Here is a 57671-nt window from a genome sequence, read left to right as displayed (position 1 = left end):
TCCTGTTGCGATTCTCACCAGCCCGAAGGGCGGTGCACGGGTGAGAGCCGACCGGCACAGTGGGGATGGGCCGGAGACTGCTCGGTGGACTGGCGAGGTGCCCGGGTTAGAGGGCGCCGGACACTCGCCGGATACCAGCGCCCCATTCTGCCAGATCCGGAGCCGAACGCTCACACCGGACCCGCACCGGCTCCCCCGACAGCGGTCGGGGTGACGAGGAACACACTCAGCGGGCCGGTGGGCGGTCCCATCCGGATGGCAGTCGGTCCGGCGTGTCCCAGTCCGGGGGTGTCCGGAAGTCGCACCAGGTCCCGTCGAACGGGAACTCCCCCGCCTCGGCGAGGGCGATCACCCGCTCGCCCTCGGCGCGGACCGCCCGCTCGTCGGCGACCCAGTAGTGCTCGGGAAAGGCGAGCCGCTCGGTGAACTCGTCCTCGTCCTTCCACGACCACCGGCGGTCCGGCCTGACGATCACGTCGAGGTCCTGGTCGGTCACGTCGACCCCGGCGAGGGTCCCGTCGTCCCACCGGACGCCCGGTTCCTCCAGGTTCACGTACCAGTTGGTGAACCGGTCCTCGTCGTCCCGGAACCACCACACCGAGTGGGCGGCACCGGTGGGGAGGAACTTCAGCAGCGACGGACCCTGCCAGGTGGCCTGCGCCAGCCGGTACGACGAGGTGATCCACTCGGTGAACGGGACCGCCCGCATCCCGAGCCCGGCCTCGGTGACCTCGCTGGCCACCGGTGAGTCGCGGGCCACGTGGATCAGCAGCCCCCGCTCGTCGTCGCTGACCACCCGGCCGGTGCGTACCCAGCCGATCCGGCCGCGTCGCACGTTGCGGTGCAGGATCAGGCGCCCCGGCTCGAAGCTCATCAACCCCTCCGGCGAGTGTCGGCCCCGTCACCGCCCCCGGGCGGGAGCGGACCCCACCCGAAGGGCCCCACCGCGTGGGACCCTTCGGCGTACCTCAGTAGGCGCGGGCGAGGATGGCGACCAGGTCGGGCTCGTCCTCGGAGTCCGGGACCGACCCGTCGGCCCGGACCAGGCACCGGACGGTCACGCCCTGGCCGTTCGCCTCCGCCTCGCCCGACACGCCGACCGCCGACCACGGCACCCGGGCCCACCCGGTGGCCGCCGCGTCGATCGCCTCGGCGAGCGTGGCGACCTCCACGGTGCGCTCCCGCCGGAAGGCGAGCGCCTGGTCGTGGAGGGCCTGCTGGTCGGCGTCGAGCGCGGCGAGGACCGCACCGACGACGTCGGCGACCGGGGTCGGTGCCTTCGACCCGTCGGTACGCCGGACCACCACCGCCTTGCCGGCGGCCAGGTCACGGGGGCCGACCTCGACGCGTACCGGATAGCCGCGCAGCTCGGCGTCGACGGCCCGGCGGCCGAACGCGGTGTCGGTCCGGTCGTCGAGCGCGACCCGGACACCGGCGTCACGCAGCGCGTCGCGGAGCCCGGTCGCCGCCTCGCCGACCCCCTCGCCGTCCTTGACGACCATCACGTACGCCTGGATCGGCGCCAGCCTCGGCGGCACCCGCAGCCCGTTGTCGTCGCCGTGGGCCATGATCAGCCCACCGAGCATCCGGGTCGAGGTGCCCCAGGAGGTGGTCCAGGCGTGCTCCCGTCCGCCCTCGGCGGAGGAGTAGGTGATGTCGAACGCCTTGGCGAAGTTCTGCCCCAGCTCGTGGCTGGTGCCCAGCTGGAGCGCCTTGCCGTCGCCCATCATGCCTTCGCAGGTGTACGTGGCGGTGGCCCCGGCGAACCGCTCCCGGGCGGTCTTGAGGCCCACCACCACCGGGATGCCCAGCACGTTGACCATCAGGTCCTCGTACGCCTCGTGCAGGATCCTGCGGGCGTAGGCGCGGGCGTCGTCACGGGTGGCGTGGGCGGTGTGCCCCTCCTGCCAGAGGAACTCGCTGGTACGCAGGAAGACGCGCGGACGCAGCTCCCACCGGACGACGTTGGCCCACTGGTTGAGCAGCAGCGGCAGGTCCCGGTAGGAGTCGACCCACTTGGCCATGAACTCGCCGATCACCGTCTCGCTGGTGGGGCGGACCACCACCGGCTCGGCGAGCTGCTTGCCGCCACCGTGGGTGACCACCGCCAGCTCCGGGGAGAAGCCCTCGACGTGCTGGGCCTCCCGCTTGAGGTAGCTCTCCGGGATGAAGAGCGGGAAGTACGCGTTCTCCGCCCCGGCCGCCTTGATCCGGGCGTCCATCTCGGCCTGCATCCGTTCCCAGATGGCATAACCGGCCGGTCGGATCACCATCGTCCCGCGGACCGGGCCGTTGTCGGCCAGCTTCGCCTTGGCGATCAGATCCTGGTACCAGCGGGGAAAGTCCTCCGCACGGGGAGTGAGCACGCGCGCCATGACCACACATCCTATTCCCCACCCCCGGCCCCTCCCCATCCCCCACCCTGCCCCCACCCCCAAGCCCCCATCCCCCTGGGGCGCGTTGATCAAGGGGTTTGCGTCACCAGGGGGCCGAAGGCTGACACAAATCCCTTGATCACGCGACTGGAAGGAGGGAGGGAGGGGGTGGGAGGGAGGGGGTGGGGGTGGGGGGTCAGGTGGGGAGGGGGTGGGGTGGGGTGGGGGGTCAGGTGGGGAGGGGGTGGCCGCGCAGGATGAGGTGGGAGGGGGCGCGGACGACCCGGAGGTCGTGGCGGGGGTCCTCGGGGTAGACCACCAGGTCGGCCAGGCCACCCTCGACGAGGCCGGGGAACCCGAGCCACTCCCGGGCCCGCCAGGAGGCGGCGGCCAGCACGTCCACCGGGGACATTCCGGCCTGCTCGTGCAGCAGGAGCATCTCCTCGGCGGCCAGGCCGTGGTCGATCCCACCCCCGGCGTCGGTCCCGACGTAGATCGGCACCCCCGCCTCGTACGCGGCCCGGACCACCTCGGGGAACCGGTCCCGCAGACCGACCATGTGGTCGGCGTACCTGGGGAACTTGGGGCGAGCCTGGTCGGCGATCCCGCCGAAGGTCCGAATGTTGATCATCGTGGGGATCAGGGCGGTGCCCCGTCGGGCCATCTCGTCGATCAGGTCCAGGCTCAGCCCGGTGCCGTGCTCGACCGAGTCCACCCCGGCCCGCACCATGATGTCGACGGCCGTCTCGGAGAAGGTGTGCACCGCAGCGCGTACCCCGGCGGCGTGGGCTGCCTCGACGGCGGCGGTCATGGTGGCGGCGTCCCAGGCCGGGGCGAGGTCCCCCTCCCCCCTGTCGATCCAGTCGCCGACCAGCTTGACCCACCCGTTGCCCGCCCGCGCCTGCTCGGCGACCGTCGCGGCGACGTCGGCCGCCGCCACCTCCACCCCGATGTCCCGCAGGTACCGCCGGGGCGGCGCGACGTGCCGTCCGGCGCGGGCCAGCCGGGGCAGGTCCGGCTCGTCCTCAAGCTCCGGGTACGGCAACGGCGACCCGGCGTCGCGGATCGCGAGGACCCCGGCGTCCCGGTCGACACGGGCCAACGCCCGGGCGTGGTCGAGGGAGGCGACCGGTCTACCGCCCCGGGCGATGCCGATGTGGCAGTGGGCGTCGACCAGCCCGGGGAGGACGAACCCCCGGTCCACGACGGTCTCCGCGCCGGGTTGCGGTTCGAAGGTGACCCGGTCGCCGACCAGCCAGACGTCCCGTACCTCGTCGTCGGGGAGAAGCACACCACGCACATGCAGAGCCATGTGCCAGGTCTACCCGATCACTGTCCGTCGCGCCCCAGGAGCCCGGCCCGTCGAGCCGTCAACGCGGGCAGGTCGCCCTCCGTCACCGACACGCGTCAACGCGGGCCCTTGTCTCCCTTGCCCAGCTTGTTGAAGTCGATCTTCGGAAGCTTGAACCCGGGCGGCAGCCCCTGGCCGGTCAGGTCGTTCGGGTTCATCCCCGGCGGAAGCTGCGGCATGCCGCCCGGGAACCCGCCGGGCAGCCCGCCCTGCGCCCCGGCGCGCGGCCGGTTGCCGCCCTTGGTGCCCTTGCGCTTGTTCTTCGGTGACTTGGTGGCCTTGCGCCGCCCACCGCCGGGCAGGCCCATCATGCCGCCCATCTGCTTCATCATCTTCTGCGCGTCGGCGAAGCGGTTGAGCAGCTGGTTGACGTCCATCACGGTGACCCCGGAACCGCCCGCGATCCGGGCCCGCCGGGAACCGTTGATGATTTTGGGGTTGCTCCGCTCGGCCGGGGTCATCGACCTGATGATCGCGGTCACCCGGTCGAAGTGCTTGTCGTCGACCTCGGCGAGCTGGTCCTTCATCTGCCCCATGCCGGGCATCATGGCCAGTACGTTGGCGATCGGCCCCATCCGTCGGACCGCGATGAGCTGATCGAGGAAGTCGTCCAGGGTGAACTGTTCCCCGCCCATCAGCTTGGCGGTCATCTTCTCCTTCTGATCGGTGTCGAAGGCCGCCTCGGCCTGCTCGATCAGAGTGAGGACGTCGCCCATGCCGAGGATCCGGCTGGCCATCCGGTCGGGGTGGAAGACGTCGAAGTCCTCCGGCTTCTCGCCGGTGGAGGCGAAGAGGATGGGCTGCCCGGTGACCTCCCGGACCGACAGCGCCGCACCACCACGGGCGTCACCGTCCAACTTCGACAGAACCACACCGGTGATGCCCACACCGTCGCGGAACGCCTCGGCGGTACGCACCGCGTCCTGGCCGACCATCGCGTCGATGACGAAGATGACCTCGTCGGGGCTGACGGCGTCCCGGATGTCCGCTGCCTGCTGCATCATCTCGGCGTCGATACCCAGCCGACCGGCGGTGTCGACGATGACGATGTCCCGGGCGGCCCGACGGGCGTGCTCGATGGAGGCACGGGCCACCTGGACGGGGTCGCCGGTGCCGTTGCCGGGCTCCGGGGCGTACACCTCGACACCGGCGCGGGCACCGAGCACCTGCAGCTGCCCGACGGCGTTGGGTCGCTGGAGGTCGGCGGCGACCAGCAGCGGCTGGTGCCCCTGGCCCTTGAGCCACCGGGCCAGCTTGCCGGCGAGGGTGGTCTTACCGGAACCCTGGAGACCGGCCAGCATGATCACCGTGGGTGGCTGCTTGGCGAACTGGAGCCGACGGCTCTCCCCGCCGAGGACCGCCACCAGCTCCTCGTTGACGATCTTGACGATCTGCTGGGCGGGGTTGAGGGCCTGGGAGACCTCCACGCCGCGCGCCCGCTCCTTGACCCGCGCGATGAACCCCTTGACCACCGGCAGGGCGACGTCGGCCTCCAGCAGCGCCATCCGGATCTCGCGCGCGGTGGCGTCGATGTCGGCGTCGGTGAGCCGGCCCTTGCTCCGGAGCTTGGTGAAGATCCCGGACAGGCGGTCACTCAAGGTGTCAAACACACGAACATCCCGTTTGTCAGTGTTCCGGCGGGCACATCGGCTGGCAGTCCAACCACCGTTAGGGTAGCCCGCCGTCCGTACTCGCGCCCCGGCCCGCCCGGACCATCGGACGCCCGGCGGGTCGGACGACCACCCCGACGGTCGGCGTCACCCGGACGGCCGGCAGCGCGGGCGGTCACACGGCGGCCAGCACCGCTGCGGCCAACCGGTCCCGCTCGGCCTCGTCGGGTCCGGCACCGACCAGGTAGAACACGTCCACCACGTCGGCACCGAGGGTGGAGATCCGGGCCGCCCGGACCTGGGCTCCGGCCTCGTCCAGCGCGGAGGTCACCCGGTAGAGCAGACCGGCGGCGTCGGCGGCCCGCAGTTCCAGCAGCACCGCGTCGGTGGCCGCCTCCCGATGCCACACCACCCGGGGCTCGCCTCCCGAACCCCGGGCGGCCAGGGCCCGGCCACGCAGCCGCTGGATCACCGACACGTCGCCGGCGACGGCCCGACGCAGGTCGGCACCGAGCGCGATCGGGTCCGGGGCGAGCCCGTAGCGGGGTTGGACCCGGAACTCGACCAGCGCCCGGCCGTCGACGGTGGAGACGTCAGCGGCGAGCACCTCCAGTCGGTGCAGGGCCAGGCAACCGGCCACCGTCGCGAGCAGCCCCCGCCGGTGCGCCGCAGCCACCGACACCCGGTCCTCGCCGAGGTGGACCACCGGCAACGGCCCCGCCACCAGCGCCGGATCCGGGTCCGGGGGCGCGGGGAGCGCACCCGTGGCCAGGGCGGTACGGACCCGGGCGACCAGTTCGCCGACCAGCCGTCCCTTCCAGTGCGACCAGGCGGCCGGTCCGGTGGCGGCGGCGTCGGCGCGGACCAACGCGTACAGCAACTCCAGGGTGGTGACGTCGCCGACCCGCTCGGCCACCCCGGCGATGGTCAACGGGTCGGAGAGGTCCCGCCGGGTCGCCACGTCCGGCAGCAGCAGGTGCAGCCGGACCAGGGTCCCGATCAGCGCCGACTCGGCAGGGGGCAGCCCCATCCGGGCGGCGATCCGCTCGGCGAGCGGAGCTCCCACCACACTGTGGTCACCGGTCAGCCCCTTGCCGACGTCGTGCAGGAACGCCCCGAGCAGCAACAGGTCGGGGCGGTCCACCTCACGGGTGTGCCGACTGGCCTCGTACGCCGACTGGACCAGGTGCCGGTCCAGGGTGAACCGGTGGACCGGGTTGTGCTGGGGCAGGCTGCGCAGCCGGGTCCACTCGGGCAACCAACGGTCGACCAACCCGTACCGGTCGCAGCTCTCCCAGGCGGAGACCAGGCCGGGACCGGCGCCGAGGAGGGTGAGCAGCGCGGACCGGGCCTCGGCTGGCCACGGGGTGGGCAGCGGAGGGCAGTACGCGGCGAGCCACTCGCAGGTGGCCCGCGCGATCGGCAGACGGGTGGTCGCCGCGGCGGCGGCCACCCGCAGCGACAGGCTCGGGTCGGGGCGGGCGCCGATCGCGGTCCGGGCGAGGACCAGTTCGCCGTCGTGCTCGACCACGTCGCGGGCGACCGGGCGGCGCACCGGGCGACCGAATCCCCCGCGCCGACGGCCGGAGCGGAGCCGGTCGGCGGCCCGCCAGGCGTCGTCGAGGGCATGGCCGACGGTCCTGGCGTCCCCGGCGACCCGCCGGAGCACCGCGTCGCCGTCGTGCCCGACGGTCGCCGAGGGCGCAGTGGGGGGGTGACGCAGTCCGAGGAGGGCGGCGACGCCGTCGCGCTCCTGGGCGAGCAGCCTGTCGACCCGTCGACCGACCTGGTGGTGCAGGGCGTCGCGGGTGTCGAGCAGTCGGCTGTGCGCGGCGTGCACCGCCGGGCGGAGCGCGTCGGTGACCCCGGCGACGGCGATGGCCCGCAGCAGGCCGACGTCCCGTAGTCCACCGGCGGCCTCCTTGAGGTCGCCTTCGAGGAGGAACGCCAGTTCACCGTGGGCCTGCCAGCGGGTCTCGGTGATCTCCCGCAGGGCGGGCAGGTGGCGGAGGGCGGTCCGTCGCCAGTGGTCGAGGGCGGTCCGGGCCAGGGAGTCGACCAGGTCCCGGTCACCGGCGACGTACCGGGCGTCGAGCAGGGCGAGGGCGACCTTGACGTCGTCCTGGGCCACCGAGAGGGCCTCGGAGACGGTCCGCACCGAGTGGTCCAGGCGCACCCCGGCGTCCCAGATCGGGTACCACAGCGACGCTGCCAGCTCGTCCACCGCCGGCACCCCGGAGTGCAGCAACACCAGGTCGAGGTCGCCGTAGGGGGCGAGTTGCCTCCGCCCCAGCCCGCCGACGGCGACCAGGGCGACCCCGGAGCGTCGCGGCAGCAGCCCGGCGAGCCACCTGTCGTACGCCGCCGCCCGCGCCGCCCGGGGTCGGGCCCCGACTCCCCCGGGTACGCCGACGGCCTCGTTGATCAGGAAATCGGTCTCCGTGGCATCGGGGCCGCCGGAGGGTTCCTTCCTGATCAACGAGGCCATTCGCGTGCTCCCTACAGGGCGTCGAGGCCGCGTTCGCCGGTACGCACCCGGACGACCTCCTCGACCCCGGTGACCCAGACCTTGCCGTCGCCGATCTTGCCGGTCCGGGCGGCCGCGACGATGGCGTCAACGATCTTGTCGACGTCGATCTCGTCGGTCAGCACCTCCACCCGGATCTTGGGCAGGAACTCGACCGTGTACTCGGCACCCCGGTAGACCTCGGTGTGCCCCTTCTGCCGGCCGTAGCCCTGGACCTCGCTGACGGTGAGACCGGCCACGCCCAGAGCGTGCAGCGCCTCCTTCACCGCGTCCAGTTGGTACGGCTTGATGACCGCGGTCACCAGCTTCATGTCCAAGCCCTCCATCCCAGGAACGTTAACCGCCGACCTTCTCGCTCACCGGCTCGGTCGGTTCGGTCGACTCGGTCGGTTCGGTCGTGGGCTTCGACTTCGGCGCGGCCGAAGGGGTGATGCCCGCGGCGGCGAACGCACCGCCACCACCGGTGGTGCCGAACTCGTACGCGCTCTCGGCGTGCTCGGCGTTGTCGATGCCCTCGACCTCGGCCTCGGGGCTGACCCGGAACCCGATGGTCTTCTCGATCACGAGGCCGATGACGTACGCGACCACGAACGAGTAGGCCATCACGGCGACCACACCGAGGGCCTGCAGACCCAGCAGGGTGATGCCACCGCCGTAGAGCAGTCCGGCGTTACCCTCACCGGCCAGCACCTCGACGGCCAGGAAACCGATGAGCAGCGAACCGATGACGCCGCCGACCATGTGCACGGCGACCACGTCGAGCGAGTCGTCGTACTTGAACTTGTACTTGAGTCCCACGCAGAGCGCGCAGACCGCACCGGCGATCAGGCCGAGCGCGATCGCACCCAGCGGCTCCAGGAAGGCACAGGCCGGGGTGATACCGACCAGGCCGGCGATGGCACCGGAGGCGGCACCGAGGGTGGTCGGCTTGCCGTCGCGGAACCACTCGACGACGATCCAGCCGAGCACTGCGGCGGCGGTCGCCACCTGGGTGTTGATCAGCGAGACGGCGGCGGCACCGTCGGCCGCACCGGCCGAACCGGCGTTGAATCCGAACCAGCCGAACCAGAGCAGCGCGGCACCGAGCAGCACCATCGGCAGGTTGTGCGGCTTGAACTTGTCCTTCGGCCAGCCGACGCGGCGGCCGAGCACCAGCGCCAGGGCGAGTGCGGCAGCACCGGCGTTGATGTGCACGGCGGTTCCACCGGCGAAGTCGAGCACGCCCAGCTCGCCGATCCAGCCACCGCCCCAGACCCAGTGCGCGACCGGGAAGTAGACCAGGGTGGCCCAGAGGCCGGCGAAGAGCAGCCACGGGCCGAACTTGGCCCGGTCGGCGATCGCGCCGCTGATCAGCGCGACGGTGATCACGGCGAACATCAGTTGGAAGCCGGCGAACAGCAGGTCGGGAATGCCGCCCTCGGTGCCGCTCTCCAGCATGCCCCGCAGACCGGCGGCCTTGAGATCACCGGTGATCCCGCCGATGTCGCCACTGAAGGCGATGCTGTAGCCGTAGAACACCCACAACAGGCTGACCACGCCGATCGCGCCGAAGCTCATCATCATCATGTTGAGCACCGACGTGGAACGCGTCATGCCGCCGTAGAACAGCGCCAGGCCGGGGGTCATGAGCAACACCAGCGCGGCGGAAGTCAAAATCCAGGCGGTGGCACCAGAATCTAGCTCGGGCACGCTGCCTCCTCTCGGTAGTTTCCCTCCCTCCCGGCATCGCGCAGCATCGCCCGTCGCCGGTTGGCCGGAACTCTGTCCGTCTGCTGTTTCACGGAACATCCCCGGTCGATTTCCGAACCGTGACGACTTGTTTCCAGCGTGTGAAGAACGCCGTCTCGTCGGCGGGACGGCGGAGGCCGGTGGGCCGGTCGGCCGAGGCCGGGGTCGACCCGGCTGACCAGCGGATCGGCGATACGGTTGACGCTTCGCACCGAGGCGACAGCCCACCGTGACCACCCGACGCCACCGACCGACGGCATGACGCCGTCGACCGACGAGCCGGACCGGACCGCCGAGACCAGCCCAAGTCGGGCGAGACCGGACCGGGCCAGGCACGACCGAGCCGGGCCAGGCACGACCGAGCCGGGCCAGGCACGACCGAGCCGGGCCAGGCACGACCGAGCCGGGCCAGGCACGACCGAGCCGGGCCAGGCACGACCGAGCCGGGCCAGGCACGACCGAGCCGGGCCAGGCACGACCGAGCCGGGCCAGGCACGACCGAGCCGGGCCAGGCACGACCGAGCCAGGCACGACCGGGCACCCGAACGGCCGAGACCGGCCTCGCGTGGGCGGGGCCGGTCTCGGCGGGGTGGGCTGAGGAGCCCGACGCGCTCAGCGCAGGGCGTGCTCCAGGGCGTGCCGCTCGTAGTCGAGCAGCCGCAGGTCCCGCATCGGGCGACGCAGCGAGCCCTTGCGCACGATCCGGACGAAGGCGGGCTCACCGGCGGCGGCCATCCGGCGGATGCCCTCCACGTGGTCCACGATCCGCTTGCGGATGGTGCGGATGAGGCGGTGACGGTCCCGGGGGATCAGCCCGTACGCGTCGGCGAAGAGCCGCAGTCGGCGGGGGCGGTCAGGGCGTTTCCACCCCAGCGTGATGGAGTCCCGGTCGGAGAAGATCGGCACCCAGGTCCACGCCGCGTACGCCACGTCGTAGATCCGGGCACCCGGCGAGGCGAGGTCGAAGTCGATCAGCCCGAGGGTCCCGTCCGGCCGCCAGATGACGTTGTGCGGGGCGGCGTCGTGGTGACAGATCACCTCGGTGTCCGGCGGGGGCGGGCCGAACGAGCGCCACACCGCCCCGGGCGGCGGGACGAAACCGTACTGGGCGTCGTGGAACATCCGCAGCATGGTCGCCACGGTCACCAGGGCCTCGTCGGTGACCCAGTGGGAGGCGAGCGGGTACTCCCCGCACTCCCCCTCCAGGTACGACAGGACCTCCCGGTTGCGTTCGTCCATGCCGAGGGCCCGGGGTGCGCCGGTGAAACCGACGTACTCCAGGTGGCGGAGCAGCCCGTGCACCGCCGGGGTCCACGGGCCGGCGTTGCGGCGCACTGTGTCGCCGACCCGGACCACGGTGCTGACGTTCCCGCCGTGCAGCGGGATCTCCTGCGAAGTCACGTACGGTCTCCCGAGGCCCGGCGCCGCGTGACGGGGATCCCGCCAGCCGGCGTAGGTGCGATCGTCGGTGGTCACCGAGGTTACGCGTCCCGGGCCAACGGCTCGGTGCCGAGGAGGGCGTCGACGAACTGTGCCGGGTCGAACGGCGCGAGGTCGTCCGGCCCCTCGCCGAGTCCGACCAGCTTGACGGGGATGCCGAGCTTGCGTTGCACGGCGATCACGATCCCGCCCTTGGCGGTGCCGTCGAGCTTGGTGAGCACCACCCCGGTGACGTTCACCACCTCGGTGAAGACCCGGGCCTGCTCCAGGCCGTTCTGCCCGGTGGTGGCGTCCAGGATCAGCAGGGTCTCGTCGATCGGGCCGTGCTTCTCCACCACCCGCTTGACCTTGCCCAGCTCGTCCATCAGGCCGATCTTGTTCTGCAACCGACCGGCGGTGTCGATCAGCACCGTGTCGGTGTCCGCCTCGATGCCCCGGCGGACCGCGTCGAAGGCGACGCTGGCCGGGTCGGCCCCCTCCGGTCCGCGTACCGTCTCGGCGCCCACCCGGCCGCCCCAGGTCTCCAGCTGGTCGGCGGCGGCGGCCCGGAAGGTGTCGGCCGCGCCGAGGGTGACCGAGCGTCCGTCGGCGACCAGGACCCGGGCGATCTTGCCGCAGGTGGTGGTCTTGCCGGCGCCGTTGACCCCGACGACGAGCAGCACCGCCGGGACGCCCTCCTTGCCGGTGGTGTGCAACGACCGGTCCAGGTCGGGGTCGAGGGCGTTGACGAGTTCGGCGGCGAGCAGTGCCCGCAGCTCGGTGGCCGAGCGGGTGCCGAGGACCCGGGTCCGCTCCCGCAGCCGGTCGACGATCTCCCGGGTGGCGTCGATCCCGACGTCGGCGGTGATCAGGCTGTCCTCGATCTCCTCCCAGGCGTCCTCGTCCAGGTGGTCCCGGCTGAGCAGGCCGAGCAGCCCCCGGCCGAACGCGTTCTGGGAGCGGGACAGCCGGGAGCGCAGCCGGATCAACCGACCGGCGGTCGGCTCGGGCACCTCCAGGGTGGGGGGCGGGGCCTCCAGCACCGGCGGGGGCTCCACCAGGACCCCGGTGGACAGGTCGCCCTCGGGCGCCTCGACCGGTGGCGCGGTCGGTTCCTGCACGCGGGTGTCGACCTGCGGCTGCGGAGGCTCCTGCCGACGCCGCAGCCGAGGCACCACCAGACCGATGCCGCCGAGGACCAGCACACCGAGCAGTGCGAGGGCGATGAGGACGTATTCCGTCATACCGAAATCCTGTCAGATGTCGACGCGGTCGTCGCACCGACCGCACCCGGCACGCGGACCACCGTTGGTCCGCCACCTGAACCACCGGGTGGCGGAGCCCTCCCACAGGTAGAAAGATGAGAGATCGTTTCCCTGCCGAGGAGTCCGCATGCCCGAGTCCCGCCTGCTCATCGGTCCGTTGCTCCGACGGGTCGTCGGCACGCGGGCCACCGTCTGGGTGGAGACCGACGCTCCCGCCGTGGTCACCGTCCGCACCCCCGGTGCGGCGGGCGGCACCGCCACCACCTTCAGCGCGTACGACCACCACTACGCACTGGTGGTGGTGGAGGGACTGACCCCGGACAGCGTCACCCCGTACGAGGTCCTCGTCGACGACGAGCTGGTCTGGCCGACGCCCGACGACCCGTACCCGGCCAGTGTGATCCGGACCCGGGCCACCGACGACCGGGAGCAGCCGGTCCGGTTGACCTTCGGCTCGTGCCGGGAGACCACCCAGCACGCGACCACCCGTCGACTCCCCCCGGACGCCCTCGACGCGTACGCCCGGCGGTCGATCGCCTCGGGTGACCCGACCGACCTGCCCGACCTGCTGGTGCTCCTCGGCGACCAGGTGTACGCCGACAACACCTCGCCGACGGTCAAGCGGCTGCTCAAGCGGCGTCGACGGCGCCCGGAGGACGCCCCGGTGGACCAGGTGGTGAGCTTCGACGAGTACACCAAGCTCTACCTGGAGTCGTGGCGGGATCCGGAGATCCGCTGGCTGCTCTCCACCACCCCATCGGTGATGATCTTCGACGACCACGAGATCATCGACGACTGGAACACCTCCGCCGCCTGGCGGGCGGACATGCGGCGACAGCCCTGGTGGGCAGAGCGGATCGGCAGCGGGCTCGCCTCGTACTGGGTCTACCAGCACCTGGGGAACCTGTCACCGGACGAGATCGCCGCCGACCCGGTCTACACCGAGGTGATCGCCGCCGGGGACGCCACCGAGGTGCTGCGGGAGTTCGGCAGCCGGGTCGACACCGAGTCCGACGTGGCGCACGATCCCGAGCGCTGGCGGGCCGTGCAGTACCCGTGGAGCTACGCGCTCGACCTGGGCCGGACCCGGCTGGTCATGCTCGACACCCGGTGCAGCCGGGTCGTCCAGCCGGGCAGCCGGGCGATGCTCCCCGGCGGGGAGTGGTCGTGGTTCGTCGACCAGGCCCACGGCGACTACGACCACCTGGTGGTGGGCTCCTCGCTGCCGTGGCTGCTGCCGCCGGGCATCCACCACGTCGAGGCCTGGAACGAGCGGCTGGCCGACTCGGCGCGGCCGTGGGTGGCCGGGCTGGGCGAGAAGCTGCGTCGAGCCCTGGACCTGGAGCACTGGGCGGCGTTCCATCGTTCGTTCACCGCGTTGGGCGAGGTCTTCGCCCGGCTCGGCAGCGGCCGACGCAACGAGCCCGGCGACCGGGTGGGGGCCGGACCGGCGTACCCGGCACCCGCGTCGATCAGCGTGCTCGGCGGTGACGTGCACCACTCGTACGTGGCGCGGGCCAGCTTCGCCGACCCGGCCGTCCGGACCCCGGTGCACCAGCTCACCTGCTCGCCCATCCACAACCAGGTGCCGGCCGGGATGCGCCCGCTGATGCGGCTGGGTTGGGCGGCCGGCCCGGCGTCGGCCACCCGCGCCCTGGCCCGCTCCGCCGGGGTACGCCGTCCGAACGTGCGCTGGCGCAAGCTCGCCGGCCCGTACTTCGGCAACGCGGTGGCGACCCTCACGCACCGGGGCCGGGCCGCCGAGGTGACGATCGAGGGCACCTCCAGCGAGGGGCACCTGCGCCCGGTGGCCCACCACCGGCTCACCGGCTGAACGACAGCGAAGAGGCCCCGGTCGTCGCCGCCGGTGGCACCGGTCGACCGAGCACCACCGGGCGGGTGGCGGCCGTACCCTGGCTCGGATGAACGAGGAGCTGCCGGAGCCGGTGCGGGCGGTCGAGCACGAGCTGACCGCGCTGCTGCGCCGGTCCCGGGCGATCTCCCTGGAGATCGCCCGGGAGGTGCACCCCGAGATCGAGCCGAACGCCTACGGTCTGCTGCTCTGGCTGCGGCGGTGCGGGTCGACCCGGCTCACCGAGCTGGCCACCCGCCTCGGGGTCGGCAAGGGGACGCTGAGTCGACAGATCCAGGCCCTGGAGGTGCTCGGTCTGGTCCGCCGGGACCCCGACCCGACGGATCGGCGCGCCTGGCAGCTCAGCCTGACCGAGGAGGGGCAGCGTCGGTTCGACGCCGCCCGGTCCTCCCGGCTGGACCAGATCTGGCGGGCCCTGGAGGACTGGCCCGCCCAGGATCTGGCGGACCTGGCCCGGCTGCTGAGCCGGTTCAACGACACCTGGGGTTGACCGTCGTGCCGCCCGGGGGTGGCCGGGCGATCGTGAGACGGATCTACGTCACGTCAGGTTGTTGCTTCAGGCAACCAAGTCGTACGGTGGCTTCGGCACGCGATCACGAAACCCCTGCGGAGGCGAACCACGATGACCCAGGCGAGCGCCTCCGGCAGGACGACGACTGTCCCGATGAGCCACCGGCAGATCCTGGAGGCGCTCTCCGGACTCCTGCTGGGGATGTTCGTCGCCATCCTCTCCTCCACCGTCGTCACCAACGCCCTGCCCCGGATCATCACCGAACTGCACGGCGGGCAGTCCGCGTACACCTGGGTGGTCACCTCGGCCCTGCTGGCCACCACCGCGACCACCCCCATCTGGGGCAAGCTCGCCGACCTGACCAACAAGAAGATGCTCGTCCAGCTGGCCCTGCTGATCTACGTGCTCGGGTCGGTGCTGGCCGGACTCTCCCAGAGCACCGGTCAGCTGATCGCCTGCCGGGTCCTCCAGGGCATCGGCGCCGGCGGGCTGACCGCGCTCGCCCAGGTGGTCATGGCCACGATGATCGCGCCCCGCGAGCGCGGCCGGTACAGCGGCTACCTGGGTGCGGTGATGGCCGTGGCCACCATCGGCGGCCCGCTGGTCGGCGGCCTGATCGTGGACACGTCGTGGCTCGGCTGGCGGTGGTGCTTCTACGTCGGGGTGCCGTTCGCCCTGGCCGCCCTGGTGGTCCTGCAACGAACCCTGCACCTGCCGGTGGTCCGCCGCCCCGTCCGCGTCGACTGGCTCGGTGCCACGCTGATCACGGCCAGCGTCTCCACCCTGCTGATCTGGGTCACCTTCGCCGGTGACCGGTTCGCCTGGTTCTCCGTACCGACACTGGTCATGGTCCTCGGCGCCCTGCTGCTCGGCGCCCTCGCTGTGGTGGTGGAGTTCCGGGCCGCCGAACCAGTCATCCCGCCCCGGCTGTTCCGCTCCCGGACCATCACCCTGGCCACCGTCGCCAGCATCGCTGTCGGTGTCGGCATGTTCGGGGTATCGATCTTCCTCGGCCAGTACTTCCAGATCAGCCGGGGGCAGTCCCCCACCGTCGCCGGCCTGATGACCCTGCCGTTGATCCTGGGACTGCTGGTCTCCTCCACAGTCGTCGGCCAGGTGATCAGCCGGACCGGCAGGTGGAAGCGCTACCTGGTCGCGGGCTCCGCGCTGCTCACCGTCGGCTTCGCCCTGATGGGTACGCTCCGCGCCGACACCAGTTTCGTGCTGCTCGGCGTCTACATGACGCTGATCGGGGTCGGGCTCGGACTGACGATGCAGAACCTGGTCCTCGTGGTGCAGAACGCCGTCGACCCGCACGAACTCGGAGCGGCCAGCTCGCTGGTGGTCTTCTTCCGCACCCTCGGCGGCGCGATCGGCGTCTCCGCCCTCGGCGCGCTGCTGTCGCACCGGGTCGACGGCTACCTGACCGACGGGCTCACCCGACTCGGCGCCCCGGCCGGCAGCACCGGCGACGGCGGGCTGCCCGACGTCCGCGCGCTCCCCGGGCCGATCCGGGCCGTCGTGGAGAGCGCGTACGGCCACGGCGCAGCCGACGTCTTCCTGACCGCCGCCCCCTTCGCCCTGATCGCCCTGATCGCCGTCTGCTTCCTCCGGGAGGAGCCGTTGCGCCTGCACAACGCGATGCCGGACGAGCCCGAGCCGAACGAGCCCCAGCAGCGTCGCCTGCCGGGCGGGGAGCCGGTGGCCGCCCCGGCTGCGGTCACCGTCGGCCGCGCCAACGCCCCGACGGTGCCCCCGACCAAGCTCCCGGCGCCCAGCGCGGGGGCACCCCGATGAGCGCCGGCTGCACCGTGTCGGGCAGCGCCCCGGCCGGTGCGGCCGGTGACGCCGCCCTCCGCGTCAGGTGGCGAGGGCGGCGCGGACGTACCGCAGCCCCTCCGTGCCGGTCCAGCGGTACGCGGACAGACCGGCGGCCCGGGCCCCGCTGATCGCCCGGTCCTCGTCGTCGACCAGGAGCACCCGCGACGGCGTGGTCTCCAGGGCCTGGCAGGCGGCCTCGAAGTACTCCTTCGCCGGCTTGTTGAACCCGACCACCGAGGAGTTGACCACCACGTCCACCTCCCCGACCAGCCCGAGCGCCGCCAGGTCGGTGTCGAGCTGGTCGGTGGCGTTGGTGCCGAGCCCGACTCTGATCCCGGCGGCCCGGACCTCCCTGACGAAGTCCAGCACCTGCGGGTCCACCTCGCCCCGGTAGCGCTGCCACTGCTCGACCGCCGCCCGGGCCCGCTCGGGGCTGCCCACCGACGGGGTGAGCGCGTCGGCCACGCTCGTCATCCACTCGGCGTGGCTGATCTGCCCGGTGAGCACCGGCTGGAGCCGCCCCCAGTGCATGGCGATCTCGGCGAGCACCCCGTCGGAGAGGCCGTACTCGCGTTCCACCCCGGCCGCGACCGCCGGGTCCCAGCGCCGCAGCACCCCGTCGAAGTCCAGCAGGAGTGCCGTCGCGCGTTCCCGAGCCACTAGTCGTTCTCCTTCTCGCGGCCGTGCCGCTCGTCGTCGCCCCCCGCCCCGGACGCGTCGTCGTCACGACCCCGAACGGGGCGCGCACCGACGGCGGTCGGGGCGGGTTGCGGTTGTTCCCCCTCGGCCCGGTTGAGCCGTTGGCTGATCACCTGGGTCACGCCGCTGCGCATCGTCACCCCGTAGAGCGCGTCGGCGACCTCCATCGTCCGCTTCTGGTGCGTGATGACGATGAGCTGACTCTTCTCCCGCAGCTGGGCCAGCAGGGTGATCAGGCGCCCCAGGTTGACGTCGTCGAGGGCCGCCTCGACCTCGTCCATGATGTAGAACGGGCTGGGCCGGGCCCGGAAGATCGCCACCAGCATGGCCACGGCGGTCAGCGACCGTTCCCCGCCGGAGAGCAGCGAGAGCCGCTTGATCTTCTTCCCCGGGGGGCGGGCCTCCACCTCCACGCCGGTGGTGAGCAGGTCGTCGGGTTCGGTGAGGATCAGCCGCCCCTCGCCACCGGGGAACAGGACCGTGAAGACCTGCTCGAACTCCCGGGCGGTGTCGGCGAACGCGCTGGCGAAGACCTCCAGGATCCGTTCGTCGACGTCCTTGACCACCGTCAGCAGGTCCCTGCGGGTGGCCTTGAGATCCTCCAACTGCTCGGTGAGGAACTTGTAGCGCTCCTCCAGCGCGGCGAACTCCTCCAGCGCCAGGGGGTTGACCTTGCCGAGCAGGGCCAGTTCCCGTTCCGCCTTGGCGGCCCGCTTCTCCTGCACCGGGCGCTCGTACCGGACCGGTTCGGGCACCGGCAGACCGTCCCGTTCGGCCGCCGTCACGTCGGCCTGGGTCGGCGGTACGGGCTGGGTCGGGCCGTACTCGCCGATCAGGGTCGGCACGTCCAGACCGAAGTCCTCGGCCGCCTTGACCTCCAACTGCTCGATCCGCATCCGCTGCTCGGCCCGGGCCACCTCGTCCCGGTGCACCTGGCTGGTCAGCCGGTCCAGCTCCGCGCCGAGCCGCTTCGCCGACCCGCGTACCTCGGAGAGTTCCGCCTCGCGGGCGGCGCGTTCGCGCGCCACGGCGTCGCGGTGCTCCTCGGCCCGCGAGGTGGAGACGGCGATCCGGCCCAGTGCCTCGCGGGCGCCACCGGCGACCGCATCGGCGATGCCGGCACCCCGTGCCCGGGCCGCCCGGCGGGCCGCCGCCCGCTCCCGCGCGGCCCGTTCGGCGGTGGCCTGCCGACGCAGCGAGTCGGCCCGACCGGCGATCGACGAGACCCGCTCCTCGGCGGTCCGGACCGCCAGCCGGACCTCCATCTCGTTCTGTCGGGCCTGCGGGACCAGGGCGGCGAGCTGGTCACGCTCCGCACTGGACGGCTCGGCGTCGAACGGGGTGGCCTCGGCCAGCCGCAGCCGCTCCACCAGCTCGGCCAGGGCGGTGAGGTCCCGTTCCCGGGCGGCCTCGGCACGGGACCGGGACTCACCGAGCCGGTCCGTCTCCGCCTTCGCCGACCTGGCCGCCGCCCCCAACTCGGCCAACCGCCTGGCGGCGGCGTTGCGGTGACTCTCCGCCTCCCGACGGGCGGCGGCGGCGTGCTGCACCGCCTCCTTGGCCACCGACACCTCGGCCCGCGCCTCGACGAGTCGCTCCCGCAGCCCGGTGGCGGTCTCCTCGGCGGCGAGCCGGTTGGTCCGGGCCTCCTCCACGGCGGCTGTCACCTCGATGAAGCTGGGGGCCTTGGCCGACCCGCCGGCCGCCGCGTACGCCCCGACCACGTCCCCCTCGGGGGTGACGGCCCGCAACTCCGGCTCGTCGGCGACCAGGTCGGCGGCGGCGGCGAGATCGTCGACGACGACCACGTCGCGCAGCGCCCGGTGCACCGCCGCGCGCACCTCGGCACCACACTCCACGAGGTCGGGAGCCCAGCGGGCGTGTGCGGGCAAGGCCGGACGCAGGGCGTCAGCCGACCCCTGCATACCCGGTCCGGGCGGGCTGCCCACCAGCAGACCGGCCCGGCCCGCGTCGGAGATCTTCAGCAGTCGCATCGCCTCGACCGCCTCGTCCACCCCGCTGACCGCCACCGCGTCGGCCAGGCCGCCGAGCGCGGCGGCGAGCGCCGCCTCGTGACCGGGCGTGACCGTCAGCAGGTCGGAGAGGCTGCCGAGCAGTCCGGGCACCTTCTCGGCGCGGGTCAGCAGCGCCCCGGCGCCGTCCTTGCGGCGCAGCCCGATGGCGAGCGCCTCCTCCCGGGCCTGCCAGGTGGCGGCGTCCTTCTCGGCGGCGCGTTCGGCGTCGACCAGGGAACGGACGGCGGTCTGCGCCGCCTCCTGCCCGGCGACCGCCTCGGCGTGCCGGGCGTCGAGGTCGGCGTTGTCCCGGTCGGCCTCGGTGGACTGTTCGGCCACCGCGTCCACCTCGGCCTGGGCGAGCTCGGCGCGGGCCATCGCGTCGGCGTGCGCGGCGGCGAGCCGTTCGATCTCCTCCCCGGCGCTGGTGGAGCGGGCCCGAGCCGAGTTGACCTGCCCGGTCAGCTTGGCCAGTCCCTCCCGCCGGTCGGCGATCGCCTTGGCCGCCGCGACCAGTTCCCGTTCGGCGGCGGCGAGCTGCCGTTCCAACTCCTGCCGGTGCTCCACCGCCTCGGCGAGCCGGATCTGGTCGTCGGTGAGCGCCGCCCGCAGCTCCTCCTCCTGCTCACCGACCCGGTCGGCCTCGGCCTCCAACTGGTCGGGGTCGCGGCCGGGCCGCTCGTCGTCGCCGGTGGCGCTGAGGTGGCGCAGCCGTTCCAGCGCCAACTGCTCGATGGAGCGGAACCGTTCGGCCAGAGCGGAGAGCTTGTACCAGGTGTCCTGCGCGGCGGCGAGCAGCGGGGCGTCCTCGGCCAGGACCGCCTCCAACTCGCCGAGCCGTCCCTGCACCTGCGCGTGTTCGGCCTCCACCTCGTGGCGCCGTTCCCGGACCGCCGTCTCGTCGGCGATCTCCCGGTCCAGGGTGTTACGCAGGGTGAACAGGTCGTCGGCGAGCAGGCGGAGCCGGGAGTCCCGAAGGTTCGCCTGGATCGCGGCGGCCCGCCGGGCCACCTCGGCCTGCCGTCCCAACGGCTTGAGCTGACGACGGAGCTCGGTGGTGAGGTCGGTCAGCCGGTTGAGGTTGGTCTGCATCGCGTCGAGCTTGCGCAGCGCCTTCTCCTTGCGCTTGCGATGCTTGAGGACCCCGGCGGCCTCCTCGATGAACGCCCGCCGATCCTCCGGCTTGGCGTGCAGCATGCCGTCGAGCCGACCCTGCCCGACGATGATGTGCATCTCCCGGCCGATGCCGGAGTCGCTGAGCAGCTCCTGGATGTCGAGCAGCCGGCACGAGTCGCCGTTGATCTCGTATTCGCTCTCGCCGGATCGGTACATCCGACGGGTGATCGACACCTCGGTGTACTCGATGGGCAGGGCACCGTCGGTGTTGTCGATGGTCAGGGTGACCTCGGCCCGCCCGAGCGGCGCCCGCCCGGTGGTGCCGGCGAAGATGACGTCCTCCATCTTGCCGCCGCGCAGCGCCTTGGCGCCCTGCTCACCCAGCACCCAGGCGATGGCGTCGACGACGTTGGACTTGCCGGAACCGTTCGGACCCACCACGCAGGTGATCCCGGGTTCCAGCTTGAACGTCGTCGCGGAGGCGAAGGACTTGAACCCCTTCACCGTCAGGCTCTTGAGATGCACCTTCTCGATCCTCGTCCGGTGGCCGCCGTACCGCCGCTGGCTGCGCGGACCTGGTGAACCCGCAGACTAACCCGCCGGTACGGACGTCGGAGCACGCGACCCGCCCCGGTCACCGAGGCGACCTCGGGAAGGAACGGGGAACTGCGGCACGTAACGGCGAGGGTGACGACGGCCACAAGATCAGGAAATGCGGGTGCACAAAAGGCTGCGCGCCGGAACAGAAGTGTCCGGCGCGCTTTTTCGTGTTCAGCGATTCAGTTTTCCGGCCGTGAAGATCAGGTCAACGCCGGTTCGGCCAGCCGAAGGAGGTCGTCCGCCTCCGACGCAGCCGCCGCGAGCCGATCGTTCTCGGCGCGCAGGCGCGTGATCTCGAACTCCATTGCCTGAACCCTGGCACGCAACCGGGTGACCTCGTCGAGCAGGCGCCGATCGGGCGCTGCACCTACGTGGCCGTAGAGGGCCTTCGCCATGCTGACTCCTTGATATGCGCTGCCGGAAAGGCCGGCCAACGCGCGCCCACGTGTTCGCGACTACCATCCCCTGCGATAAGCGGGCACGGCCGGGCGCGACTGGCGACACCTACATATTGAGCCGAAACCGCGTCCTCGTCAAGTTCTCGCAGGCCGTAGATCATCTCCACGTCGACCGGGGCCACTCGCCGAGGGCTGCCACAAGGCTCGGACACGCTCTGTCCGGACGCATTTACTGTACGCCATAGTTCCGGAACGGAGTACGCACGGACGCGAGTTCGTCTTAACTCTTTCTTAGCCACATTGCTCCCCCAGACCCCCCCACGTAGCGTCACCACCGCCCGGAACCGAACCCTGGAGGCAGACGGCGTGTACGGCTGGACCGACCCGATGGACCCGGACACCTCCCCGCGACGGGACGACGCGCCGACCGGCGAACCGACCTGGCTGACCGACCGACCCGAGCCCCGGTCGAGTTACCTGTTCGGCGACGATTCCGAGGAGCCGACCAGGTACGAGCGCCCGGCCGCCACCGACGGCACGACCGGTCGGTTGCCTGTCGTACCGGCGGCGGACCCTGCCGAACCGGTGGTGGAGAGGACCGCACCCCATCCCGCCCCGCAGGACCGCACGACGGACCGGCCGCCGGTCCGAGGCGAGGGACGCCACCGTCCGCCCCGCCGACTGCCGCGTCCGGTCCTGATCGGCGGTACGGCCGCCGCCGCCACCCTCGCGGTGAGCCTGGGCGTCGGCGCCCTGCTGCTGCCCGGAGACGACACCCCGGCCTCCTTCACCGGCGCCACCGACGAACCCAGCGCCGTCGCCCCGCTGGTGGACGAGACGCTCGACGCCGCCACCCCGAGCAGCACCCCGTCGGCCTCACCCACCCCGTCGACCTCCCCGTCGCCGACGGCCTCCCCCTCCCCGTCCCGGGCGACGCCGTCACCGAGCCGCACCACCAGTTCGCCGACCCCGGACCCGCAGCGGAACACCTCCGCCCCGTCCCGGCGGATCGAGCGCAGCAGCTCCCCGACCCAGGCCGCCCCCCAGGTCGCCGGAACCACCGGCAGTCAGGCCCAGCAGGTGGTGAACATCGTCAACGCCGAGCGGGCCAAGGCCGGGTGCGGCGCGGTGCAGATCGACGACAAGCTGACCACCGCGGCCCAGCGGCACAGCCAGGACCAGGCCGACACCGGGAACATGTCGCACACCGGCAGTGACGGCAGCAACGTCGGCGAACGGCTCGACCGGGTCGGCTACGTGTGGCGTACCTACGGCGAGAACGTCGCGTGGAACCAGCGGACGCCGGAAGCGGTGATGGACGCCTGGATGAACAGCCCCGGACACCGGGCGAACATCCTCAACTGCGCGTTCACCGAGATCGGCGTCGGCATCGCCACCGGCGACGGGCCGTACTGGACGCAGAAGTTCGCCGCTCCCCGCTGAGCGGACCGCTCGGTGCCCCACCGGGCACGTCGTACCCGTGCCGTCGGTCGTTCCACCTGATGAGGTGAGCCGGCGGCGCGGCGTACCCCGGTCGTCGACGCCGCCACGGCACGGACCGGGAGCTGCCGATGCGGGACGGGGCCGGACCATCAGCAGGTCGCCGGGGACGTCGGGGACTGCCGGTCGTCGTCGTGCTCCTACTCCTGGCCGGCTGTCAGTCCGCGCCCCAGCGCCCGCCGCCGACCAGCCCCTGGCCTGCCGGGGTGACCCGGCACTGGCAGTGGCAGTGGCAGCTCACCGGCCCCCTCGACCTGACCGTCGAGGCACAGGTCTTCCTGCTGGACCCGGTGCGGACCACCGCCGCCGAGACCGCCCGGCTCCGGGACCTGGGCCGCCGACTGGTCTGCCAGGTGAGCGTCGGTTCGTACGTCACGACCGACCCCGACGAGGGCCGGTTCCCGATCGAGGTACGCGGGCACCCGGGGGTACGCCCCGACACCTACTGGTTGGACGTCCGCAGGTGGGACGAGCTACGGCCGGTCCTGGCCGACAGGTTCCGGCTCTGCCGGGGCAAGGGGTTCACCGCGGTACTGCTCACCGACGCCGACGGTTACACCCGCTACACGGGCTTCCCGGTCACCTTCGACGACCAGCTGCTGTTCAACCGACGCGTCGCCGACCTCGCCCGCTCGCTGGGCCTCTCCCCCGGACTGCGGGGCGGCCTCCCGCAGGTCGCGGCGCTGGCCCCGGACTTCGACTTCGCCGTCGACGAGGAGTGTGTCAGGCTGCGCCAGTGCGACAGGTTGCTGCCGTTCACCGACGCCGGCAAACCGGTCTTCCACGTCGAGTACGCGGGCACCACCACCGACTTCTGTGTGACGAGCGTCGGCTACGGCTTCACCTCGATGCGCAAGGAGCGGGTGCTGGACGCCTGGCGGGTGCCCTGCCCGGTCGCCTGAACCCGGCCCGTCCCCGGCGTCGGGTTCGCGTGGTCGGGTCGACGGGGACCCGGTCAGCGGGCGGTGAGCAGTGCCCGGGGGCGCGGCTGGCACCGGGGACAGCTGTACGACGACCGGTTCATGAACGCCTCCCGGCGGATCCGCGTACCGCACCTGTCGCACGGCTCGCCCTCCCGGCCGTAGACGTGCAACGCCCTGTCGAAGTAGCCGCTCTCCCCGTTGACGTTGACGTACAGCGCGTCGAAGCTGGTCCCCCCGGCTGCGATCGCCTCGCCGAGGACGTCCCGGACGTGACCGAGCAGCCGGGACACCGCCGGCCCGGACAACGCCTCGGTGGACCGGACCCCGTGCAGCTTCGCCCGCCAGAGCGCCTCGTCGGCATAGATGTTGCCGACCCCGGAGATCAGGGTCTGGTCCAGCAGTGCCCGCTTCACCTCGGTCCGCCGCCGACGCAGCGCCGTGGCGAACCCGGCGGCGGAGAACTCCGGGTCCATCGGGTCCCGGGCGATGTGCGCGATCTCCGTGGGGAGTTCCGCCCCACCTGCCGAGACCGCCAACCCGCCGAAGGTCCGCTGGTCGACGAAGCGGAGCTGCGCCCCGTCGTCGGCGAAACCGAACCGGACCCGCAGGTGCGGCTCGTCGGCGGCCTCCGCCGGTTGCAGCAGCAGCTGACCGGACATCCCCAGGTGCCCGACGATGGCGTCACCGCTGTCCAGCGGCAGCCAGAGGTACTTCCCGCGCCGCCGGACGTCGAGCACCGTCCGGCCGACCAGGACCTCCGCGAAGTGCCCCGCACCGGGCAGGTGCCGACGCACCGCCCGAGGGTGGCGCACCTCGACGGTGGCGATCCGACGGCCTGTCACCCACCGGGCCAGCCCCTGCCGGACCGTCTCGACCTCGGGCAGCTCAGGCACGTCGCTCCCCGGCGACCTGCGGATCCGCCCCGAGCCCGCCGTCGGCCAGAGCTGCGGGGTCGGCCGCCTCGGCCGAGTCGGACACCCGGGCGGAGTCGGCAGCCTGGGCGGAGTCGGCAGCCTGGGCGGTGTCGGAGGCCTGGGCGGTGTCGGAGGCCTCCGCCTGGCGGGCCGCCTCGGCCTGCTCGTCGAGGATCCGCCAGGCCGACTCGGCGGCCCGCTGCTCGGCCTCCTTCTTGCTCCGCCCCTCGGCACCCCCGTACCGGTTCCCGGCCACCACCACCCAGGCGGTGAACGTCTTCAGGTGGTCAGGGCCGGTGCCCTCGATCCGGTACTCCGGAACCCCGAGCCCGAGCGCCGCCGTCAACTCCTGGAGGCTGGTCTTCCAGTCCAGGGCCGCGCCCCGCCCGGCGGACTCGGCCATCAACGGGTCGAAGAGCCGGTGGATCGCGATCGCCGCTGTGTCCAGGCCGTACTGGAGGTAGATCGCCCCCAACAGCGCCTCCAGGGTGTCGGCGAGGATGCTCGCCTTGTCCCGGCCACCGGTGGTCTCCTCGCCCTTGCCGAGCAGCAGGTAGGCGCCGAGACCGTCCGGCCCGAGGCCCCGGGCCACCTCGGCCAACGCCCGCATGTTGACCACGCTGGCCCGCAGCTTCGCCAACTGTCCCTCGGGCAGGTCCGGGTGGTTGTGGAACAGAGCGGTGGTGATGACCACGCCGAGCACCGAGTCACCGAGGAACTCCAGCCGCTCGTTGGTCGGCAACCCGCCGTTCTCGTAGGCGTACGACCTGTGGGTCAGCGCGCGTTCGAGCAGGTCGGGGTCGAGGGCGACGCCGAAGGCGGCTTCCAGATGGCCGACGGAAGCCCGTCGCTTGTCCTTGGTCATGATGCGGTTACCTCGGTGTCGGTGGTGCGGTCGGTACGGTCGTCCGGCTCGCCACCGGTGAGCAGCGCGGAGACCCTTTCGATGGCGCGGCGGCGCCACAGGTGGACGGCGAGGGCGAGGCCGGAGGCGACGTCGGCGGCCTGTGCGGCACCGTGGCAGACCACCACCGTGCCGGAGACGCCGAGCAGGGCGGCCGCCCGGGGCGCGCCGACGCCTGCCGGTGCCCCGCCGGCCATCGTGTACGCGCCCTCGATCGCCTTGAGCAGGACGTTACCGGTGAAACCGTCGGTGACCACGACGTCGGCGCGGGCGCCGAGCGTCACGTCGTACCCCTCGACGAGACCGACGTACCGGGCGTCGCAGGGCAGTGGACCGACGGAGAGCAGTGGGTCGGCGGCTCGACGGGCCCGGTCGCCCTTGCCGGCCTCGGTGCCGACGGAGAGCAGGCCGATCCGGGGTGCGGCGATCCCGTGCGCCACCGCCGCGAAGGCGGCCCCGAGCACCGCGTGTCGGGACAGGGTGGCCGGGTGCGCCTCCAGGGCTCCGCCGACGTCGAGCAGGACCACCGGTCCCGCCACGGCAGGCAGGGTCGCCACCAGCGCGGGCTGGCGTACCCCGGGCCACCGGCCGAGGCCGAGCGCCGCGGCGGTGACCGTCGCCCCGGTGGAGCCGGCGGAGACCATCGCGTCGGCGTAGCCGGTCCGCACGGCCGCCACGGCCGCGCGGATGGTGCTGTGACCACGGGCCCGGACCGGATGCTCGGACATCGCGACGACGTCGCGGACCGGCCGAACTGTGATCCGGGAACTCTGGACCGGGTCGAGGGCACCCACCAGCTCGGCCGCGGTCTCAGCCGGGCCGACGAGAAGCAGGTGCAGGTCAGGGTCGGCACGCATGGCCAGCAGAGCGCCGTCAACCACGACGTCGGGAGCGTCGTCCCCGCCGAGGAGGTCAACGGCGATCCGCACGGTGCCCGGTGTCACCGGATCACTGGCCGGAGCGGGCCGGTCAGTGTCGGCGGACACCGGGTCACCGGGCGATCGCCAGGTTGCACGCGCCACCCGACCACGGGTCGGGGGCGTCACGCGGCGTCCAGGTCAGACGTCGATGACCTGGCGGCCGTTGTAGGTGCCACAGACGGAGCAGGCAGTGTGCGGCAGCTTCGCCGACTTGCACTGCGGGCAGGCCACGGTCGCCACCGCGACAGCCTTCCAGTTCGCCCGACGGGAGCGGGTGTTGCTGCGCGACATCTTGCGCTTCGGGACGGCCACGGTTCTTACTCCTCTTTACGGGTCAGTTGCGACAGGCCCGCCCAACGCGGGTCGATCTGCTGGTGACTGTGGTCGGCCGGCAACTCGTCCAGGGGCGTCCCGCAGTCGGGGCACAGCCCAGGGCAGTCCTCGCGGCAGGTCGGGTTGGTCGGCAGGGTGAGCACCAACGCGTCCCGAACCTCCGGCTCCAGGTCGATCAGGTCTCCCTGCAACCGACCCACCTCATCCTCTTCGGTCGTGGCGTCCGTGGTGCTGTCCTCGTACGCGTACAGCTCCTGGACGGTCACGGTCACCGTGTCGTCGATCTCGCGCAGGCAACGACCGCACTCGCCCCGGACGGGACCGCTGACGGTCCCGGTGACGAGCACGCCCTCCGAGACGGACGTCATCCTCAGGTCGAGGTCGAGGTCCGCGCCCTCCGGCACGCTGATCAGCTCCACACCGAGGTCCGCCGGTGCCGGGGCGACCCGCTCGACCGTACGCGACACGCCAGGCCGACGGGGCAGGTCCCTCGTGTCGAGGACCAGCGGCGACCTGGGATCGAGTGTGTTCGACGAGTGCTTGGGCATAGTTAGACTCCGACCGGTGAGAGGCCGACAAATGAGGTTACCTGGGCGACCGGCCGACCGTCGAACCGGGGGCCGGGACCGAAGGTCGGTCCGCAGGTCGCCGACCCTGCTCAGAACGAGAGGGGACGCTCCGTCTCCTCTCCGGCGAAGGTGCCGATCTCGCGCAGCGCGTGCATCTTGTCCCGGCCCCGCTCGATCGAGGCGAGTGCCCGAGTGAGGAACTGCTCGAAGTTGGCCAGGGCGGTGTCGACGTAGTCGTCCACCTCCTGGCGCAGGCGTTGCGCCTCGGCCCGGGACTCGGCGACGATCCGGGCACCCTCGTGCTCGGCGGAGACGGTGATCTCGTTGACCGACACGAGCCGGGCGTGTTCCGCCTCACCCTCGCTGATGATCCGGTCCGCCTCGCGCTTGCCCGCCTCCATGATCTTGTCCCGCTCCTCCAGCAGGGCGGCGGCGCGACGCAGGTCGGCGGGGAGTTCGGCACGTAGCTCGTCGAGCGCGGCGATCATCTCACCCCGGTCGACCATGCAGTTGTTCCGGGACATGGGGACGGACCGTGCCGTCTCCACCAGGGCGATCAGTTCGTCGATGCGGTCGAGCGGGTCCACCGGTACCTCACTCCTGTCGTTCGTCTGCCGACCTACATGATGCGGGCTGCGGCCGTCCTCCCGCTGCACCATGATGTCGCGCACCGGCCACCCGCGTCCGTTCCCCCCGGCCCGGCGCGTCGCGGACCGGCGTGTCGCGGCCGGCCGGACCCCGACCGTGAGACGTCAGTCGCGGACCGAGGGGTCCAGGCGGGAGCGCAGCGCCTCGCGGACCACGTCGGGTACGTGCGAGGTGACGTCCCCGCCCCACTTGGCCACGTCCTTGACCAGGCTGGAGGAGAGGAACGAGTAGAGGGGGTTCGTCGGCATGAAGAGGGTCTCCACCCCGGCCAGACCGATGTTCATGTGGGCCATCTGCAACTCGTAGTCGAAGTCGCTGATCGCCCGCAGCCCCTTGACCAGGACACTCGCCTCCTGGGCCCGGCAGAAGTCGACGAGCAGCCCCCGGAACGACTCGACCCGGACGTTGTCGTACGACGAGGTCACCTGGCGGAGCATGTCGATGCGTTCCTCGACGGTGAACAGCGAGGTCTTCGACTGGTTGATGGTGACCACCACGATCACCTCGTCGAAGAGTCGACTGGCCCGCCCGACGATGTCGAGGTGCCCGTTGGTGACCGGGTCGAAAGAGCCGGGGCATACCGCACGTCTCATGATCGGCGACCGTACCAAAGTGTGGTCTCGCCGTAGCGGCGACTGCGGGTGCAGGTGACACCTTCCACCCAGGTGAAGGGGGCGGACCGGGTGGACCGCTCGACCACCACGAGGGCGTCGGCGGTCAACCAGTCCCCCTCGACCAGGGCGGCCAGCATCGCTGTCACCTCCTCCTCCGACACGGCGTACGGCGGGTCGGCGAAGACCACGTCGTAGGGGCCGCCGTCGGGACCCGTCGCCAGGACGGTGGCGACCCGACCGGTGACCAGTCGGGCGGCGGGGGCGGCCCGCAGGGTGACGATGTTCTCCCGGACGACCCGGGCGGCGCGCGGATCGGACTCGACGAGCAGGACGTGCTCGGCCCCCCGGGAGAGGGCCTCCAGGCCGACCGCGCCGGACCCGGCGAAGAGGTCGGCGAAGCGGGCCCCGTCCAGGTCCACTTCGGCCTGGACGGCACTGAACAGGGCTTCGCGCACCCGATCCGAGGTGGGGCGGGTTCCCCCGCCGGGGGGCACGGCGATCCGCCGCCCGCCGAGCGTTCCGGCCACGATCCGGGTCACCGACACCTCCTGCGTACCGCCGTCGTCACGTCCGTCGCCCCGACGTTCTCACAGTCAGCGACGGTACGCCGACAGCCACCCCCTCGACCGGCACGGTCCGTATCCATTATCTCGACAATGTCTCACTTTCCGTATATCAATGATCTCAGATCGATAACATGACGCTTGTCAGTGTCAGTGGGCTGTTTCGTGCCGGTTGCCCCGACTAGGGTCCTGACCGGTGCCGGCGGTGGTTCGCCGGCCCGGCGCCGGGGAGGCATCACTGCGGACCGCGCCGACGTTCGGCCGCGACTCCCGCCGCCGCCCCGCGCCGCACCCCTTGCTCGCCCCTCACCCCGGGAGTACGTGTGATCCGTCCCCCGCTGTCGCTGCGACGGTCGCTTGCCGTCGTCGCCGCCTCGATGCTCGGCTTCACGGCCGTCATGGGCGCCTCGCCCGCCAGCGCCGAAACTCCGACGCCGGTGCCGCCGTCGCCGTCGGTGAGCCCCTCCGGCGAGACCACCCCGCCCCCGGGACCTCAGTGCGTCAGCGCCGAGGACGCCCGCTACACCCACACGTTCGACGGCCCGAAGGGTGAAGCCTCCATCACCCTGACCAACGGCCCGCTCTGCGAGGGTCAGGAGCAGGCCGTCGCCCTGGTGTCCTACCTGGCTCCGTCGGCGCGCTTCGCCACCCCGCAGTACCTGTTCGACAAGTCGGTCAAGGCGTTCGCCGGCATCGGCGAGGGCAAGCTCCAGCAGGCCAAGCTGGAGTTCCAGGTCGAGGTCCCGGCCTGCTTCACCCAGGTCGACTTCGTCTTCGGCGACGAGATCATCGACCCGCTGACCGACAAGAGCGCCCGCTACGACGACCGCAAGATCGGCAGCAAGTCCGGTGTCGGCGCGAAGTCGAAGGGCCCGTCGGCCTGGTACAACGGCGGCAAGGACACCTGCGTCGCCGCTCCCGCCGTCGAGCCCACCTTCGACTGCGAGGGCAGCGTCACCCTGACCCTGGCCAACCGGGGCAACATCAAGACCACGTTCACCATCACCGCCAGCGGCGAGTACCGCGAAGAGGTGACCGTCCCCGCCGGTGAGCTGGTCAAGCACAAGCTCGACGCGGAGAACTCGCGCGACATCACCGTCGAGGCCAAGGGCATGGAGGCCTTCAAGGGCGGCCACGAGCAGCCGGAGGACTGCAAGAAGCCGGAGGTCGGGATCCCCGACGGCAGCTACCACTCCACCTGCGACGAGATGATCTTCGAGATCAAGAACCCGGCCGACGGCAAGACCCTGAACTCGACCTTCACCCCGAGCAAGGGCGAGGCCAAGACCGTGACGGTCGAGCCGGGCAAGACCGAGAAGGTCACCTTCAAGGCCGGCAAGGGCTTCACCGTCACCGTCACCGGTGACCTCGACTCCGGCGGCCCGCTCAAGTGGAGCGAGCCGAAGGAGTGCGACAAGGGCAAGGACAAGGACGAGCCGAAGGACGAGGAGGGTGGCTCCGGCGGCGGCGAGGAAGAAGGCCTGCCGGTGACCGGCGCGGCTGCCGGCGGCATCGCCGCGGGCGCTGTCGCGCTGCTCGGCCTGGGCGCGGTGCTCTTCGTCATGGCCCGACGTCGTCGGGTGCACTTCACCGCCTGAGAGATCCGTACGTAAGCCTGAACCCCGAGGGCGAGTCGACCGACCGGTCGACTCGCCCTCGGCGTTTCTCCGTCCGATCGCCACCGACGCCCGCATCGACCTCCACGCCGTCCGGTTAGGACACGACCCGCATCGAACCCGCGGTGAACTGGGAGAACCCTGAAGATCCACCGCTGACGGGACCTCCGGGGTGGACCACTGGTGACCGCCGGGTCACCACAGGTTCGGCCAAGATCACGGAAAGGTCACAGATTCCTTAGCCCAGCCTGAAGATGTAGCGCGTTCGCGATCGATCGGTACAGTCACGTCCTGCGTCCGATCTTGCCGGATGCGCTGGCGTCGGAGGACGCCACAGTGAGCCCGCGCCCGTCCGGGGCGTGCCGGCTCCCGTCCCCCCGCCGCACGTATCAGGACCAACCCCCTCGTCAGGAGCAGACGTTGATCCGTCTCAATTCCCCGCTGCGGCGCGTCGTGGCGGTCACCGCCGGCGCGCTCCTGGGCTTCGCCGGGGCAGCGACCATCGCTGCCGCCCCGGCCAGCGCCCACCACCCCATCATCGACGGCACCGGCTGCAAGCTGAAGGACGGCAGCGTCCGGGTCACGTGGACCGTCCGCAACAGCGAGCGGCAGTGGGACGCCACTGTGGTGGGCGTCTGGAGCCCCTCGGCCACCGAGGTGACCAACCTCGTCCCCGGCGCCCTCGTTCCGAAGGCGGGCCAGGGCGAACTGGTCGGCGAGCAGACCGTCCCCCGTCGCCAGGCAGCCGAGCTGTCCGTCCGGCTGGAGTGGGACAAGGGCCGGTCGAAGCTCTTCGCCACCCGCACCGCCAAGGCCAAGGTGACCGGCAAGTGCCAGGAGGAGCAGCCGCCCTCGCCGACCCCGAGCGAGGAGCAGCCGAGCCCGGAGCCCAGCCCGAGCGAGGAGCAGCCGCCGAGCGAGGAGCAGCCGCCGAGCCCGGAGCCGTCGCCGAGCGAGGAGCCGACCCCCAGCCCGGAGCCCAGCCCGAGCGACGAGCCGACCCCCACCCCGAGCACCCCGGTCTCGCCCACCCCGAGCCAGCCGCCGGTCCTCCCCGAGCCGGGTGAGCCCACCTTCGACCTGGAGGAGACCTGCGACCAGCTCACCTTCCTGATCGACAACCCGGCCGACGGCGTCGAGTTCAGCGTCACCCTCACCTCCGAGAAGGGCGAGGTCAAGACCCTCGACGGGGTTCCCGGCCAGAAGACCTCGGTCTCCTTCGACGCCTACGAGGGCCTGAAGGTCACCCCGAGCATCGGTGACGTCAAGGACGAGGTCGTCGTCTGGGAGCAGCCGAAGGACTGCGAGAAGGACGAGGAGGGTGGCTCCGGTGGTGGCCTGCCGGTGACCGGCGCCGCCGCCGGTGGCATCGCCGCGGGTGCGATCCTGCTGCTCGGTGCCGGTGCGGTCCTGTTCGTGGTGGCCCGTCGTCGTAAGCTGCGCTTCACCGCCTGATCCGACCCGGTGGGGCGAGACCCCACCGGACCCGGGACGACACGCTGACCGTGCCGAACCCGTTCGCACGTGACGCGACGAGGGCGCGTCGACCAGACCTGGTCGACGCGCCATCGTCGTCTCCGGACAGCGGCGCGTGGACCCCGCCGACACCCGGCGACGGGAGACCACCGCCCACCCACGACGGTGGAAGGTCCCACCGGCCACTGCTGCGGGATCAGCCCTTCTCCAGGTACTCCGCCCGGTCGGCGTCGACGAGCGCGGTGACCGAGGCCGCCAGCGCCGGATGCCGGGTCAGCTCCGGGTCCTCCTCGACCAGGCCGATCGCCTCGGTACGGGCGTCACGGATCAGCTCGGCGTCCCGCAGCAGGGACAGCAGCCGCAGGTGGGAGCGACGACCCGACTGGGTGGCCCCCAGCACGTCGCCCTCCCGACGCTGCTCCAGATCCAGTTCGGCGAGCTTGAACCCGTCGGTGGTGGACGCGACCGCGTCCAGCCGTTCCCGGGCCGAGGAACCCTCGACCGCCTCGGTGACCAGCAGGCAGAGTCCGGCCGCCGCACCCCGCCCGACCCGCCCCCGCAACTGGTGCAGTTGGGACACCCCGAACCGGTCGGCGTCCAGCACGATCATGACCGTCGCGTTGGGGACGTTGACGCCGACCTCGACGACGGTGGTGGCGACCAGGACGTCGACCTCCCCGTCGGCGAAGGACCGCATCACCGCGTCCTTCTCGTCGGCCGGGAGGCGGCCGTGCAGCACGCCGATGCGCAGCCCGTGCAGCGGCCCCTCGGCGAGCAACGGGGCGACCTCGGTCACCGCCACCGGGGGACGTCGACCGTTGTCGTCCTCCTTGGGCGGCTCCTCCTCCGCACCTGCGGGCCCCTCCCCGATCCGGGGACAGACCACATAGGCCTGGTGCCCGGCGGCCACCTCCTCGCGTACCCGCCGCCACGCCCGGTCCAGGAAGGCGGGCTTCTCGGCGGCCGGTACGACGTGCGAAACGATCGGCGAACGCCCCTGCGGTAGTTCGGCGAGGGTGGAGACCTCCAGGTCGCCGTAGACGGTCATGGCGACCGTCCGGGGGATCGGGGTCGCCGTCATCACCAGGACGTGTGGCGGCTGGTCGGCCTTGGCACGCAACGCGTCGCGCTGCTCCACGCCGAACCGGTGCTGCTCGTCGACGACCACCAGCCCCAGGTCGGCGAAGTCGACACCCTCGTAGAGGAGGGCGTGGGTGCCGAGGACGATCCCGGCCCGACCCTGGGCCACCTCGGCGAGCGCCCGACGTCGGGCCGCCGCGCCGAGCGAACCGGTGACCAGTTCGACCCGGGTGGCGTCCTCGGCCCCGCCCAGTTCACCGGCCTGAGCCAGCGGACCCAGGAGGTCGAGCATCCCCCGGTGGTGCTGGGCGGCGAGCACCTCGGTCGGCGCGAGCAGGGCGGCCTGGCCGCCCGCGTCGACGACCTGGAGCATCGCCCGCAACGCCACCACCGTCTTGCCGGACCCGACCTCACCCTGCAACAGCCGGTGCATCGGATGCCCGGTGGCCAGGTCCGCCGTCACCTCCGCACCGACCCGGTGCTGCCCCGGGGTCAGCTCGTACGGCAGCCGGGCGTCGAAGGCGTCCAGCAGCCCACCGGTACGCCGGGGGCGGGCCTGGGCGGGCCGGTCGGCGGCCCGGCGTTTGCGCTGCACCAGCGTCACCTGGACGGCGAACGCCTCGTCCCACTTGAGTCGACGGCGGGCCCGGTACAGCTCCTCCTTGCTCGACGGGCGATGGATCTCCCGCAACGCGGCACCGATCCCGACCAGGTTCCGGCCGACCCGTACGGCGGTCGGCAGCGGGTCGTCGGGCGGGGTGAAGGTGTCCAGCACCACCCGTACGCATCGGGCGATCACCCAGGTCGGCACCGCCGCCGCAGCGGGGTAGACCGGGATCAGCGCACCGGCGAACTCCTCGACCTCCTCGTCGGCCGCCGCCTCCCCGTCGGTGGAGTCGCCGAGCAGGACGTACTCCGGGCCGTTGAGCTGACGCCGCCCCCGGAACTCGGTGACCTTCCCGGCGAACATCCCCCACCGGCCGGGACGCAGCTCCCGTTCCCGCCACGCCTGGTTACCGAAGAAGGTGAGGGTCAGTGTCCCGCCGGAGTCGTCACCGACGGTCACCTCCAACAGGTTTCCCCGGCGCTGGCGCATGGGGCGTACCGCCGTGCGGTGCACCTGGGCCAGGACGGTGACCTGCTCACCGACGTCCAGGCTACGGATGTCGGTGTGCTCGCCCCGCTCGTCGTACCGGCGCGGGAAGTGATAGATCAGGTCACCGGCGGTGTGCAGGTCGAGGTGACCGGCGAGCGCCTTCGCGGTCTTCGCCCCGACCAGCTTCGACAGCGGCGTGTCCACCTGAGACGTGTCCGACGTCATTCGACCCCCACCAGGAGCGGATGGTGCGGTTGCCCACCCGGGTACGCGTGCACCTGCACGAACGGCCACCGGAGCCCGACGTGGTCACGGACCGCGTCGGCGAGCCCGGCGGGGGCCTGCGCCCCGCAGAGCAGGGTGACCAGCTCGCCCCCACCCCCGAGCATCCGGTCCACCACCTGCTTACAGGTGTCCACCAGGTCGGTGCCGATCAGGTGGACCTCCCCCTCGATCAGTGCCACGACGTCCCCGGCGCGGCACGGCCCGGCCACCGTCAGCGCCGCCGCGGCGGCGTAGCGGACCTCGGCGTACCGACAGGCCCCGGCGGCCTCGGCCATCGCGATCACGTCGTCCTCGAAGGACCGGCCCGGGTCGCGTACGGCGAGGGCGGCCAGCGCCTGCACCGGTGACCGGGTCGGCACCACGCTCACCCGGACCCCGGCCCGGTTCGCCTCCCGCGCGACCAGGGCGGCGACCGCCTGCGTGGCGGCGTCCCCGGGCAGCACCACCACCTCGGCCGCTCCGGTGGACCGGACGGTGTCCAGCAGCAGCTCGGCCGAGGGTTCCGGCGGCACCACCGCCGCCCCCTCCCCGGTGAGCAGCTCGGTGAGGCCCGTCCCGGTGGCCGCCACCACCGCCGTCCGACCGGTCCGGTCGCCGGGTCCGGGCGGTGCCGGAGCACCGGCGGGCGGCGGGTCGGCGAAGCGGGTCACCGAGATCCGGTACGGCCGGCCGGCCACCACCCCCGCCTCGATCGCCGCCCCGACGTCGTCGACGTGCACGTGCACGTTCCAGGTCCGGTCCCCGCCGACCACGACGAGGGAGTCACCGAGCCCGGCCAGCGCCTCCCGCATCCGCCCCACCGCCTCCGGCTCGGCGTCGAGCAGGAACTGCACCTCGTAGGCGTACTCCGTGGAGCCGCTCTCCCGGACCGTCACCGGCGGCCCGTCGGCACCGTTGCCCTTCGGCGGTCGTGGGGTCACCGGCGGCCCGTCGGCACCGGCCTCCGCCGGGGGTCGTGGCCCGGCCGCCGGTGGCTCCTCCGGTGCGGGACGGTCCGGTCCGGGACCGGGATCGTCCGGGTGTTCGCCGGTGACCGCCGCCACCAGGGCGTCGAGCAGGAGGCAGAGCCCTCGCCCACCGGCGTCGACCACACCCGCGCCGGCCAGCGCCGGCAGCTGGGTCGGGGTGCGGTCCAGTGCGAGCGCCGCCCCGTCGGCCGCCGCCCGGGCCACGATGGGCAGGTCGTCGCTGTCGGTGGCGTGGGCGGCCTCGGCCGCCGAGGCGATCACGCTGAGCACCGTGCCCTCCACCGGGGCGGTCACCGCGTCGTACGCGGCCGTGGTGGCGTGGGTGAGGGCGGCGGCCAGCGCCCGGCCGCGTACCGCCGGGAGGGCCGCGACCGCGTCGGCGAGCCCGCGCAGGATCTGGGCGAGGATCACTCCCGAGTTGCCCCGGGCACCCATCAGGGCCCCCTGGGCCATCAGCCGCAGCGCGTGCCCGTGACCGGTCGCCCCATCGTCGGGGAGGGTCTCCAGGTCCAGTGCCAACGCCTGCCGGGCCGAGGCCAGGGTGAGCACCAGGTTGGTCCCGGTGTCGCCGTCGGGCACCGGGTAGACGTTCAGCTCGTCGATCTCGCCCTGGTGCCGGCGGAGCACGGCCAGCCCGCCGTCGCACCAGCGGCGTACCGTGGCGGCGTCGAGGGTGTCCAGCACGGCGAGAAGCCTACTGGCGCTCACCGACACGCGCCGGGGACGGCGCGATCCACCCGGGCACCGTCGGCGTCGCAACGGGGTCGAACAGGGCCGGTTCGCCAGGTCGGCGGAGCATCGGGTAACCTGGCCAGGTTGCCCGGGCAGCACCCTGCCTGGTGGCGACCTCATGACGTTTCAATCTCAGGAGTATCCCGTGGCTAGCGTGTGCGACGTCTGCGGCAAGGGGCCGGGCTTCGGCCACAACGTGCCGTGGTCGAAGAAGAAGACCAACCGCCGCTGGAACCCGAACATCCAGTCGGTGCGTACCCCGGCCGGTGGCGGCACGACCAAGAAGCTCAAGGTCTGCACCTCGTGCATCAAGGCGGGGAAGGTCGCCCGCGCCTGACGCGGTAACGCCAGCACCAGCTCTGCCATTGCCGGCGGACCGAAACCGGTCCGCCGGCTCTGTCGTGTCCGCCTCCGGATCCCCGCGGAAAGGCATAATGGAGGAGGAGATGGCCCATGCGCCGTGACTGGACTGCTCTGCCGGAGATCGTCACGACAGAGATCGCCGGACGGGTGGGAGGAGCCTTCGACGTCCTCCCCGCTTCGAGTGGCGACCATGCGGAGATCGCCTCCACCGTCGTCGGGCCGACCGGCAAGGTCTTCGTGAAGGCGGCTTCGACAGAGCCGAGCGTTCGGTCACTGCGTTACGAGCTGGCGGCGACCAGCACCGTCGACTGGTACCCGCCCGCAGTTCGGTGGCACTTCGAGTCCGCCGGCTGGCTGGTGGTGGGGACCGAGCATCTAGCCGGTCCCCACCCCGACCTGTCCCCTGGCAGTCCGGATCTCGATGTGTTCGCGGTGACGCTGAAAGGGCTTCAGGAGACTCCCGCTCTGGGCGAGACGTGGTTCACTCCGGCAACCCGGCTCGGATTCGCCGACCCGGCGATGACCGGCGGGACACTCGTGCACTCCGACCTGAACCCCACCAATCTGATCGTGACCACGGACGGCCTACGGATCGTCGACTGGGCCTACGCGACGAAGGCGGCACCGTAGGTCGAACTCGCGTTGCTCGTTCAATGGCTGATCGGTAGCGGCCACACCCCCGATCAGGCCGAGGAGTGGCTGGCCCGGTTCCCCGCGTGGACGGCGACTCGGCGCGCGGTCCTGGACGACTTCGCGTCGAGGAACGCCGCGAAGTGGCGGGTCAAGTCCCGGCAGAGCACCGCGAAGTGGGTACAGGATCTCGCGGTCTGGACCGGTGCGTGGGCGGATCACCGGTGCCGACACTGATGGGTCCGGGGGGTCAGAGGTCCCGGCCGAAGGAGAGGCAGCCGGGGGCGTCCCGGTAGTAGCCGAAGTTGGGGATGCGCTCGTAGCCGAGCGAGGAGTACAGGGCGATCGCCTCGGGTTGCCGGTCGCCGCACTCCAGGATGAGGCGGGTCCGGCCGTGGTCCCGGGCGGACCGTTCCACCGCCGCGAGGACCCTCCGGGCCACGCCCCGGCCCCGCAGGGTCGCGACCGTGTACATCCGCTTCAGCTCGGCGACCTCCCCCGCGTCGCCGTGACTGCGCCAGCCCGCGCACCCCACCGCCGTACCGTCGAGGTAGCCGACGAGGAAGGCTCCGGCGGGCGGGGCGAACTCGGCGGGGTCGACAGGGGTGTCGTCACCGGTGCCGCCGTACCGGGCGCCCAGCTCCGTCATCGCCGCACCGATCAACAGCCCGGCGACGGGCGAGTCGAAGGGCACCGCCCTGATCTCCAGCTCACTCACGGTGTGAAGGGTACGACCCGTCACCGGAAGTGGTCCCAGCCAGCCGGGCCTTCGTGGTCGGCGTCGTCGACGGTGACCCCGGAGCCCGCCGTGACCCGGCCGATCGGCCGCCAGGTCTCCGGCAGTTCCACCCCGGGTGGGAAGGTCGCGGCCAGGGCGTGGTCGTCGCCACCGGCCAACAGCCAGGCGTACGGGTCCATGCCGAGCGCCTGGGCGGCGTCGCGCATCTGCCGGGGCACCTCGAAGGCGTCGGAGCGTACGTCGATCCGGACCCCGCTGGCCTCTGCCACGTGCCCGAGATCGGCGAGCAGACCGTCCGACACGTCGATCATGGCGGTGGCGCCCGACCGGGCGGCGAGAGGGCCGGCCGGGTACGGCACCTCCGGCCGCCGATACGCCTCGACCAGCACCTTCGGGGTCCGGAAACCCCGGGACAGGACGGTGTAGCCGGCCGCCGCGTACCCGGTCCGGCCCGCCAACGCGAGCACGTCGCCGGGGCGGGCACCCGAGCGCACCACCGGGGCCCGGCCGCCGAGGTCACCGAGGGCGGTCACCGCCACTGTCAGCGTCGGGCTGGCCGAGATGTCCCCGCCGACAACGCTCGCCCCGACCTTGGCCGCCTCGGCGGCCAGCCCGTCGGCCAGCTCCTCGGCCCAGCCGGTCTCGATCTCGGGCGGCAGGCAGAGCGCCACCAGCAGGGCGGTGGGGGTGGCCCCCATCGCCACGATGTCGGCAAGGTTCGCCGCGGCGGCCCGGTGCCCGGTGTCGACCCCGCTGCCCCAGTCCCGGCGGAAGTGCCGCCCGTCGACGAGCACGTCGGTGGAGGCCACGACCCGGCTGTCCGGGGCGCGTACCACTGCGGCGTCGTCCCCGGGGCCGAGCAGGCAGGCCGGTCCGTGCCCCAGTCGGGCGGTCACCCGGTCGATCAACCCGAACTCTCCGACGTCCGCGACGCTCACGCCCACCCACCCTGCTCGCTCACCGCTTCTCCTTGACCACCGATAGGGATCACGCCTGCTCCGTAGGGTAGTTTCCCCTTCGGGCCGCCGCCTCGACGGCGACGGGCGGAGGACGGAGGGCGAGTCGTGGTTCAGGCGTACATCCTCATCCAGACAGAAGTCGGCCGGGCGCGCGAGGTGGCCGGTCTCATCGCGGGGCTCGACGGCGTGGTCCGGGTCGACGCCGTCACCGGGCCGTACGACGTGGTCGTCCTCACCGAGGCCAACACCGTCGACGAACTCGGCAAACTCATTGTCAGCAAGGTGCAGATGGTGCCCGGCATCACCCGCACCCTCACGTGTTCGGTGGTGCGCCTGTAAGTGGACGAGAGCACTGAGACGTCATCCGGCGAGAAGACGCCGGACCGTACCAATCGCAACGCAGCCTGGCTGGCCACGGCCGTGGCGGTGCCGGTGACCCTGCTGGTCGCCGGGTTGGCCTTCGCCCAGCTCCGCCCGGACGATCCGGCCGGGAGCGCGGCGTCCCCGTCGCCCACCTCGGCCCGCCCGCAGTCGAGCGCACCAGTCGATCTGCCGGCCCCGGACCTGGCCGAACGACCCACCGTGGTCTGCCGCGCCCTGCTGTCCCAACTCCCGCCCACCGTCGGCGGGCTGGCCCAGCGTCCGGTCACCGCCGGTCCCGAGCAGAACGCCGCGTACGGCGATCCCGCCCTGACCGTGACCTGCGGCGGCCCGGCCGCCACCTTCGACGAGACCGACGAGGTCTGGACCGTCAACCGGGTCTGCTGGCACGGGGCGGACGAGGCCGACGCCACGGTGTTCACCACCGTCGACCGGGAAGTCCCGGTCCAGGTCACGGTGCCGAAGGAGTACGACCAGCCGTTGCAGTGGCTGCCCGCGGTCTCGAACACGGTCGTGGAGTCGGTCCGCTCCGGCGGCACCCCGCCGTCGGGCTGCGGCGGCTGACCGGGAGGTCGGCCCGCCCCCTCGTCGGGACGGGCCGGCTCCGGTGGGATCAGTGCCTGTCGGTGCCCCGGCGCAGGGCGGTGCGGATCAGACGGTCGACCAGCTTCGGATACTCCAGTCCGGCCGCCGCCCACATCCGGGGGAACATCGACGTCGGGGTGAACCCCGGCATCGTGTTGATCTCGCTGAGGTAGACCTGCTCGTCCGGGGTGACGAAGAAGTCGACCCGGGCCAGGCCGGCGCAGTCGAGGGCGGTGAACGCCCGCCCGGCGTACTCCTGGACCTGGCGGGTGACCTTGTCGGGCAGCAGTGCCGGGATGTCGTACTCGCAGGCCCGCTCCGAGTTGATGTACTTGGCCTCGAAGTCGTAGAAGTCGTGGTCGCCGACGACCCGCACCTCGGAGAGCAGGGACGTCTCGGGGACGCCCCCGACCTCGCTCTCCAGGACGCCGCACTCGACCTCCCGGCCGACGACGGCCGCCTCGACGAGCACCTTCGAGTCGAACCGGCGAGCGGCGGCGACCGCCTCGTCCAACAGGTCCCAGTCGGCGACCTTGGTGATCCCGAAGGACGAACCGGCCCGGGACGGTTTGACGAACACCGGCAGGCCGAGGCGCTGCTTGTCCTCTTCGCTCAGGGTCATCCCGCTGCGCAGGACCGCGTACGGGCCGACGGGGATGCCCTCGGCGACGCAGAGCTTCCTGGTGAACTCCTTGTCCATCGCGGCTGCCGAGGCGAAGACGCCGGCACCCACGTACGGGAGGCCGGCCATCTCGAACATGCCCTGGATGGTGCCGTCCTCGCCGTACGCGCCGTGCAGCACCGGGAAGACCGCGTCCATGTCGGCCAGGACACGGGGGCCCTCGCCCGGTTCGAGCACCATCAGTCCGCCCCCGGTGGGGTCGGCCCGCAGGACCAGTTCGGCACCGGAGTCCGGGGTGATCTCCGGTAGTCGCCCGCCCTGGATCGCCAGGTCGGCGGCGATGCCGTCGGCGAGAACCCATTGGCCGGCGCGGGTGATCCCGATGGGCACCACCTCGAACTCGTCCGGGTCGAGCGCGTCGAGCACGCTGCCGGCGCTGACGCAGGAGATGCCGTGTTCCGGGCTACGGCCGCCGAAGACGATCGCCACGCGGGTCTTGCCTGGGGTGGTCACTGGGTCACCTCTTCGGTCCCGATTGTGAAGTTCGCTGTGCCGCCGACGGCGCTCACGCGGTCGACCTTACTGTGCGTGGCGAATGGGCGGTGCCGATACCCAGGGAACACGGGGGTCCGACGCAATCGGTCAACAAGCCATATACGTATGGTAACCGTCCACGTTCGGTGAGAGCTGTCGGTCGAGCCCCGCGAGGCCCTGACGACCCCTTCGTTACGCTGCTGATCCTATGAGCCCCGACCCGCTGCTCGTGAGCCTGGCGGCCGCCCTCGAAGCCCGTCCGGACGACCTTCCGCTGCGCCTGCACCTGGCCGGTCTGCTGGTGGAGCGCGGACGCGGCGGGGAGGCGATCGCCCACCTCGGTCAGGTGCTCGCCCGGGACCCGGGCAACACCGAGGCGCAGACGCTCATGCAGCGGGCCCTCGCCCCGCCCGCCTCCGACCCGTCGTCGGCCCCGGCCGGGCCACCGTCGGCGGCTTCCGGGCCGTCGTCGACGCCCGCCGGACCGCCGTCGACCACCACGCCCGACGCGGGGGACGACGCGGGGGATCCGCTCGCCGCGTACGAACGGGAACTGGCCGACATCGTGCCGCCCCGCTTCGTCCGGGCCGGGGACGAGCCCGACCCGGTCTCCGGCGACGCCGACCGGGTGTTCGACGTGGAGTCGTCGACAGTCCGGCTGGCCGACGTCGGGGGGATGGCAGCGGTGAAGGAGCGGCTGGAGATGGCCTTCCTGGGACCGCTGCGCAACCCGGAGCTGCGCCGGATGTACGGCAAGAGTCTGCGCGGCGGTCTGATGCTGTACGGCCCGCCGGGCTGCGGCAAGACCTTCCTGGCCCGGGCCGTGGCCGGGGAGATGGGGGCCCGTTTCCTGTCCCTGTCGATAGTGGACGTGCTCGACATGTGGGTCGGCAACTCGGAGCGCAACCTGCACCAGCTGTTCCAGGCCGCCCGACGCAACGCCCCGTGCGTGCTCTTCCTCGACGAGATCGACGCGCTCGGTCACAAGCGTTCGCAGACCTCCTCCAGCGCGCTGCGCACCCTGGGCAACCAGCTGTTGGCCGAACTGGACGGCATGGAGGGCGACAACGAGGGGGTGTTCGTGTTGGCCGCCACCAACACCCCGTGGGACGTCGATCCGGCGTTGCGCCGCCCGGGTCGGCTGGACCGGATGGTGCTGGTCCTGCCGCCGGACGTCGACGCCCGTCGGGCGATCCTGGAGTACCACCTGCGCGGTCGGCCGATCGCCGGGATCGACCTGGGTCGGGTCGTCGCCGCCACCGAGGACTTCTCCGGGGCCGACCTGGCCCACCTCTGCGAGACCGCCGCCGAGTTCGCGATGGCCGACTCGGTACGCCGGGGCGAGGTGCGGATGATCGGGCAGCCGGACCTGGAGCGGGCGTTGAAGGAGGTCCGTCCGTCGACCCGGCCGTGGCTCGCCACGGCCCGCAACGTGGCGATGTTCGCCAACGAGGGCGGGGTCTACGACGAACTGGTGGCGTACCTGCGGCATCGCCGGATGCTCTGAGCCGTAGGTCAGCACGCCCGATCGGCGCGACTGTCCGACATCACCCGGGCCACCTCACCGGCCAGCCGGCGGCCCACCACGAGGACCTTCACCCGTTGGCGGCCGGCTCGGACCATGCCCAGTGCCATGAAGGCACCGGCGATCCGGTCGGCGGCCTCCCGGTTGCTGGCACCGACGACCTGGCGGCGGCGCTCCGGGGTGGTCCGCTCGTTGCGTCCCCCCTCGTCCAGTGGCCGTACGTCGGTGAGCACGACGAGGAAACGCGTCATCGCCGTCCCTCCGAACAGGACGGCGTGGTCTCAGGACACACGTCCGGCCCCTTCCGGCTCGGCCGTGGTGGCCGCCAGCCCGCCTCCCGAGTCGCGGCAGACGTAGCTCAGACCGCCGCCGGAGACGCGACAGACGTAGGCGAGATCGGCGTGGATCCAGGCGCCTTCGTTGTCGCGTAACACCGGCCGGGCGCACCACCGACACCGCGAGACGCGAGGCCAACATCCGGCTGTCGTCATCCGACTTCCCTCCCGCTGGCTGGTCGGTGGCACGCGGCGATCGGGTACGGGGGAGAAAAACCCGATCGCCGCGCGCCCCTTCCCCTCCGGTCGCTCACCGCCACCGTCGCCACGACAACCGGCGGTGAGGACTCCGTCACAGGTTGACATCTCCATGGGGATGAATGCAACTCTCATCGCCAAACTCTCATGCACGATTTCCCGGAGAGGTGTGCGACCATCGATGCATGGCTCCGAAGACCGCCCGCGCCCGGCGACTGGGCATCGCCCTGCGTCATCACCGAGAAGCCGCCGGCCTGACCCTGGAGGCGGCCGCCGACGAGATCAGCAGCACCCGCAGCACCCTGTCGCGCTACGAGAACGCCCAGACGCTGGTCAATCCGGCCACCGTACGGGCCCTGCTGACCCTCTACGGTGTCGCCGCCGACGAGGTCGCCGCCGCTGTGCAACTGGCCAAGGACGCTCGCAAGAAGGGCTGGTGGGTGGAGTACTCGTACCTGCTGGACAAGCGGACCATCGACTTCATCGCGCTGGAGGCGGAGGCCACCGGGATCGCCAACTTCGAGCCGTCGGTGGTCCCCGGCCTCCTCCAGACCGCCGACTACATCCGGGCGGTCATGCTCGGCGGTCCGCACACCCTCACCGACGACGCACTCGAACAGCGGGTCCACATCAGACTCGACAGGCAGCAACGGATGACCAGCGCCGAACAGCCCATCCTGGACTTCATCATCGACGAGGGCGCCCTGCTGCGCCCGGTCGGCGGGCGCGCGGTCATGGAGACCCAGCTCCACCAACTGATCAAACTCGGTGAACTACCGAACGTCACAGTGCAGGTGATCCCCCTGAACGCCGGTTACCACCGGGGGACCCGGGGCTCCCTGCACATCCTCGAGTTCGCCGACCCGGAGGACCCCATGATCGCCTCCGTGGAGACGGTGGCCGGGCAGATGATCCTCGACCGCCCCGGTGAACTGCGCACCTGCACCAAGATCATGGAACACCTGCGGACCGTCGCTCTCAGCCCGGCGGCGAGCCGTGACGAGCTCTTCCGAATCCTGAAGGGACACCACCGACAATGACCCCCACACTCAGCGAGGCGCTCGAACGCGCCGGTTGGCGCAAGAGCACCCACAGTGGCGACGAGGGTGCCTGCGTGGAGATGGCCACCGTCCCCGGCGTGGTCGGCGTACGCGACTCCAAGGACCAGGGCGGCCCCGCCCTGACCTTCTCCCCCGCCGCCTGGGCCGCCTTCACCGCCGACCCACCCCGGCGGACCGCCCACCGCTGACCGGCCCGACCGCCTGCGTGACCCCGCCCGACGACAGAGCCACCGAGGCTCCGGCGAGAGCCGGTCGGGCGGGGATCCGCGCCACCGCCGTCAGGGTCGACGACCGGCCACGACGGCCGTGGCGTCCCGGTCCTCGTCGTGACGGACGGCCGGGTCGAGCCCGTACCCCCGCAGCACCGTGCAGAGCGGACCGGCCTGGTCGGCGGCGACCTCCACCACCAGGTGGCCGCCGGGAGCCAGCCACCGCGCCGCGTCGGCGGCGACCCGCCGCAGCACCGAGAGCCCGTCCGGCCCACCGTCGAGAGCCAACCGGGCCTCGTGCAACCGGGCCTCGGGAGACAGGGTGGCCACCGCCGCCGTCGGCACGTAGGGAGCGTTCGCCACCACCAGGTCGAGCCGTCCCCGCCACGCCCGAGGCAACGGGGCGAACAGGTCACCGACCAGGACGGGTACGCCCCACCGGGCCAGATTCCGGCGGGCGCAGGCCACTGCCGCCGGGTCCAGGTCGACGGCGGCCAACCACCGCGGGGCCAACCGTTCGGCGAGCACCACCGTCGTCGCACCCGATCCACAGCACAGGTCCGCCACCGCCGACGCCGGGCCGGTCACCGCCACCGCCGTCTCCACCACCCAGGCCGTCCGGGCCCTCGGGACGAACACCCCCCGGTCCACCAGCACCCGGCGTCCACAGAACTCGGCCCAGCCGAGCACGTGTTCCAGCGGCTCACCGGCGATGCGGCGCTCGGCCAGGGCGGCCACCGCCTCCGGTTCCCCGGCGGCGGCCAGGAGCAGGTCCGCCTCCTCCTCGGCGAACACGCAACCGGCGGTACGCAGCCGCTCGACGAGGGTCGACCGGTGGACCGGGCTCACCCCCGTACGCCCCGGCGGGCCGCGATCACGCCGTGCCGGCGGCGTCGAGCGCGGCGACCACGTCGGCGACCAGGTCGACGGTGTCCTCCACCCCGCAGGAGAGCCTGACGAATCCCGGCGCGGTGTCGTCGCCCCACTGGGCACGGCGGTCGGCCGTGGTGTGCAGTCCCCCGAAGGAGGTGGCGGCCGCCACCAACCGGGCGGCGCAGACGAACCGGGCGACCCGGTCGGCGTCACCGAGGTCGAAGGAGAGCACCCCGGGCATCCGCCGCATCTGCCGCGCCGCCACCGGGTGGGCCGGGTCGGTCGGCAGGCCCGGCCAGCGCAACCCGGCCACGTCGGGTCGGGCCGCCAGTGCCCGGGCGACCGCCTCGGCGTTCGCCGACTGCCGGGCCAGGCGCAGGTCCAGGGTGGCCAGGGACCGGTGGGCCAGCCAGGCGTCGAACGCCCCGGGAACGGCCCCGGTGGTGGTACGCCACCCGGTGACCTGTTCCAGCAGGGGCGCGGACCGGGTGGCGACGTACCCGAGCAACAGGTCGGAGTGGCCGGTGAGGGCCTTGGTGCCGGAGGCCACCACCACGTCCGCCCCGAGGTCGAGGGGGCGTTGCCCGAGCGGGGTGGCAGTGGTGTTGTCCACGGCCAGCAGCGCCCCGGCGGCGTGCGCCGCCTCGGCCACCGCCGGGATGTCGGCCACGTCCAGGCCGGGGTTCGCCGGGGACTCCAGCAACACCATCCGGACCCCGTCGAAGGACGGGTACGGCCCGGCGGTCGGGGCGTAGTGGACCCGTACCCCGAGGGTCTCCAGGGTGTCGGCGGCGAAGGAGCGGACCGGGAAGTATCCGTCGGCGGGGAGCACGACGGTGTCCCCGGGCCGCAGGACCGCCAACAGCAGGCCGGTGATGGCGGCCTGGCCGCTGGCGAAGACCCGGCAGTCCCCGCCCTCCAGCTCGCCGACGGCGGCCTCCAGGAGGCGACGGGTCGGGTTGTCGGGTCGGCCGTAGCCGTTCGGCGCGGCCGACGGCCCCTCCCGGGGGTCGACGTGGTACGGCGCGGCGAACACCGGTCCGGGCAGGAACGGCGCACCCGGCACCGGGTCGGGCAGACCGGCGTGTACGCACCGGGTGCCGTCGTGCCAGTTCTGGTCAGTCATCACTGCTCACTCGTAGGACTCGGGTTTCGCGGTACGGCTCATCAGCACGTCCACGGCGATGCGCGGGTCCAGGCCCTCGTGGCAGACCCGTTCGACCTGCTCGGTGATCGGCATCTCCACCCCGTGGGCGCGGGCCAGGTCCCGGACGGCCAGGGCGCTCTTGACCCCCTCGGCGGTCTGCCGGGTGGCCACCCGGGCCTCGTCCAGGGTCGCACCCCGACCCAGGTGCTCGCCGAAGGTTCGGTTACGGGCCAGCGGAGAGGAGCAGCTCGCCACCAGGTCACCCATCCCCGCCAGCCCGGCGAAGGTGATCGGGTCGGCGCCCAGGGCCACCCCCAGGCGGGCCGTCTCGGCCAGCCCCCGGGTCATCAGCATCGACCGGGTGTTGTCGCCGAACCCCATGGCGGTGGCGATGCCGTACGCCAGCGCGATGACGTTCTTGACCGCCCCGCCCAGCTCACAGCCGATCACGTCGTCGTTGGTGTACGGCCGGAAGTACGGGGTCCTGATGCAGGACTGGACCAGGGCGGTCCGGTCGGCGTCGGTGCCGGCGACCACGGTGGCGGCCGGCTGCTCGGCCGCGATCTCCGGGGCGAGGTTGGGCCCGGAGACCACCACCACCCGGTCCGGGGTGACCCGGGCGGTCTCCACGATCACCTCGCTCATCCGTTTCGTGGTGCCCAGCTCGATCCCCTTCATCAGGGAGACCAGTGTGGCGTCCGGATGCAGGTCGGCGGCCCACTCGGCCAGGTTTCCGCGCAGCGTCTGCGAGGGGACGGCGAGCACCACCAGTTCGGCGCCGGTGATCGCCTCGACGGCGTCCCCGGTCGCGGTGACCCGGGCGGGGAGCCGTACACCGGGCAGGTAGTCGGGGTTGTGCCGCCGGCGGATCGCCTCGACGACCGCCGGTCGACGCGCCCAGACCGTCACCTCCCGCCCCGCGTCAGCAATGATCTTGGCGAAGGCGGTCCCCCACGATCCGCCGCCCAGCACCGCGACCTGCCCGTTCACGCCGCCACCTCGCTCCGCTGGACGCGATCCGCACCGCGCCATCCGATCCGTACGCTGCCGCCGGTGTGCACCGTCGCGGCCCCTCCGCTCCGTCCGCTCCCCCGGGTGCGGTCACCGGGGAACCCGCCGCCTGTCACTCGGGGCCTCCCGGCCGCTGGTCGCCGACGCGGTCCGAGGCCGCCGGGCGTTGCCACAGCGGCGGTGGTGTCTCTTCGCGCAACTCGGCGAGGAGGTCCCGCAGGCTCAGCATGATCTGGTCGGTCATCTCCTCCAGGACCACCCGGGTGGGTGCGGACCCCTGCCAACGCCCCAGGTCGATCGGGGGTCCCGCCGCCACCGTCACCGGGATGCGAGGTCGGGGGTCGAACCGTCCGGTGCGGGGGTCGAACATCCGCTGGGGACCCCACATCGCCACCGGGACCACCGGAGCACCGGTGGCCAGTGCCAGCCGGGCGGCACCGGTCTTGCCCCGCATCGGCCACAGCTGTGGATGCCGGGTGGTGGTCCCCTCCGGGTAGATCACCACAGCGCCGCCCTCGTCGATGGCGGCGACCAGGGCCTCCAGCGACTTGGCCGCCTCGGTCGTACCCCGCTCCACAGGGATCTGCCGGCACCGGTGCAGGAGCCCGCCCACCAGCGGGACCCGGAAGACACTCGCCTTGCCGAGGAACCGGGGCCACCGGCCGGCGTCGTAGACGAAGTGGGCCAGGACCATCGGGTCGGCGTGCGAGAGGTGGTTGGCCACGATGATCGTGCCGCCGTCGCGGCGCAGGTGCGCCTCGCCCCGCCAGGTCCGCCGGGTCCAGATCGTCATCACCGGTTTGGCCAGCACCACGGCGAACCGTTGCCAGAACCCCAGCTTCCGGCGCCCCACCCTGCCTCCTCGTTGCCAGCCCCGCACGCCCCACGAACCCCCGCGCACACCCGCAGCGAAATCATGCCTGCTCGCCCCGGGTCCGGCCAGTGAGGGTACCGGTGTGGGACTGGCAGGATGGTGCGGTGGCTCAGACCTGGACGGTGGTGGTGCCGGTGAAACGCCTCGGCGCGGCCAAGAGCCGCCTGCGGGGCGCCCTGCCGACGGTCCCGCACGAGACCCTGGCCCTGGCCCTGGCGACGGACACCGTCCGGGCGGTGGCCGACTGCCGCCGGGTCCGTGAGGTGGTGGTGGTCACCGACGATCCACTGGTGGCGGCGACGACAGCCGACCCGGGACGGGTACGGGTGGTCCCGGACGTTCCCGACGCCGGGCTGAACGCCGCCCTGGCGTACGCCTCGGCCCTGGTCACCGGGGGTCCGGTGGCCGCACTCACAGCGGACCTGCCGGCGCTGCGTCCGACCGAGCTCGCCGCCGCCCTGACCGCTGCCGCCTCCCCACCGGTACGCCGGTTCGTCGCCGACGCCCCAGGCGACGGCACGGTGCTGCTCGCGGCACCGGCCGGGACACCCCTGGCCCCCCGGTTCGGTAGGGATTCCGCCGCCGCGCACCGGGCCGACGGGGCGGTGCCGTTGACGGGTGACTGGCCGAGCCTGCGGCGGGACGTGGACACCCCCACCGACCTGGCCGAGGCCGTCCGACTGGGCCTGGGCCCCCGGACGGCCGCGCTCGTCGCCCCGGCCCCGGTGTACGGTGACGGCATGCAGGCAACGGTGGCCAGCTACGACGCGGCGACCCGCAGCGGGGTCCTCCTGCTCGACGACGGCACCGAGCTCACCTTCCCGGCCCGGGCGTTCGACGCCTCCGGTCTGCGGCTGCTCCGCCTCGGGCAACGGCTGCGGGTGGAGACCGACGCCACCGGCGAGGTCGTCCGGGTGACCTTCCCGACGATGGCGTGATCCACCGGCGAAGTTCATTTTCCGTTCACCCGCATCAGGTGATTATGAGCAGGTGAGCACCCCTCGCAGGCACCCCAGCAACCGTGACTCCGCCGCGTCCGGCCCGTCCCGCGACGGTTCCCGCCCCCGCGGCGCCGACGGCCGTTTCCGCCCCACCGACCAGCCCTCCGTCGACGCCGGGCCTTCCGTCGACACCCAGCCGACGCCCACCCCGGCCGAGGCCGAGGCGGAGGAGCTGCCCCGCCCGGAGCCGCTGAGCGCCGAGCCGCGCCCCCGGGACGCGGACAAGCTCGACGCCGCGTCGGCCTCGGCCGGGCTGGAGGAGGTGCTCGACGAAGGCCCGTACGCCGAGGACCCCGAACCGGATCAGCCCACCGCCGACCCACCCCTGCCGGAGGACCGTTTCCTCAACCGGGAACTCTCCTGGCTCGACTTCAACGCCCGGGTGCTGGCGCTGGCCGAGGATCCGCGCACTCCCCTGCTGGAGCGGATGAAGTTCCTGGCCATCTTCGCCAGCAACCTCGACGAGTTCTTCATGGTGCGGATCGCCGGGCTCAAGCGCCGGTTGCAGGCCGGACTCCCGGTCCGGGGTGGTGACGGGCTGCCGCTGCGGACCCAGTTGGAGTTGATCTCCGAGAAGACCGCGAAGCTGGCCGCCCGGCAGGCCGGCTGCTTCGTCGACGAGATCCTGCCGAAGCTGGCCGCCGAGGACATCCGGATCCTGCGCTGGGGCGACCTCGACGACGCCGAACGGGAGCGGCTGCGGACGTACTTCCGGGAGCAGATCTTCCCGGTGCTCACCCCGCTCGCCGTCGACCCGGCGCACCCGTTCCCGTACATCTCCGGCCGGTCGCTGAACCTGGCCGTCTCGGTGCGGGACCCCGACGGGGGCTCCGAGCTGTTCGCCCGGGTCAAGGTGCCGAACAACGTACCCCGCTTCGTCCGGGTCGGCCGGGACCTGCCCGGGGTGCGGTTCCTGCCGGTCGAGGACCTCATCGCGGTGCACCTGGGACAGCTCTTCTCCGGGATGCGGGTGGTGGAGTGCCACCTGTTCCGGGTCACCCGCAACGCCGAGGTGGAGGTCGACGAGGACCGCGACGAGGACCTCCTCCAGGCCCTGGAACGGGAACTGGCCCGGCGACGCTTCGGCCCGCCGGTCCGGCTGGAGGTGGCGGCGAACATCTCCGACCACATGCTGGAGCTGCTCGTCCGGGAGTTGGACATGGACTCCCAGGACGTGCTGCGGGTCCGGGGACTGCTGGAGTTGTCGGCCCTCTGGCAGGTGTACGGCGAGGCCGACCGCCCCGACCTCAAGGACCCGCCGTTCGTGCCGGCCACCCACCCCCGGCTCACCGAGGGGGAGGTGCCCCGCAGCGTCTTCGCCACCCTGCGCGACGGGGACGTCCTGGTGCACCACCCGTACCACTCCTTCGCCACCAGCGTGCAGCGCTTCATCGAGCAGGCCGCCGCCGACCCGCACGTCCTGGCCATCAAGCAGACCCTCTACCGCACCAGCGGCGACTCCCCGATCGTGGACGCCCTGGTCGAGGCCGCCGACGCGGGCAAGCAGGTGGTGGTGCTGGTGGAGTTGAAGGCGCGCTTCGACGAGGTGGCCAACATCGGCTGGGCCCGGACGCTGGAACGCGCCGGCTGCCACGTGGTGTACGGCCTGGTCGGGTTGAAGACGCACTGCAAGACGGCCCTGGTGGTCCGGCAGGAGGGCAACCAGATCCGCCGGTACTGCCACATCGGGACCGGCAACTACCACCCCAAGACCGCCCGGTTGTACGAGGACTTCGGCGTCCTCACCGCCGACCCGGAGATCGGGGCCGACCTGACCGACCTGTTCAACGTGCTCACCGGATACAGCCGGCAGACCACCTTCCGCCGGTTGCTGGTGGCCCCGCAGGGGATAAGGCGTGGGCTGGTGGAGCGGATCGAACGGGAGATCTCCCACGTCCGGCTCGGCATGCCGGGGCTGGTGCAGTTCAAGGTGAACTCGCTCGTCGACGAGAAGATCGTGGACGCCCTCTACCGCGCCTCCCAGGCCGGGGTGCACGTGGACCTGCTGATCCGGGGGATGTGCACGCTGCGCCCGGGGGTGCCGGGGCTGTCGGAGAACATCCGGGTCCGCTCGATCCTGGGCCGGTTCCTGGAACACTCCCGGATCTTCCGGTTCGGCAACAACGGCGACGCCGAGTTCTGGCTCGGCTCGGCCGACCTGATGCACCGCAACCTGGACCGCCGGATCGAGGCGCTGGTGCAGGTCAGCGACCCGGTGGCCCGGGCCGAGCTGGACGCCGTGCTGGCCACCGCGTTCAGCGACGACGTCGAGGCGTTCGAGCTGGCCGGTGACGGCACCTGGAGCCGGCGTACCGGTCCGCAGGAGGCGCCCGTGGGCCACCTCCAGGATCTGTTGCTCCGTCGGGTCGGTGGCAGGTCCGGATGATCCGGCGGCAGGCATAGGGTGACGGCGATGCTGGAAGAGGAACGCAAGTACGAGGTGCCGGACGAGTTCGAGGTGCCGGACCTGTCCCCTGTCGCCCCCACCGGTGCCCGGGTGGAGTCCCGCTCCCCGGTGCGGCTGGTGGCGACCTACTTCGACACCGCCGATCTGCGGCTGGCCCGATCCGGGGTGTCGCTTCGGCACCGCCGGGGCGAGCCGGAGCCGTGGACCGTCAAGCTGCCGACCGACACCGTCGGCGTACGCCACGAGGTGTCCCGGCCCGGCCCACGCCGCGCCGGTGTCCCCGCCGACCTGGTGGAGCTGGTCACCGTCTTCGCCCGGGGTGCAGACCTGGCCCCGGTGGCCACCATCCGGACCAGTCGACGTCGCCACCAGGTGCGCGCCGCCGACGGTGCGCTGCTGGCCGAGGTGGCCGACGACCGGGTGACGGTCCTGGACGAGGCCGGTCGGGCAGCCGGGAGGTTCCGTGAGGTGGAGGTGGAACGACGGGGCGGTGACGCCGACCTGCTGGAACAGCTCGACGGGCTGCTCACCGCCGCCGGGGCGGAGTCGGGCTCGTTCCTGCCCAAGCACGTGCGGGCCCTACGGTTCGTGGTGCCGGAGCAGGTCGGGGCACTCGGGACGGACCCCGAGGGGGAACCGGACCTGGTCGCCCCGGCCGGGTTGCCGGACGACCCGACCGCCGGGGACGTGGTCACCGAGGCGGTCCGCCGGGCCGTGTTCCGGCTCCTGACCCACGACCCGCTGGTCCGGTCGCGGGTACCGGTCCCGGGCAGCCACCGCAGTGCCCTGCAACAGATGCGGGTGGGGTGCCGACGACTCCGCAGCGACCTGCGTACCTTCGCCCCGCTCGTGGTGCCCGAGTGGTCCCGGCCGCTGCGGGAGGAGCTGCGCTGGCTCGCCGGGGTGCTCGGCGCGGCCCGGGACGTGGAGGTCCTGCGGGCTCGGTTGCGGCGCACCGCCGACGCCGATCCGCTCGGCCCGTTGGACGCGGGGGCGGTGGACCGGCTGGACGCGGCGTTGGCGGCCCGGCAGGAGACGGCCCTGGCCGAGGTGGACGAGGCGCTGCGTTCGCCCCGCTACGTGGCGCTGACCGACGCCCTGGTGCTGGCCGCCCGGGCACCCCGGCTGCGTCCCCGGGCCGCCGCACCGGCGGCCGAGAAGCTGCCCCGGCTGGTCCGGCGGCCGTGGCGGAAACTGACCGCCTCGGTCGGTGTGGACGCCGCCGGCCTCGACCCGCTCGGGCCCGACGACCACTGGCACGAGGTACGCAAGGAGGCCAAACGCGCCCGGTACGCGGTCAACGCCGTCGCCGGGGTGGTCGGCAAGGACGCCCGGAGGCTGGCCGAGGCGCTTGCCGACGTGCAGCGGCTGCTCGGGGAGCACCAGGACGCGGCGGTCGCCGCCGACACCTGGGTCGAACTCGCCACCGCCTCGGGCGATCCGCTGTCGGCGCTGGTCGCCGGTCGGCTGGTGGAGCGGGAACGCGCGGCGGTCCGTCGGGTACGCGCCGACTTCCCCTCGGCGTGGGCGCGGGCGGACCGTGGCCGCCGTACGGGGTGGCTGCGGTGACCGAGGAGATCCGCGCCGCCGGTGGGGTGGTGTGGCGGCGTACCGCCGATCGGGTCGAGGTGTGCCTGGTGCACCGACCCCGGTACGGCGACTGGTCGCTGCCGAAGGGCCGGTTGGAACCGGACGAGGCACCACTGGTGGCGGCGGTTCGGGAGGTGGCCGAGGAGAGCGACGTCCGGGCCGTGCCCCAGGTGCGCCTGCCCACCGTCCGGTACTCCGTCGACGGGCGACCGAAGCGGGTCGACTACTGGTCGATGGAGGCGGTGGGGACCGGGGGGTTCCAGCCGGGCACCGAGGTCGACGAGGTGGGCTGGTTCGACGTCGACGAGGCGGTCCGGCGGACCAGTTACCCGCACGACGCGGAGGTGCTCGCCGCGTTCGCGGCCCTGCCGACGGTCACCGGCACCGTGCTGCTGGTCCGGCACGCCCGGGCGGGACGACGGGCCACCTGGTCCGGTCCGGACACCGCTCGCCCGTTGGTCGCCACCGGACTGGCGCAGGCGGCGGCCCTGGCCCCCCTGGTCGAGGTGGTTCGCCCACACCGGCTCCTGTCGGCCTCGGTGCGCCGGTGCGTCCAGACCCTCGGCCCGGCGGCCGAGTCGACGGGCCTGCCGATCGAGGTGGTCGGCGACCTGGACGAGCCGGCCCCCGGGCAGCAGTTGGAGGAACGGGTCCTGGCGGCGGCGGCCTGCCTGACGGAGCTCGCCGTCGCTGGTGGACGCCTCGCGGCGTGCAGCCAGGGCAAGGTGATCCCGGGTGTCCTGGAGCGGCTGATCGGTCGGCCCGGCGACTATCCGACGCCCAAGGGCGGCGGGTGGCTGCTCGCCTTCGCCGCCGGACGGCTGCTCGCCACCGACCCGGTCTAGGAGGTCCCGCCCCGCCCGTCTCCGGGCCTCGTGACCTCCGGCGGGCTCCGCACCTCGTGACCTACGGCGGGCTCCGGGCCTCGTGGCCCACGGCGGGCTCCGGGGTGCAGCCGGGTCGACGTCGGTTGCGTCGACTGACGGATCCGGAGGAGACGACGAAGGGCGTCCACCGCGACGGTGGACGCCCTTCGTGCAGGTGGCTCAGCGGCGGGAAGCCGCCTTCTTGGCCGGGGCCTTCTTCGCCGGCGACTTCTTCGCCGCCGGGGCCTTCTTGGCCGTCGTGGTCTTCTTCGCCGCCGTGGTCTTCTTCGCGGCGGTCGACTTGGCCGTGGTGGCGCTCTTCTTCGCCGGGGCGGCCTTCTTCGTGGTGGTGGCCTTGGTGGCGGTGGTCTTGGCCGCCTTCGCCGCGGTGGTCTTCTTGGCCGCCGCGGTGGCCGTCTTGCGCGCCCCGGTCGCCTTGGCGGTGGTCGCCTTGGCGGTCGCGGTCTTCGTACCGGTCGCCTTGGCACCGGTGGTCTTGGCGGTGGACGTGACGCTCTTCTTCGCCGCCGCCGTGGCCTTCGGCACCTTGCCGCTGGCCACCATCTCCTTGAAACCGGCACCGGGACGGAAGGTCGGGACGGATGTCTTCTTGACCTTCACCGCCTCACCGGTGCGCGGGTTCCGCGCTGTTCGCGCCCCCCGGACACGCTTCTCGAACGCTCCGAATCCGGTGATGGCCACTTTCTCGCCCCTGGTGACCGCCCCCTGGACCTCAGCGAGGACTGCGTCGAGCGCCGCCGTCGCCGTCTTTCGGTCTCCCAGACGAGCGGCGAGGGCCTCGATGAGCTCGGCCTTGTTCACGACTTCCTCCCGATTGTGCAACTGACTCGACGCGAGCCATTCTGCGCGCACGGTATGCCCTGTGCTGCCAGGACACAAACATTCGGGGGAAAAAAGCCCTTGTGTCGTAACGGATTCCCCCCGCCGGGTCGTCCCGGCGGGGGGTGGAAAGCGAGTAACGGTCGGGCGTCGGGCTATGCGACCGAGGGCAGGAACTGCGGGCGGGTCGCCTCGAAAGCGCCGATCGCGGACTCGTTGCGGAGGGTTAGTCCAATGTCATCCAAGCCCTCCATCAGCCGCCACCGGCTGAAGTCGTCGAGCGGGAACGACCACGTCGAGCCCCCGGCCCGGACCTCGCGGGCAACCAGGTCGACGGTTACCTCGGCAGTCGGGTCGGCCTCGACCAGAGCCCAGATCTGCTCGACCGCGGACTGTTCCAACTCCACCGGGAGCAACCCCTCCTTGAGGGAGTTGCCGCGGAAGATGTCGCCGAAGCGGGGTGAGACGACCGCCCGGAAACCCCAGTCCCGCAATGCCCAGACGGCGTGCTCCCGGGAGGATCCCGTGCCGAACTCCGGACCGGCCACGAGAATCGATGCGCCGGCCCGTACGGGATCGTTCATCACGAATTCCGGGTCCTCCCGCCACGCGCTGAACAATCCGTCGGCGAAGCCGGTCCGGGTCACCCGCTTGAGGTACACGGCGGGGATGATCTGATCGGTGTCCACATTCGACCGACGCAGCGGTACGGCCGTACCGGTGTGGGTGGTGAAGCTATCCATCAGCTGACTGCCCTTCTCACAGATCGGCGGGGGCGGCCAGCCGACCGACCACGGCGGTGGCGGCGGCGACCGGCGGCGACACCAGGTGCGTACGCCCACCCCGCCCCTGACGGCCCTCGAAGTTGCGGTTGGAGGTGGAGGCGGACCGCTCCCCCGGCTTGAGCGTGTCCGGGTTCATGCCCAGACACATCGAGCAGCCGGCGAACCGCCACTCCGCTCCGGCGTCGGTGAAGACCTTGTCCAGCCCCTCGACCTCGGCCGCCTCACGGACCGCTGCGGAACCGGGCACGACGAGCATCCGTACACCGTCGGAGACCCGGCGGCCCCGGATCACGTCGGCGGCGGCCCGCAGGTCCTCCAGCCGGCCGTTGGTGCAGGAGCCGACGAAGACCACGTCCACGGCCAGGTCCCGCAGCGGGGTCCCCGGGGTCAGGTCCATGTACTCCAACGCCCGGTGCGCGGCGGCCCGCTCGGGCTCGGTACCGAAGGAGTCCGGCTCCGGCACGGCGCTGCCCAGCGGCGCGCCCTGGCCCGGGTTGGTGCCCCAGGTGACGAACGGCGTGACCTGCGAGGCGTCCAGGGTGACCTCGGCGTCGAAGACCGCTCCATCGTCGGTGGGCAGGCTCCGCCAGTGGTCCAGCGCGGCGTCCCAGTCGGCCCCCTGCGGCGCGTTCGGCCGCCCCTTGAGGTACGCGAAGGTCGTCTCGTCCGGCGCGATCATGCCGGCCTTGGCGCCCCACTCGATGGACATGTTGGCGATGGTCATCCGCCCCTCCATCGACAGGGACCGGATCACCTCGCCCCGGTACTCCACGATGTGGCCCCGGCCACCGCCGGTTCCCACCTGGGTGATCAGCGCCAGGACCAGGTCCTTCGCGGTGACGCCCGGGCCCAGCTCGCCGACCACGTTCACCGCCATCGTCTTCGGGCGGGCCTGCGGAAGGGTCTGGGTGGCCAGGACGTGCTCCACCTCACTGGTGCCGATACCGAAGGCGAGCGCCCCGAAGGCACCGTGGGTGGCGGTGTGCGAGTCGCCACAGACGATCGTCATGCCCGGCTGGGTGACCCCCAGCTGCGGCCCGATGACGTGGACGATGCCCTGGTTCTCGTCACCGAGGGGGTGCAGCCGGACGCCGAACTCGGCGCAGTTGCGACGGAGCGTCTCGATCTGGGTCCGGGAGGTGGGGTCCTCGATCGTGAACAGGTCACCCCGGCGCAACCGGAACGCCGGGTCGGCGTAGCCCGTCGGGGTGTTGTGGTCCTCCGTGGCGAGCGTCAGGTCGGTGCGGCGGACCCGGCGACCGGCCATCCGGAGCCCGTCGAAGGCCTGCGGGCTGGTCACCTCGTGGAGCAGGTGCAGGTCGATGTAGAGCAGGTCCGGCTCGCCCTCGGCGGACCGTACGACGTGTGCGTCCCAGACCTTCTCGGCCAGGGTCCTTGGTTGAGTGTCTCCCACCATCTGGACATCCTAAATTCTGGGAGGTAAATTTCGGCTTGTGGGACACAGTATGAGCGGTGTCGGCGTTCTCGACAAGGCGGTGGTCATCCTGGCCGCCTGTGTCGACGGCGCCAGCCTGGCCGAACTCGTTGACCGTACGAAGCTCCCCCGCGCCACCGCACACCGGCTGGCCCAGGCGTTGGAGATCCACCGGATGCTGGTCCGGGACACCCAGGGACGGTGGCGACCCGGCCCCCGACTGGGTGAGCTCGCCAACGCCGCTCCCGACGT

50 protein-coding genes and 2 pseudogenes (1 of these 52 running past the window's edge) are annotated in these 57671 nt (G+C 72.3%); 19 read left to right on the top strand and 33 right to left on the bottom strand.

The annotated features are described in order from the left end of the window. Positions 1 to 226 precede the first annotated feature (226 nt). The 9 genes from WHN02_RS10840 to ftsY all read right to left on the bottom strand — a co-directional run bounded on the left by WHN02_RS10840 (position 227) and on the right by ftsY (position 12254). Entirely contained in the window at positions 227 to 874 is a 648-nt protein-coding gene (locus tag WHN02_RS10840) for a DUF402 domain-containing protein (protein WP_434743212.1), read from the bottom strand. Positions 875 to 968: 94 nt separating this feature from the next. Next, positions 969 to 2375 carry a proline--tRNA ligase gene (proS, locus tag WHN02_RS10835; protein ID WP_434743211.1) on the bottom strand — a complete coding sequence of 469 codons (1407 nt, stop codon included), beginning with the start codon at positions 2373 to 2375 and terminating at the stop codon, positions 969 to 971. A 229-nt stretch (positions 2376 to 2604) separates the two neighbouring features. Further along, entirely contained in the window at positions 2605 to 3687 is a 1083-nt protein-coding gene (locus WHN02_RS10830; RefSeq protein ID WP_434743210.1) for an amidohydrolase family protein, read from the bottom strand. 95 nt (positions 3688 to 3782) lie between these two features. Next, the gene (ffh, locus tag WHN02_RS10825) at positions 3783 to 5336 is read right to left on the bottom strand and encodes a signal recognition particle protein (protein ID WP_434743209.1); all 1554 of its coding nucleotides are present in this window, start codon (positions 5334 to 5336) and stop codon (positions 3783 to 3785) included. Positions 5337 to 5511: 175 nt separating this feature from the next. Beyond that, a complete protein-coding gene (locus WHN02_RS10820; RefSeq protein ID WP_434743208.1) occupies positions 5512 to 7824 on the bottom strand; it encodes a [protein-PII] uridylyltransferase in 2313 nt (770 codons plus the stop codon). Between the two features lie 11 nt (positions 7825 to 7835). After that, positions 7836 to 8174, bottom strand: coding sequence for a P-II family nitrogen regulator (locus tag WHN02_RS10815; RefSeq protein WP_350899208.1), 339 nt, complete (start codon positions 8172 to 8174; stop codon positions 7836 to 7838). A gap of 25 nt (positions 8175 to 8199) precedes the next feature. Further along, entirely contained in the window at positions 8200 to 9489 is a 1290-nt protein-coding gene (locus WHN02_RS10810) for an ammonium transporter (protein ID WP_434743207.1), read from the bottom strand. A gap of 714 nt (positions 9490 to 10203) precedes the next feature. Next, complete coding sequence (locus WHN02_RS10805) at positions 10204 to 11067, bottom strand: aminoglycoside phosphotransferase family protein (RefSeq protein ID WP_350899198.1); 864 nt, start codon at positions 11065 to 11067, stop codon at positions 10204 to 10206. 5 nt (positions 11068 to 11072) lie between these two features. Beyond that, positions 11073 to 12254 (bottom strand): signal recognition particle-docking protein FtsY, encoded by a 1182-nt coding sequence (gene ftsY / locus WHN02_RS10800; protein WP_434743206.1) that lies wholly within the window; start codon positions 12252 to 12254, stop codon positions 11073 to 11075. A gap of 148 nt (positions 12255 to 12402) precedes the next feature. Between ftsY and WHN02_RS10795 the strand changes: the two genes are divergently transcribed. The 3 genes from WHN02_RS10795 (at position 12403) to WHN02_RS10785 (ending at position 16456) form a co-directional block, all read left to right on the top strand. Next, the gene (locus WHN02_RS10795; RefSeq protein WP_434743205.1) at positions 12403 to 14109 is read left to right on the top strand and encodes an alkaline phosphatase D family protein; all 1707 of its coding nucleotides are present in this window, start codon (positions 12403 to 12405) and stop codon (positions 14107 to 14109) included. An 88-nt stretch (positions 14110 to 14197) separates the two neighbouring features. Next, positions 14198 to 14638: a MarR family winged helix-turn-helix transcriptional regulator gene (locus WHN02_RS10790; RefSeq protein ID WP_434743204.1), complete on the top strand. Its 441-nt coding sequence runs from the start codon at positions 14198 to 14200 to the stop codon at positions 14636 to 14638. A gap of 132 nt (positions 14639 to 14770) precedes the next feature. Then, the gene (locus WHN02_RS10785) at positions 14771 to 16456 is read left to right on the top strand and encodes an MFS transporter (protein WP_434743203.1); all 1686 of its coding nucleotides are present in this window, start codon (positions 14771 to 14773) and stop codon (positions 16454 to 16456) included. Positions 16457 to 16519: 63 nt separating this feature from the next. Here the strand turns inward: WHN02_RS10785 and WHN02_RS10780 are convergent, their stop codons facing one another. The 3 genes and pseudogenes from WHN02_RS10780 to WHN02_RS10770 form a co-directional block, all read right to left on the bottom strand. Beyond that, positions 16520 to 17140 carry an HAD family hydrolase gene (locus tag WHN02_RS10780; RefSeq protein WP_434743202.1) on the bottom strand — a complete coding sequence of 207 codons (621 nt, stop codon included), beginning with the start codon at positions 17138 to 17140 and terminating at the stop codon, positions 16520 to 16522. Between the two features lie 125 nt (positions 17141 to 17265). Continuing rightward, positions 17266 to 20835 (bottom strand): annotated as a pseudogene (smc, locus tag WHN02_RS10775) (chromosome segregation protein SMC); the annotation flags it as partial. Positions 20836 to 21110: 275 nt separating this feature from the next. After that, positions 21111 to 21305 (bottom strand): hypothetical protein, encoded by a 195-nt coding sequence (locus WHN02_RS10770; protein ID WP_350895980.1) that lies wholly within the window; start codon positions 21303 to 21305, stop codon positions 21111 to 21113. A gap of 369 nt (positions 21306 to 21674) precedes the next feature. Between WHN02_RS10770 and WHN02_RS10765 the strand changes: the two genes are divergently transcribed. Continuing rightward, positions 21675 to 22751 carry a CAP domain-containing protein gene (locus tag WHN02_RS10765; RefSeq protein ID WP_434743201.1) on the top strand — a complete coding sequence of 359 codons (1077 nt, stop codon included), beginning with the start codon at positions 21675 to 21677 and terminating at the stop codon, positions 22749 to 22751. 128 nt (positions 22752 to 22879) lie between these two features. Continuing rightward, on the top strand, positions 22880 to 23710 hold the full coding sequence (locus WHN02_RS10760; protein WP_434743200.1) for an endo alpha-1,4 polygalactosaminidase: 831 nt from the start codon (positions 22880 to 22882) through the stop codon (positions 23708 to 23710). Between the two features lie 53 nt (positions 23711 to 23763). Here WHN02_RS10760 and mutM read toward each other — a convergent pair whose 3' ends face one another. The 8 genes from mutM to rsmD all read right to left on the bottom strand — a co-directional run bounded on the left by mutM (position 23764) and on the right by rsmD (position 29172). Beyond that, positions 23764 to 24624: a bifunctional DNA-formamidopyrimidine glycosylase/DNA-(apurinic or apyrimidinic site) lyase gene (gene mutM, locus WHN02_RS10755; protein ID WP_434743199.1), complete on the bottom strand. Its 861-nt coding sequence runs from the start codon at positions 24622 to 24624 to the stop codon at positions 23764 to 23766. Continuing rightward, entirely contained in the window at positions 24617 to 25510 is an 894-nt protein-coding gene (gene rnc / locus WHN02_RS10750; RefSeq protein ID WP_434743198.1) for a ribonuclease III, read from the bottom strand. The genes mutM and rnc overlap by 8 nt, the downstream gene beginning before the upstream one ends. Continuing rightward, positions 25507 to 26493 (bottom strand): phosphate acyltransferase PlsX, encoded by a 987-nt coding sequence (locus WHN02_RS10745; RefSeq protein WP_434743903.1) that lies wholly within the window; start codon positions 26491 to 26493, stop codon positions 25507 to 25509. Before WHN02_RS10745 ends, rnc begins: the two co-directional genes overlap by 4 nt. A gap of 114 nt (positions 26494 to 26607) precedes the next feature. Then, entirely contained in the window at positions 26608 to 26781 is a 174-nt protein-coding gene (gene rpmF, locus WHN02_RS10740) for a 50S ribosomal protein L32 (RefSeq protein WP_350895984.1), read from the bottom strand. 5 nt (positions 26782 to 26786) lie between these two features. Next, positions 26787 to 27350, bottom strand: a complete 564-nt coding sequence (locus WHN02_RS10735) for a YceD family protein (protein ID WP_434743197.1) — start codon at positions 27348 to 27350, stop codon at positions 26787 to 26789. 110 nt (positions 27351 to 27460) lie between these two features. Continuing rightward, positions 27461 to 27958, bottom strand: coding sequence for a hypothetical protein (locus tag WHN02_RS10730; protein WP_434743196.1), 498 nt, complete (start codon positions 27956 to 27958; stop codon positions 27461 to 27463). Positions 27959 to 28123: 165 nt separating this feature from the next. Continuing rightward, the gene (gene coaD, locus WHN02_RS10725; RefSeq protein WP_434743195.1) at positions 28124 to 28612 is read right to left on the bottom strand and encodes a pantetheine-phosphate adenylyltransferase; all 489 of its coding nucleotides are present in this window, start codon (positions 28610 to 28612) and stop codon (positions 28124 to 28126) included. Further along, positions 28609 to 29172: a 16S rRNA (guanine(966)-N(2))-methyltransferase RsmD gene (gene rsmD / locus WHN02_RS10720; protein WP_434743194.1), complete on the bottom strand. Its 564-nt coding sequence runs from the start codon at positions 29170 to 29172 to the stop codon at positions 28609 to 28611. Before rsmD ends, coaD begins: the two co-directional genes overlap by 4 nt. Before the next feature lie 347 nt (positions 29173 to 29519). Here rsmD and WHN02_RS10715 point away from each other — a divergent pair, with 347 nt between their 5' ends. Both WHN02_RS10715 and WHN02_RS10710 read left to right on the top strand, forming a co-directional pair. Then, positions 29520 to 30794 (top strand): hypothetical protein, encoded by a 1275-nt coding sequence (locus WHN02_RS10715; protein WP_434743193.1) that lies wholly within the window; start codon positions 29520 to 29522, stop codon positions 30792 to 30794. Between the two features lie 438 nt (positions 30795 to 31232). Then, positions 31233 to 32267 carry a cell wall anchor protein gene (locus tag WHN02_RS10710; RefSeq protein ID WP_434743192.1) on the top strand — a complete coding sequence of 345 codons (1035 nt, stop codon included), beginning with the start codon at positions 31233 to 31235 and terminating at the stop codon, positions 32265 to 32267. A gap of 217 nt (positions 32268 to 32484) precedes the next feature. On the opposite strand, the gene recG is transcribed toward WHN02_RS10710, so the two are convergent. Both recG and WHN02_RS10700 read right to left on the bottom strand, forming a co-directional pair. Next, on the bottom strand, positions 32485 to 34689 hold the full coding sequence (gene recG / locus WHN02_RS10705; RefSeq protein WP_434743191.1) for an ATP-dependent DNA helicase RecG: 2205 nt from the start codon (positions 34687 to 34689) through the stop codon (positions 32485 to 32487). Further along, the gene (locus tag WHN02_RS10700) at positions 34686 to 36401 is read right to left on the bottom strand and encodes a DAK2 domain-containing protein (protein ID WP_434743190.1); all 1716 of its coding nucleotides are present in this window, start codon (positions 36399 to 36401) and stop codon (positions 34686 to 34688) included. The genes recG and WHN02_RS10700 overlap by 4 nt, the downstream gene beginning before the upstream one ends. 193 nt (positions 36402 to 36594) lie before the next feature. Between WHN02_RS10700 and rpmB the strand changes: the two genes are divergently transcribed. After that, positions 36595 to 36786, top strand: coding sequence for a 50S ribosomal protein L28 (gene rpmB, locus WHN02_RS10695; protein WP_350895993.1), 192 nt, complete (start codon positions 36595 to 36597; stop codon positions 36784 to 36786). A 116-nt stretch (positions 36787 to 36902) separates the two neighbouring features. Further along, positions 36903 to 37442: a hypothetical protein gene (locus tag WHN02_RS10690; RefSeq protein WP_434743189.1), complete on the top strand. Its 540-nt coding sequence runs from the start codon at positions 36903 to 36905 to the stop codon at positions 37440 to 37442. A gap of 250 nt (positions 37443 to 37692) precedes the next feature. Here the strand turns inward: WHN02_RS10690 and WHN02_RS10685 are convergent, their stop codons facing one another. Beyond that, positions 37693 to 38160: a GNAT family N-acetyltransferase gene (locus WHN02_RS10685; RefSeq protein WP_434743188.1), complete on the bottom strand. Its 468-nt coding sequence runs from the start codon at positions 38158 to 38160 to the stop codon at positions 37693 to 37695. 20 nt (positions 38161 to 38180) lie between these two features. Continuing rightward, on the bottom strand, positions 38181 to 39119 hold the full coding sequence (locus WHN02_RS10680) for a thiamine-phosphate kinase (RefSeq protein ID WP_434743187.1): 939 nt from the start codon (positions 39117 to 39119) through the stop codon (positions 38181 to 38183). Between the two features lie 126 nt (positions 39120 to 39245). On the opposite strand from WHN02_RS10680, the gene WHN02_RS10675 reads away from it, so the two are divergent. Together WHN02_RS10675 and WHN02_RS10670 are read left to right on the top strand one after the other, a co-directional pair. After that, positions 39246 to 39479 (top strand): Lrp/AsnC ligand binding domain-containing protein, encoded by a 234-nt coding sequence (locus WHN02_RS10675; RefSeq protein WP_350895999.1) that lies wholly within the window; start codon positions 39246 to 39248, stop codon positions 39477 to 39479. Further along, complete coding sequence (locus tag WHN02_RS10670) at positions 39480 to 40085, top strand: DUF3515 domain-containing protein (protein ID WP_434743186.1); 606 nt, start codon at positions 39480 to 39482, stop codon at positions 40083 to 40085. 49 nt (positions 40086 to 40134) lie between these two features. Here WHN02_RS10670 and WHN02_RS10665 read toward each other — a convergent pair whose 3' ends face one another. Next, positions 40135 to 41241, bottom strand: coding sequence for a D-alanine--D-alanine ligase family protein (locus WHN02_RS10665; RefSeq protein WP_434743185.1), 1107 nt, complete (start codon positions 41239 to 41241; stop codon positions 40135 to 40137). Between the two features lie 229 nt (positions 41242 to 41470). Between WHN02_RS10665 and WHN02_RS10660 the strand changes: the two genes are divergently transcribed. Then, positions 41471 to 42769, top strand: coding sequence for an AAA family ATPase (locus WHN02_RS10660; RefSeq protein ID WP_434743184.1), 1299 nt, complete (start codon positions 41471 to 41473; stop codon positions 42767 to 42769). Positions 42770 to 42777: 8 nt separating this feature from the next. Here WHN02_RS10660 and WHN02_RS10655 read toward each other — a convergent pair whose 3' ends face one another. Beyond that, complete coding sequence (locus WHN02_RS10655) at positions 42778 to 43038, bottom strand: hypothetical protein (protein WP_434743183.1); 261 nt, start codon at positions 43036 to 43038, stop codon at positions 42778 to 42780. 467 nt (positions 43039 to 43505) lie between these two features. Between WHN02_RS10655 and WHN02_RS10650 the strand changes: the two genes are divergently transcribed. Together WHN02_RS10650 and WHN02_RS10645 are read left to right on the top strand one after the other, a co-directional pair. Beyond that, positions 43506 to 44360: a helix-turn-helix domain-containing protein gene (locus tag WHN02_RS10650; RefSeq protein ID WP_434743182.1), complete on the top strand. Its 855-nt coding sequence runs from the start codon at positions 43506 to 43508 to the stop codon at positions 44358 to 44360. Continuing rightward, complete coding sequence (locus WHN02_RS10645; protein ID WP_434743181.1) at positions 44357 to 44569, top strand: DUF397 domain-containing protein; 213 nt, start codon at positions 44357 to 44359, stop codon at positions 44567 to 44569. Before WHN02_RS10650 ends, WHN02_RS10645 begins: the two co-directional genes overlap by 4 nt. 90 nt (positions 44570 to 44659) lie before the next feature. On the opposite strand, the gene WHN02_RS10640 is transcribed toward WHN02_RS10645, so the two are convergent. The 4 genes from WHN02_RS10640 to WHN02_RS10625 all read right to left on the bottom strand — a co-directional run bounded on the left by WHN02_RS10640 (position 44660) and on the right by WHN02_RS10625 (position 48474). Further along, positions 44660 to 45439 (bottom strand): putative protein N(5)-glutamine methyltransferase, encoded by a 780-nt coding sequence (locus tag WHN02_RS10640; RefSeq protein ID WP_434743180.1) that lies wholly within the window; start codon positions 45437 to 45439, stop codon positions 44660 to 44662. 25 nt (positions 45440 to 45464) lie between these two features. Further along, complete coding sequence (locus WHN02_RS10635) at positions 45465 to 46589, bottom strand: cystathionine gamma-lyase (protein ID WP_434743179.1); 1125 nt, start codon at positions 46587 to 46589, stop codon at positions 45465 to 45467. A 6-nt stretch (positions 46590 to 46595) separates the two neighbouring features. Then, on the bottom strand, positions 46596 to 47600 hold the full coding sequence (locus WHN02_RS10630; RefSeq protein ID WP_434743178.1) for an NAD(P)H-dependent glycerol-3-phosphate dehydrogenase: 1005 nt from the start codon (positions 47598 to 47600) through the stop codon (positions 46596 to 46598). A gap of 133 nt (positions 47601 to 47733) precedes the next feature. Then, positions 47734 to 48474, bottom strand: coding sequence for a lysophospholipid acyltransferase family protein (locus tag WHN02_RS10625; protein ID WP_434743177.1), 741 nt, complete (start codon positions 48472 to 48474; stop codon positions 47734 to 47736). Positions 48475 to 48599: 125 nt separating this feature from the next. Between WHN02_RS10625 and cofC the strand changes: the two are divergent. The 4 genes and pseudogenes from cofC to WHN02_RS10605 form a co-directional block, all read left to right on the top strand. Beyond that, a pseudogene (gene cofC, locus WHN02_RS10620) lies at positions 48600 to 49217 on the top strand (2-phospho-L-lactate guanylyltransferase); the annotation flags it as partial. A gap of 469 nt (positions 49218 to 49686) precedes the next feature. Next, a complete protein-coding gene (locus tag WHN02_RS10615) occupies positions 49687 to 51882 on the top strand; it encodes an RNA degradosome polyphosphate kinase (RefSeq protein WP_434743902.1) in 2196 nt (731 codons plus the stop codon). 27 nt (positions 51883 to 51909) lie between these two features. After that, positions 51910 to 53472, top strand: a complete 1563-nt coding sequence (locus tag WHN02_RS10610) for a CHAD domain-containing protein (protein WP_434743176.1) — start codon at positions 51910 to 51912, stop codon at positions 53470 to 53472. Beyond that, entirely contained in the window at positions 53469 to 54338 is an 870-nt protein-coding gene (locus WHN02_RS10605) for an NUDIX domain-containing protein (RefSeq protein WP_434743175.1), read from the top strand. The genes WHN02_RS10610 and WHN02_RS10605 overlap by 4 nt, the downstream gene beginning before the upstream one ends. Before the next feature lie 201 nt (positions 54339 to 54539). Here the strand turns inward: WHN02_RS10605 and WHN02_RS10600 are convergent, their stop codons facing one another. The 3 genes from WHN02_RS10600 to leuC all read right to left on the bottom strand — a co-directional run bounded on the left by WHN02_RS10600 (position 54540) and on the right by leuC (position 57401). Next, complete coding sequence (locus WHN02_RS10600) at positions 54540 to 55181, bottom strand: HU family DNA-binding protein (RefSeq protein WP_434743174.1); 642 nt, start codon at positions 55179 to 55181, stop codon at positions 54540 to 54542. Between the two features lie 173 nt (positions 55182 to 55354). Then, complete coding sequence (leuD, locus tag WHN02_RS10595; protein ID WP_434743173.1) at positions 55355 to 55942, bottom strand: 3-isopropylmalate dehydratase small subunit; 588 nt, start codon at positions 55940 to 55942, stop codon at positions 55355 to 55357. 16 nt (positions 55943 to 55958) lie between these two features. Next, complete coding sequence (gene leuC / locus WHN02_RS10590) at positions 55959 to 57401, bottom strand: 3-isopropylmalate dehydratase large subunit (protein ID WP_434743172.1); 1443 nt, start codon at positions 57399 to 57401, stop codon at positions 55959 to 55961. Between the two features lie 49 nt (positions 57402 to 57450). On the opposite strand from leuC, the gene WHN02_RS10585 reads away from it, so the two are divergent. Next, positions 57451 to 57671: the 5' portion of an IclR family transcriptional regulator gene (locus WHN02_RS10585; RefSeq protein ID WP_350896016.1), read on the top strand. Its footprint extends 466 nt past the window's final position; 221 of the gene's 687 nt are visible here — the first part of the coding sequence; its start codon is at positions 57451 to 57453; the stop codon falls past the right edge of the window.

Origin of the sequence: Micromonospora sp. SH-82, assembly GCF_051132485.1 — a bacterium.
Classification (GTDB): domain Bacteria; phylum Actinomycetota; class Actinomycetes; order Mycobacteriales; family Micromonosporaceae; genus Micromonospora.
This window is presented reverse-complemented; position numbering and strand designations above follow the sequence as displayed.

Bases quoted from the DNA above. Each gene is read 5' to 3' on its own strand.
- WHN02_RS10655 (WP_434743183.1), bottom strand. From the start codon at position 43,038: ATGACGCGTTTCCTCGTCGTGCTCACCGACGTACGGCCACTGGACGAG.
- WHN02_RS10790 (WP_434743204.1), top strand. From the start codon at position 14,198: ATGAACGAGGAGCTGCCGGAGCCGGTGCGGGCGGTCGAGCACGAGCTG.
- WHN02_RS10830 (WP_434743210.1), bottom strand. From the start codon at position 3,687: ATGGCTCTGCATGTGCGTGGTGTGCTTCTCCCCGACGACGAGGTACGG.
- recG (WP_434743191.1), bottom strand. From the start codon at position 34,689: ATGACGTCGGACACGTCTCAGGTGGACACGCCGCTGTCGAAGCTGGTC.
- leuC (WP_434743172.1), bottom strand. From the start codon at position 57,401: ATGGTGGGAGACACTCAACCAAGGACCCTGGCCGAGAAGGTCTGGGAC.
- WHN02_RS10610 (WP_434743176.1), top strand. From the start codon at position 51,910: ATGCTGGAAGAGGAACGCAAGTACGAGGTGCCGGACGAGTTCGAGGTG.
- WHN02_RS10815 (WP_350899208.1), bottom strand. From the start codon at position 8,174: ATGAAGCTGGTGACCGCGGTCATCAAGCCGTACCAACTGGACGCGGTG.
- WHN02_RS10840 (WP_434743212.1), bottom strand. From the start codon at position 874: ATGAGCTTCGAGCCGGGGCGCCTGATCCTGCACCGCAACGTGCGACGC.
- rnc (WP_434743198.1), bottom strand. From the start codon at position 25,510: ATGACCAAGGACAAGCGACGGGCTTCCGTCGGCCATCTGGAAGCCGCC.
- WHN02_RS10645 (WP_434743181.1), top strand. From the start codon at position 44,357: ATGACCCCCACACTCAGCGAGGCGCTCGAACGCGCCGGTTGGCGCAAG.
- WHN02_RS10660 (WP_434743184.1), top strand. From the start codon at position 41,471: ATGAGCCCCGACCCGCTGCTCGTGAGCCTGGCGGCCGCCCTCGAAGCC.
- leuD (WP_434743173.1), bottom strand. From the start codon at position 55,942: ATGGATAGCTTCACCACCCACACCGGTACGGCCGTACCGCTGCGTCGG.
- WHN02_RS10795 (WP_434743205.1), top strand. From the start codon at position 12,403: ATGCCCGAGTCCCGCCTGCTCATCGGTCCGTTGCTCCGACGGGTCGTC.
- coaD (WP_434743195.1), bottom strand. From the start codon at position 28,612: ATGAGACGTGCGGTATGCCCCGGCTCTTTCGACCCGGTCACCAACGGG.
- WHN02_RS10735 (WP_434743197.1), bottom strand. From the start codon at position 27,350: ATGCCCAAGCACTCGTCGAACACACTCGATCCCAGGTCGCCGCTGGTC.
- WHN02_RS10690 (WP_434743189.1), top strand. From the start codon at position 36,903: ATGCGCCGTGACTGGACTGCTCTGCCGGAGATCGTCACGACAGAGATC.
- WHN02_RS10760 (WP_434743200.1), top strand. From the start codon at position 22,880: ATGCGGGACGGGGCCGGACCATCAGCAGGTCGCCGGGGACGTCGGGGA.
- WHN02_RS10635 (WP_434743179.1), bottom strand. From the start codon at position 46,589: ATGACTGACCAGAACTGGCACGACGGCACCCGGTGCGTACACGCCGGT.
- WHN02_RS10650 (WP_434743182.1), top strand. From the start codon at position 43,506: ATGGCTCCGAAGACCGCCCGCGCCCGGCGACTGGGCATCGCCCTGCGT.
- WHN02_RS10810 (WP_434743207.1), bottom strand. From the start codon at position 9,489: ATGACCCCCGGCCTGGCGCTGTTCTACGGCGGCATGACGCGTTCCACG.
- proS (WP_434743211.1), bottom strand. From the start codon at position 2,375: ATGGCGCGCGTGCTCACTCCCCGTGCGGAGGACTTTCCCCGCTGGTAC.
- WHN02_RS10770 (WP_350895980.1), bottom strand. From the start codon at position 21,305: ATGGCGAAGGCCCTCTACGGCCACGTAGGTGCAGCGCCCGATCGGCGC.
- WHN02_RS10785 (WP_434743203.1), top strand. From the start codon at position 14,771: ATGACCCAGGCGAGCGCCTCCGGCAGGACGACGACTGTCCCGATGAGC.
- WHN02_RS10820 (WP_434743208.1), bottom strand. From the start codon at position 7,824: ATGGCCTCGTTGATCAGGAAGGAACCCTCCGGCGGCCCCGATGCCACG.
- ftsY (WP_434743206.1), bottom strand. From the start codon at position 12,254: ATGACGGAATACGTCCTCATCGCCCTCGCACTGCTCGGTGTGCTGGTC.